The following is a 57,030-nucleotide window of genomic DNA, read 5'->3' on the forward strand; positions in this document are numbered from 1 at the left end:
GACAAGCCGAAGTGTGTCTAACGCGCGGCAAAAAAGCAGTTCAACAAAGTGCTGCGCGGAAGGTCCTTGACAGACCTAGGGAGAGATTGTGATGTCCGCTTCCAGCGATGTGGCGCTCAAACCGGTCGTGGTGCCGTTTTTGACGATTGGGGGCAAGCTGATCTGCAATGCGGTCGTACCCCTCTTGATGTTTGTGGCGTTTGGCGTGTGGCTGAACCTGCAACTCGGTAGCATTGAAAAAGCTGCGCATGATGCCAGGGCGGTGGATGCAGAGTTTGCGCTGTTGGCCAAAGACATGCAGCGGGACATCGTCCAGGTGCAGCAGTTCTTGTCGGATGTGTCGGCAACCCGCGGGCAGGATGGGCTGGATGACGGATTTAAGGAGGCCGAGGCACATCGCGCGGCCTTCCTGGCCGGATTGAACCACTTTGCGCAGTGGTATCAGTCACGTCAGCAAAGCGATGGCTTGAACGAACTGCGCGATTTGCGCACCCGGTTTGATGCCTACTACGATGCCGGGGTGACCATGGCCAGGCGATACGTGGCGGAAGGGCCGGCGGGTGGGAACCAGTCGATGCCCGCTTTTGACAAGGCCAGTGAGGCGCTGCAAGACAGTGTGGATCGATTTGTTCAGGGCGAAGTGTTCAACATGGATGCCACCTTGGATCAAGTGGACAGCCGAACGGCATTGCTCAGATGGATGGCGATTGGTTTTTGCGTGTTGCTGGGCCTGGCACTGGTGACCTTCAACTGGATCATTTATCGCAGCGTGCTGCGGCCCATCCAGGTGGCCTCGGTTGTGGCGCAACGGATTGCCAAGGGCGATTTGCGGCATCAGTTCTTGCCCAAGACGCAAGATGAAATCGGCATCATGCTGAACGCACTGGGCCAGATGCAGGACGAGTTGCGGGATCTGGTCATCAAGGTTCGACACGGTGTGGAAGAGGTGGATGCGACGTCAGCGGGCATCGTGACGGCCAATGAAGACCTCAGCTCACGGACCGAGCAGCAAGCTGCCGCTTTGGAGCAGACAGCAGCCTCGATGCAGCAGTTGGGCTGCACCGTCCGACAAAACGCGGACAACGCTCATGTCGCCAATGAACGCGCACGAGAAGCCGCACAGGTGGCGCTGGAAGGCGGGAAAGTCGTGGGGCAGGTGGTGAGCACCATGCACGGTATTCGTCAGTCGTCCGGCAAGGTGCGGGACATCATTGGTGTCATCGACGGGATTGCCTTTCAGACCAATTTGCTGGCCCTCAATGCCGCGGTGGAAGCGGCCCGCGCTGGTGAGAACGGGCGCGGCTTTGCTGTGGTGGCCAATGAAGTCCGACAACTGGCGGGGCGCTCATTGGCGGCCGCCGGTGAGATTCGCACGCTCATTGCCAGCAGTCTGGAACAAGTGGGGCATGGCGCCGAGCTGGTCGGGATCGCTGGCGACACCATGTCGAAAGTGGTGCAGGCGGTGGAGCAGGTCACCGCGCTGGTCGACGGGATCAGCACAGCCAGTCACGAGCAGACCGCGGGGCTGACCCAGGTGGTCGAGGCGGTAGCCCACATTGACGTCACCACGCAAAAGAATGCGGGATTGGTGCAAGAGAATGCGTCAACGGCAGCACGCCTGCGTGCGCAAGCCAGTGAGTTGGTGGCGGCCATCAGCGTCTTCGAGCTGGATGACACGCCGCAGCTGACTCACACCTCGTCCTGATTGGACTTTTTCTTGCGCAGTGCCTTCTTGCGCTGACGCTCGGCTTCGAGGGCTTCGCCTTCCGCCCACCAGACCTCGAATTCTTCCGGGGTCTCCAGCGTGATGCGGCCCAACACGGCGCTGCGATAGTCGTTGAGCACGATCTCGGCGGCCTTCGTCAGGTTGACGCGGCCCCCGCTCATCACCGCGCCGCGTTTGCGGGCGATCAGCTCCAGCAGTTCGTCGTCGTGCTGGGTCGGGATTGTCGCCACATCGTCCAATTTGTAGCGGGCGGCCAGCAGGCCGGGGTAGGGGCCTTTGAGGCTGCGCAGCAGTTCCAGCGCCACTTCTTCTTCGTCGTACGCGTTGCGGCCCACAGCGCCACTGGCCGCCAGGTGGTAGCCGCTGCGCTCGACCGAAATCTTGGGCCACAGCATGCCGGGGGTGTCGAACAGGTAGAAATCGCTGGCCAGGTTGATGCGTTGCTCAATGCGCGTGATGCCGGCTTCATCCCCGGTTTTGGCAGCTTTTTTGCCCACGAGGGTGTTCATCAAGGTGGACTTGCCCACGTTGGGTACGCCGCATATCAGCACGCGCACGGGCTTGTCCATGCCGCCACGGTTGGGAACCAAGTCCCGGCAAGCCTGAATGAGGCGCTGGGCCGGGGCTTTGTCGCTGGCGTCGAGGGCGATGGCGCGGGTGCCTTCCTGGGCGTTGTACCAGTTCAGCCAAGCTTCGGTGCGTACCGGGTCGGCCAGGTCCTGCTTGTTGAGGATCTTCAGTTTGCGACGGGTGCCAGTCAGTTGCGCCAGCATGGGATTGGCGCTGGAGCCGGGCAGACGGGCGTCGAGCAACTCGATCACCACGTCGATTTCCTTCATGCGGTCGCTGATGGCTTTTTTGGTCACATTCATGTGACCGGGGAACCATTGAATGGCCATCGGTGAGGGCTTTCTCTCTCTAAACAGAACAGTTCAAGCGGCCATCAAGGTGGCCGCCGGGTGGGCAGGGGGCGTGGCGAGGTGCTCGCGCATCCAGGCTTCCATCACTCGCGAGTCATTGATCGTGCGCAGGGCCAGATAGGCGTCTTCCGCCTGAGGATAACGCCGTCTCAGGTAATGCAACCATTGTTTCATGCGGCCATGCCGGGCGCGTGGTTCGATGCGGGTCAGGATCAGCGACCAGAAGTGCCACAGCAGGGGTTGCAGGTCGACCCACTCGGGGGCCTGCTGGGCGGGGGCATGACCCTGGTCGATCAGGATGGCGAGCGCCAGCCCCGGGTCGGACACGATGCCACGCCCGAGCATCAGGTCGGTGCAGCCGGATTCGGCCATGCAGCGGCGGGCGTCTTCGACAGACCAGACCTCGCCATTGGCCACCACGGGGATGCTCACCACCTCGCGGATGTCGGCAATGCGATCCCAATAGGCCGGTGGGCGATAGCCGTGGGCTTTGGTGCGGGCATGCACGACCAGTTCGCTGGCGCCACCGGATGCAATCGCGTGGGCACAGTCTTCGGCTTGGGCATCGTCGTCAAAGCCTAGGCGCATCTTGGCCGACACCGGGATGTGCGCCGGCACAGCCTGCCGCACGGCGTGCACGATGCGGTGGATCAGCTCGGGCTCTTGCAGCAGGGCGGCGCCCCCGCCGTGGCGGTTCACCACCTTGGCCGGGCAGCCGAAATTGAGGTCAATGCCCGCCGGGTCCAAGGTGGCCAGCTTGGCCGCGTTGTCGGCCAGACAGGCTGGGTCCGACCCCAACAGCTGTGACCGCACGGGCACCCCCGCCGGCGTGCGGCTGCCGTGGTGCAACTCGGGCACGATGCGTTTGAATGCCCGCTCCGGGAGCACGGTGTCGGTGATTCGGATGAACTCGGACACGCAGTGTGAGATGCCTCCCACGCGTGTCAATACATCTCGTAATGCAAAATCCAGCAGCCCTTCCATGGGGGCGAGCAAGATGGCCATGTCGGTTTTGAAAGTTGATCAAGAAGGTGTGCGGTCTGCCACAAGGCGGGTCTTTCACCCGTGATGATTGAGCGCGACAATCGATGCCAGACTGCTTCAGTTGTCCAGACAACTGCCGATAGAGTCCTGACAGTTCCCTCTCTTTTGAACCATGACGACCGCCATTGACACCACGTGCACGGACGCTATTCTGCTGGAACTGGACCGAGCACGTAAAAGTGGGCCCCTGTCCCACATCATCATCCCGCCTTGCCCGGAGTTGCTGACTCGCCTCCAGAAGGTGATGGCTGATCCTGAGCCCGATCTGAATGAGGTGGCGCGCATCGCTGCCAGCGATGTGGCCATGTCGGCCACCTTGCTGCGCAGTGCGAACAGTCCTTTGTACGCAGCCGGCCAGCCTGTGCAGACCATTGGGCAGGCCATGAATCGCCTCGGCCTGGAGCAAACGGCCGCCGTGCTGACCGGCTTCCTGGCCGAGCAAGCCATTCCTGTGAGCAGTCAATTGCTCAAGCGTTTCTGGGAGCGTGCTGCCAAGCGTGCGGCGAGCATGGCCTTCATGGCCCGCAAGTTGCCCGGCATTTCAACCGACGTGGCGCATACGTTCGGATTGTTTTGCCACGTGGGCTTGGCGGTGATGGTGCAAAGCATACGCGGCTACACCTCCACCATGGTGGAGGCGAATGCCCGCATTGATCGCTCTTATGTCGCCACCGAAAACGTCAACCACAAAACGGATCATGCCGTCGTGGGTGGCTTGGTGGCCCGTGTGTGGCGACTGTCGCCCACGGTGGTGGCTGCCATTCGCTTGCACCACGATCTGGATGCGCTGGGCGAGAGCAGAATTTCGTCCGATGCCCATAACCTCATTGCGATGGGCTTGCTGGCTGAATTCATCGTGCGTCGTCACGAAGGCGTGGATCAGGACGCTGACTGGGACAAATACGGCGAAGCCGCGATGAACTGGCTGGATACACCCATGTCTGAGTTGCTGACATGGGAAGACGAGTTGCGCGAGATTCTCGACAACGTTTGATGGCGCGTCGACCTTCATTAGGAAGGTCGCCCCCCTCCGGTAAGATGCCAACGCGGGCAGCCAAGCTGTCCGCGTTTTTCATTGTTCGATGGATACAGAGATTGATACACCATGGCCGGCTCCAGCCTGTTGATACTGCTTGATGACATCACCTTGATGCTCGATGACGTGGCGGCCATGTCCAAAATCGCCGCACGCAAGACCGCAGGGGTGTTGGGCGACGACTTGGCGCTGAACGCTCAGCAGGTGTGCGGCATTCGTGCCGAGCGGGAGTTGCCTGTGGTGTGGGCAGTGGCCAAAGGGTCGGTGCTGAACAAGGTCATCCTGGTGCCGGCGGCGTTGGCCATCAGCGCTTTGGCTCCGGTGGCCGTGACACCGTTGCTGATGTTGGGGGGCGCCTATCTGTGCTTTGAAGGGGTCGAGAAACTCGCGCATCCTTTGCTGCACAGCCATGAAGAAGACGAGGCCCACCACGCAGAACTGACCCAAGCCTTGACCGATGAAGCGGTCGATCTGGTGGCGTTTGAGCAAGACAAGATCAAGGGTGCTGTGCGCACTGACTTCATCCTGTCTGCTGAGATCGTGGCCATCAGCCTGGGGACTGTGGCCGATGCCCCGTTCAGCCAGCAATTGCTGGTGGTGGGGGGCGTGGCCTTGTTGGTCACAGCGGGGGTCTATGGGCTGGTGGCCGCCATTGTCAAGATGGACGATGTGGGACTGTACCTGCAGCAGCGCGGCGGGAAGGTGTCCCAAGCCATTGGCGGGCTGTTGCTGGCCGCTGCGCCCAAGCTGATGAAAGTGTTGTCGGTGGTCGGGACGGCCGCGATGTTCCTGGTCGGGGGCGGCATTGTGTTGCATGGCCTGCCCGGCGCACATGCGCTGATGCACGCGGTGGAGCATGGGCTGGCGAGTGTGCCGGTGCTGGGCCCGGTGCTGTCGTCGGTGGCACCGTTGTTGGCCGAAGGCCTCGGCGGCGTGGTGGTGGGTGCGGTGACGCTGGCGGTCGTGACCATCGCGCAGCGCATGTGGGGGCGCTTGCGCGGAGGGTGACTCAGGCCGCTTGCAATGCGTCGTGCAGGGCCACCAACTCTTGTGTGAGCTTGTGGCGTGCATCCAGGTGGATCATCGGACGCGACTGCTGGTGTGATTCTTTGATCTTCACCGAGGCGCTCAAATAAGGTTGCAGCACAGGCAGACCTTCATCAATGAGCTCCTGCACCAAACGCTGAGGCAGGCTTGCGCGTGGCTGAAACTGGTTGACGACGATGCCCGAGATGGCCAGTTCGTCATTGTGATCCGCCTGAATTTCCTGTACGTTTTCCATCAAGGCGTACAAAGCGCGCCGTGAAAAGTCGTCACAGTCAAACGGGATCAGGCACCCCTGCGCGGCGATCAGTGCCGAGCGCGTGTAGAAGTTCAGGGCTGGCGGCGTGTCGATGTAAATGCGGTCGTAGGTTTCGGCCAGATCGCTGAGGGCATCGCGCAGCTTGTAGATTTTGTAGCGCGACTCCAGCTTGCCGTGCAGCTCTTCCAGGCTGGGGTGCGAGGGCATCAGATCCAGACCCTCCCAGGGCGTCTGGATGACGTAGTCCTCCGGGCCCTTGGGGCGTGCGCTGAATTTCAGAGTTTGGTCGAAAAACTCGGCGGCACTGACATCCGCGTCTTCTTGTGGGCCACCCAGCAGATAGTGCGTCGAATTGCCTTGTGGATCCAGGTCCACCACCAGTGTCTTCAGGCCTTGCGCGGCACTGATGGCGGCCAGATTGCAGGTGATGGTCGACTTGCCCACGCCACCCTTCTGATTGAACACAACGTAACGCATGACCGGCTTCCTCACAACGGACTGATGGTGTGCATTGTGCACTGCAGCAAGGCTATTCTGCGTCACGGGCCCTTGATCAGGTGTCAGCGTTGGCCGCCGCAGGCGCTGATCTGCGACGCAGAAGGCGCTTGGTTACGCCTTCCAGATCGTCCAGCATGGTGTAGACAGCAGGGATGACCACCAGACTCAGGATCGTGGAGGTGATCAACCCCCCAATCACGGTCACTGCCATGGGGCTGCGGAAGGTGGGGTCCGCGTTGCCCCATCCCAGCGCAATCGGCAGCATGCCGGCACCCATGGCCAGAGTGGTCATCACCACGGGACGGGCTCGCTTGTGTCCTGCATCGATGAGTGCGTCAAAGCGATTCATGGGGGCTGTTGTGGGCAATCCATCGGGCCCAGGGTGTCCTCGCCGTGCCTCGATGGCGTACTCCACCAGCAGGATCGAATTTTTGGTGGCAATGCCCATCAGCATGATCAAGCCGATGAGCGACGACAGCGAGAAGCTCTTGCCTGCAATCAACAGCGCCACAAATGCACCACCCAGAGACAGTGGCAAGGCCGCCAGGATGGTGAACGGCTGAATGAAGTCCTTGAACAGCAAGACCAGCACCACATAGATGGCCAGAATGCCCGTGAGCATCGCCATGCCGAATCCCATGAACAACTCTTCCATCATCTCCTCGTCACCTTGCGTGATTTGACGGACGCCGGGAGGAAGGCTTTGGATGGAGGGCATTTTGGCGACCGCCTCGGTCAGTTCACCCAAAGGCGTCCCCGACAGTTCGACTTCGATGCTGACGCTGCGCGAGCGATTGAGTCGGTCCAGTCGAGCAGGCCCACCGCCTTGGTCCACCGAGACCACCTGACTGAGCATCACAGGGCCCTTGGTGCCAGGCACGGCCAACCGACCCAGCTGACCAAGGTCCTTGCGGATGTCATCCTTGAGCGTGACCACGATGGGAAGCTGACGCTGCTCCAGGTTCAGCTTGGAGACCAGTTGGTCGTAATCGCCCACGGTGGCCACGCGCAGCGTGTCAGCAATGGCTTTGCCGGTGACACCGAGGTCGGCGGCTTTGGCAAAGTCTGTGCGCAGCACGACTTCATTGCGGATCAGGCTCGCGGTGGACGCGATGTTGCCCAAGCCAGGAATCTTGCGCAGGTCTTTGAGGACCGCATCGGAGGATTCGATGAGAGCTTGCGGATCGTCACCAGTGAGGACCAGCTGGTACTTCTCCCCTGAGCCACCCAAGCCGACCTTGCTGCGAACCCCGACCAGATCGGCCATGGCCGTGCGGATGTCGGCTTCGACGATTTGCTTGGTAGGGCGCTCGGAGCGCGGATCCATCAGGATCGTCAGCGTGGCCATGCGGACGTCACTGCCTGTGCCGGCCACCATGGGGTCGCTGCCCGCGGCCCCTCCACCGATCGTCGTGTAGATGCTGCGAATGTGTGACACATGCTGCAGGCGTTGACGGGCCTCCTCAGCCGACTGGCGTGTGGCTTCAATGGTGGAGCCGGGAGGTAACTCGAGAAACACCTGCGTTTGGGAGTTGTCGTCCGGGGGGATGAAACCTTGCGGCAGCAAGGGAATCAGCATCAGTGAACCCACAAAAAACGCACCGGCCATGCCGAGTGTGAGCCATCGATGATGCAAGGCCCATCGGCTGACGCGCAAATAAGCGGGCATCCAGAATGGATCCCGATGCGGGTGTTTGTTGGGCTTCATGATGTACGCCGCCATCATGGGGGTCAACAGGCGAGCCACCATCAGGGAGGCAAACACCGACAGGGCAGCCGTCCATCCGAACTGTTTGAAGAACTTGCCGGCGATGCCATCCATGAAGGCCGTGGGCAGGAAGACGGCAATCAGTGTGAAGGTCGTGGCGATCACAGCCAGACCGATTTCCGATGCGGCCTCGATCGCGGCCTGCATGGGTGACTTGCCCATGTGCAGGTGACGCTCGATGTTTTCCACTTCCACAATGGCATCGTCCACCAGCACCCCGATCACCAGGGACAGGGCCAGCAAGGTGATCATGTTCAGAGAAAAGCCCATCAGGTTCATGCCCACGAATGCAGGCAGGATGGACAGAGGCAGGGCCACGGCAGAGACCAACGTGGCGCGGCCATTGCGCAAGAACATCCACACCACGATGACCGCGAGGATCGCGCCCTCGTAGAGCATGTGCATCGACGCTTCAAATTCTTCCTCCGCGGTCTGCACGAAGTTGAAAGCTTCCGTGATCTCCAGATCCGCTCGTTCGCTCTTGAGTTGATCCAAAGCGAGTTCAATGCCACGACCGACGTCCACTTCACCCGCGCCTTTGCTGCGCGCAATCTCGAAGCCCACGACGGGTTGGCCATTCAGCATGGCGAGCGAGGTGCGATCAGCAATCGTGTCTTGCAGGCTGGCGACATCGCGCAGCTTGAAGTGCTGGCCATTGGCCAAGGACAGATCAATGTCGGCCAGTTCCTCTACATTGCGAGCGCGGGCCATCAAGCGCACGGGCTGCTGCCCCTGACCCAGGTCTGCACGTCCCCCCGTGGCATCGGTCTGAATGTCACGAAGTTGGTTGGACACGTCGGCGGCTGTCGCGCCGATGGCCTCCAGCTTGACGGGGTCCAGTTGCACCTTGATCTGGCGCGTGACGCCACCCACGCGCGTCACCGAGCCCACACCTTTGACGCCCATCAGGCGGCGGGACAAGGTGTTGTCCACGTACCAGGACAGCTCTGCTTCATCCATCTTGGCCGATTGAATGGCGTAGGCCAGGATGGGGGTGCCGGTCACATTCAGCTTGCTGATGATGGGGTCACGCAGATCGCCTGGCAGGTCGGCACGCACGCCTTGTACGGCTGAGCGCACATCGTCCACGGCTTCTTGCACGGGCTTTTCCAGCCGGAATTCGGCTGTGATGTTGACCACGCCATCCTGCACGGTGGTGCGCATGGTCTTGAGACCTTGCACGGGGGCGATGGCGTTCTCCAGCTTGCGTGCGACCTCGGATTCCAGTTGCGGTGGGGCGGCGCCCGGCAACGCGGCCGAGACCGTCACGGTCGGGAAGTCCATGTCCGGCAGGTTTTGCACCTTCATGGCATGGAAGGCAGCCAGACCGGCCAGGCTCAACATGAGAAAGAGCATGACCGCCGGGATGGGGTTTTTGATCGACCAGGTCGAGAGGTTCATGGTGTGCGCCTTACTTGGTGGGGCGAGCTGGCGCCGATGAAGCCAATCGCACGGTGTCACCATCGCTCAGGAAGGCGCCACCACTGGCCACCAACTTGTCCTGTGCGGTGATCCCCGACAGGATTTCCTGGCGTGTGCCCACCAATCGACCGATGCGCACTTTCTTTTGTGTCACCTTCAGGCCATCTGACACCGCAAATACCAGATGGAAGCCATCGCGCGCCACCACGGCGCTTTGTGGCACGAACAAGCCCGCTTGTGAGCCGATCGTGAGATCGCCTCGCACGTAAGAGCCCGGCCGCAGGGGCGTTGCGCCTTTTTCCTCCGGGGACTGAATGTCCACATAGGCCAGCCCGCGGCGAGACACGGGGTCGACGGTTGGAGCCGTCATGCGCACACGTCCCAGCCAGGCGACGCCGGAGGGGGCCATGATGCGCACCGTCTGCCCCGCGTGGATGTCTTCCAGCTCTGCTGCGCTGAATTCGCCTCGCCATTCCAGGCGTCCTTGTCGAATCAGACGGAACATCTCGGTGCCAGGGTTCAGCACTGAGCCAATGGTGGCCTGACGGGCCGAGATGATGCCGTCATCGGGTGCCTTGACGGTGGTTTGACTCAAGCGAAGTTGCTGCATGGACAACTGCGCTTGTGTGGATGTCAGTTTGGCCAGAGCAGCCTGCTCGCGTGTCAACAGTTGTTGAATCTGCTGCTCGCTGAGCGATCCTGAACCCTGAAGGTTGCGAGCCCGAGTGGCGTCAGCCTTGGCTTCGTCGGCATTGGCGCGCGCTTCCAGCACGGCGGCTTCAGCCAAGCGCAGATCGCTCAGGACCGTGTCGCGGGCGAACGTGGCCAACACTTGGCCCTTGCGAACGCGATCGCCGACTTGTGCATGCAATTCGGCCACGCGCAGCCCGCTGACTTCCGCCCCAATGACGGCCTCTTGCCACGCCGCGATGGTGCCGTTGGCTTGCAAGGACCTGGGCTGGGCTTCCGTGCTGGGCGATACCAACGTGACCGTCAGAGCTGGCTTGGCCACGGCTTTGCTGGCCGCTTGGGCGGTCTGCGCACTGGAGGGTGTCACCAGTAGGCAGGACAAAGCGAGGGCGGCCCACTGAAAGGACGAACCGACAGGTTTGGTGAACAGAGAAGTCTGCATGGGGATGCTTTCGTTCATTCAGCGGGGCGATTGGCGGTGAAGCCACCACCAACCGCACGGTAGAGCGTGAGCCACGCACGGTGGCGTTCCAGATTGAGTGCCAGGGTGATGCGGTCGGCTGACCAGGTCTGGCGGCGGATGTCTTCGAAATCGATCTGGCTCAGCATGCCTTGCTCCAGCAGCCGTGCATTGGCATCCAGTTGCGTGTGAGCGCGTTGACTTCTGAGCTGACCTTCTTGCCATCTCTGCTCGGCACTGTGAAGTTGAAGCAGCGCCTCTTCCACTTCCCTGACTGCCTGCCTGACCTTGGACTGAAAACGTACCTGAGCGGCTTCCAGCTCTACGTCGGCTGTGTGCTGCTGAGCCGCTCGCAGACCGGCATCAAACAGGGGCAAGGTCAGCGCCATGGGACCAAACGTCCAAGACGGACCGGAGACATCTGTGCTGCCACTTTGAACTCGTGCGCGGCCGACAAAGCCATCCAGACTCAGCCTGGGCAGGCGGGCTGCCTGGGTTTGCAAGCGGTTGGCTTGGGCTTGCAGAACGTCGCGCTCGGCGACGTAGACGTCCGGTCGTTGCATCAAGGCTTGAGCTGGAATGGCCGTGATGGCGAAGGGCGTGGGCGAGGGCACCCTGCTCTGCGCAGAGTCGAGGCGTGTGCGCAGATCGGGCTCGGGCAATCCGGTCAAAGCAACCAGTGCTTTCACAGAGGCTTCGCAGGTGGCCTGTTGTTGCAGGACATTGGCGCGACTGTCTGATGCCAACGACTGTGCGGAGGCCAGATCGATTTGCGAGCGCATCCCAAAGCGGGTGGCTTGCTCGGTCATGACTCGGGATTGCTCTCGTGAGCTGGCATCGGCCTCAAACAGTCGCAACTGATGTCGGCAGGTGCGCACGCTGTGATACTGGTCGGCGACTTCGGCTGCCACCAGCGTGCGTGCGTCATGCCACAGGGCCTGAGCCGCTTCGAGTTGGGCTGCGGCACTCACATGGCCGGCTCCCTGGAAACTGGCGAGATCCACGGCCCAACTGATTTGCAAGCCGGCCTGACGTTGTGCCAAGGCAGGGGTTTGGGCTGGCGAATAAGTGCGGGTGGTCGAGGCTGTGGCGTTGATCTGCGGGAGGTCGGAGGCCCATGCTTGTGCTTGCTGTGCTTGTGCCTGAGCGATTCGCACTTGTGCGCTCGCGATGTCCGGGCTGACCTTTTGTGCTGCCGCGATCAGGTCCGTGAGTTCCGGCTCGTTCTGCGCTTGCCACCACGCTTGCAGTGCGGCGCCCCGTGTCTGATCCGGCAAGGGCGCTTGCCATGGCGCGGCAGGTTCAGTCGCGTCGTTGTGCAAAGCCTGGCTGGAGAGTGTGGCGCAGCCGCTGAGGCAGAGTGCCAAGGCGGCTGTGTAGGCAGATTTCGGGGTCATGAGCACTGCTCCTCAGGGCCGATGGCTCGCCACAGAAATTCAAATCCAGCCCCGCGGTAGGCCTCTGCGGCAGTGGGGTGGGAGGTCATGTAGCCGATGGTTGCGTTGGTGACGGCGGTCAGCAACGCGTCCGAGAATTCGGTCGATTGCTCCGTGTTCAATCCGGCAAAGTGAATGGGCTCTTGCTGATAACCGACATCGGCACAGAGCTTGTTGGCCGCATCCAGTTGTTCGGGCGTCAACTTGCCGGAGACCGACAACTGGTTCATCGCCGCATAGGCTGCGGGATGCTCAATACCCCAGTTGACGTAGTTGTCCCATAGCAGGCGAGTGCGCGCTTTCAAAGATGCGGTGGCGTCATAGCCCAGCGTCAGGCAGGTTGCCAACTCGGCCAGCACATGCTCGAACACCGCCCCGAACAAGGTATCCTTGTTCGGAAAATAGAGGAACAGCGTGCCTTCGGCCACGCCTGCCCGCCGAGCAATCAGCGATGTGGGGGCGCTCAACCCCTCGCTGGCAAATGTTTCGGTGGCGGCCTTCAGCAAGGCTTGCCGTTTGTCTTCACTGCGAGGTCTGGCCACGCGCGCTCCCATCAATAAATGAGTGTGTACTCAATCATAAATGTGGGCAACCAAACTTGGCAAGTGCCTGAATGGGGCGACCAATGACAAAGGGGAAGCGTGTTTCCACGCTTCCCCTTGTGCGAAGGATGCTCAGCCTGCGCTCAGCGCTTGGCTTCCGGCAGTTCGATCTTGACCTCCAGCACCTCCAGATCATCCTGACGCTCCAGGTTGACCTTGATGTCGTCGGGATTGATCGACACGTACTTGGAAATCACCGCCACCAGTTCCCGCTGAAGATCAGGCAGGTAGGTTGGACTGGACGAGCGGCCGTTGCGCTCGTGGGCGAGGATGAGTTGCAGGCGTTCCTTGGCCACCGAGGCCGTCTGCTTCTTCTCGCCGAGGAAAAAGTTGAGGAATCCCATGGTTTACTTGCCTCCGAACAGGCGCTTGAAGAAACCGGGCTTTTCAGCTTCCACGAAGCGCAGGGGCTTTTCCTGGCCCAGGAAGCGGTCGATCACGTCCTGGTAGGCCTCGGCCACGTCGGTCCCCTTCATGTGGATGGCGGGGACGCCCTGGTTGGACGCGTTGAGCACGGTCTCCGATTCGGGGATCACGCCGATCAGCTTGACCTTGAGGATGTCATAGACATCGTCGAGGGACAGCATCTGGCCGCCTTCCACGCGGTTGGGGTTGTAGCGGGTGATCAGCAGGTGCTCTTTGATGGGCTCGGCGCCATCTTGGGCACGCTTGGTTTTGCTGCTGAGCATGCCCAGGATGCGGTCGGAGTCACGCACCGACGACACTTCGGGGTTGGTCACTACGATGGCTTCGTCGGCAAAGTGCATGGCCATCAGGGCACCGGTTTCGATACCGGCGGGCGAGTCACACACGATGTACTCGAACCCCATCTCGCCGAGTTCCTTGAGGACGCGTTCCACGCCTTCTTGGGTCAGGGCTTCCTTGTCGCGCGTTTGCGAGGCGGCCAGGACAAACAGGTTTTCACATTGCTTGTCCTTGATGAGGGCCTGGTTCAGATTGGCTTCGCCGTGGATCACGTTGATCAGGTCGTAGACCACACGGCGTTCGCAACCCATGATCAGATCCAGATTGCGCAGACCGACGTCGAAGTCGATGACGGCAGTCTTGTGGCCACGCAAGGCGAGGCCGGAAGCGAAGCTGGCGCTGGTGGTCGTCTTGCCGACGCCGCCTTTGCCTGAGGTCACCACGATGATCTTGGCCATGTCTGGCGGTCCTTTCAGTTAATGCTGGATCAGAGTTCAATGGGGTCGAACACCAGGCGATCGCCATCCAGACGAATCTGGGCAGGCTTGCCCACCACATTGGTGGGCAGCGGCGTGTCGGTGGTGCGATAGGTGCCTGCGATGGAAACCAGTTCCGGCTCCATGCAGGTAGAGAAGATGCGGGCGTCGGTGTTGCCCTTGGCGCCGGCAATGGCCTTGCCGCGCAGCGGGGCGTAGACGTGGATCGAGCCGTCGGCAATGACTTCGGCGCCGTGGTTGACCACGGCCATGACGATCAGGTCGCCGCCTTTGGCGTAAATCTGCTGGCCGGAGCGCAGGGGCTTGTCGAGGATCATGGTGCTGGCCGCCATGGGCACATGCACGGGCACTTCAACGGGCACTTCGCGGATGACTTCGCGCACCACCTCTTGCACCACGGTTTCGACGCGGGCAGCTGGTGCGTGTCCGTCCGGGGCCTCGATCAAACCAGCCTGCTGGGCTGCGTAGGTTTGCGACACGGTGCCACCGCGCACGGCAATGGGCTTGATCTTGTAGCGGGCCAGCAGATCAATCAGGGCAGGGAAGTTCACCGCCACATCCAGACTGGCCAGGTGGGTCAGGTCAATCACCACTGGCTCACCGTTGAAGAGGTCGGGTGTGGCACCAAAACGCTCTTCGAGAGCCTGCGCGAGCGAGGTCAGGTTGCCTGTGCGCAGCAGAAAGGCTTCCAGCGGGAGCGTGGCGCTCTTGAAATCGAACAGGGCGGAGGCGTTTCCGTTGGTGGCGGCAGACATGGACAGCGGTCGCGGAGAAAGTCTCAAGTTTAAGGCAGCGCAGGGCATATTCCGCAGAGTGCAAGACTGGGGCAAGCCATACTTGAGGGGGAGGGTGAGGCTGAACGTGGACGTGAACGGATTTTTGTCAACAGATCAGGTGGGCTTGGCCGTGGCGGTGGGCTCGGGGTTGCTCATTGGCCTGGAGCGCGAGCGACGCAAAGGCGAGGGCGATGACCGCAGTGCGGCGGGCCTGCGCACCTTCACCGTGGCCGCCTTGCTGGGCGCCATGGCGCAACTGGTGTCGGACGTGCTGGCCAGCGTGGCCTTGGCAGGCGTTGCCATCCTTGCTGCGCTGGCTTACGCGCGCTCTCGATCCAAGGATCCGGGACTGACCACGGAGTTGTCCCTCATCGCGACGGCATTGATCGGGATGCTGGCCATTGCGCACCCTGCGCTGGCTGCGGGATGCGCAGCCATCGTAGCGGGGGTGTTGGCGGCCCGAGAACGCCTGCATCGCTTCGCAACCCATTGGTTGAGTGAGCAGGAGTTGCATGATGGGCTCTTGCTGGCCGCCCTGGCGTTGGTCTTGTTGCCGCTGTTGCCGAGTCAGCCCGTGAGTTGGCTGGGGCACATGTCGCTAAGGCGGGTGCTGATGCTGGTGATCCTGATTCTGGTCATGCAGGCGGCCAGTCACATTGCTAAACGCTTGCTCGGTGCACGGGCGGGGCTGGCCTTGTCCGGACTGCTAGGCGGTTTTGTGTCGAGCTCGGCGACGATTGCCTCGATGGCCGGGATGTACCACGCGGGGACGGTGCCCTTGCGGTTGGCCTTGTGTTCGGCCGTTTTGTCGATGGTGGCCACATGGGTGCAGATCCTGCTGATGGGCTCGGTGGTGGCCCCGGCAGCGGTTCAGGCTATTTGGCCCTTGTTGTTGCTGGGGGGCTCCGTGCCACTCATCTTGGGTGTGCTGCTATGGCGGCAAAACGGGCACGGGCAACAGCCTGCAGGTGCGTCTCATGCTGTGTTGCGTCTGCAAGAGGCGGTGATGGTGGCTGCGCTCTTGTTTGGCGGCTCGGTGCTGGTTTACTGGGCTCAGCAAGGCGGTGTGAGTGGCCTTTTGCTGGGCACAGGGGTTGCCGCGCTGGCAGATGCGCATGCGCCCATGGCGAGCCTGATGTCGCTGTACGCAGCAGGCAAATTGACGGCGCCCTTGCTCATGACAGGCATCATGGTGGCTTTGAGTGCCAATGGGGTCACCCGCGCTTCCATCGCATCTCTGTCTGGTGGATGGCGTTTTGGCGCGGGCGTGACGATGGTGCTGGTGCTGAACCTGATGGTGGGGTGGTCGGCCGTCTGGTGGCTGAACTGATCAACCTTGCAACTGGAAGACGGCCACCGCGTGCGACAGGTGTTCGGCCTGACGTCGCAGACTTTCGGCTGCTGCTGCGGTCTCTTCCACCATGGCCGCGTTGCTTTGCGTGCCTTGCTCCATCTGCGTGACGGCTTCGGTCACTTGGGTCAGGCCCAGCGTTTGCTCGCGGCTGGCGTGGCTGATCTCACCAATGATGTCGCTGACGCGTGTGATCGCATTGACGATTTCGGTCATGGTGCTGCCGGCCTGATTGGCTTGCTCCGCACCCGTGCCCACACGTTCCACGCTGGCCGTGATCAGTGACTTGATCTCACGTGCGGCTTCGGCACTGCGCTGTGCCAGCGAGCGCACTTCGCCTGCGACCACGGCGAAGCCTCGGCCCTGTTCACCTGCACGTGCGGCTTCCACGGCTGCGTTCAAGGCCAGGATGTTGGTCTGGAAGGCGATGCCGTCGATCACCCCGATGATGTCGGAAATCTTCTGCGACGAGTGGTTGATGTCTTGCATGGTCTGCACGAGGTGGGTCACCAACTGACCACCTTGCGTCGCCACATGGCTGGCGTTGTGCGCCAACTCACTGGCTTGCGACGCGCTTTCGGCGTTGTGGTTCACCGTGCTGGACAACTGCTCCAACGCCGATGCCGATCGCTCCAATGCAGCGGCTTGATCCTGCGTTCGGTTGGACAGGTCTGCGCTGCCCTCGGACACCTGCGTGGCCGCCGACGAGACGCTGTCGGCGTTCTGGCGCACGCGCATGACGGTGGCCCGCAACTGTTCGATCATTTCGGCCAGACCTGCGACCAGACTGTGCTCGTCGCCAGGTGCCACACGAACGTGGAAACCCAAATCGCCAGAAGCCACTTTGTGCAGCAGGCGGCGCACGGTGCCGGGCTCGCCACCGAGCGTGCGCATCAGGTAGCGCGTGATGGCCAGCGCGCCACCAAACAGGATGATTGCGCCTAGGACCGAGGTGATGATCATGGTCCAGTGGGCGCGACTGCGTGCGGCCGTGGCGGCTTCGTCTGTGGCCTTGGCATGCGCCTCAATGTCTTTGATGACTTTGATTTGCTTGCCTTCCAGTTCTTCAAACAGCCTGATGAACTCTGGCAGCTTGGCCGATGCCGCTTGCGGATCCCGAGCCGCGAGCTGACAGATTTCCTGCCCGACGGACGCGTACCGTTTGACGATTGGGAGCTCTTCTTCCACGTCACGCAGAATGGCTGGTTCCAGTTCCAGGCGCGACAAGGACTCTACGTAGTTGATGAAGTCCTTGCCATGCTCGTCCGCCTCTTTGATGGCGTCCTGGATGGGGGCAACCTGTCCCATCTGGGCGTACATCAGTGCCTGAAAGACATCGCCTCGCAAGCCTTCATGCATCATGTCGCCCAAGGTGGCGTACTGCGTGGCCTGAGTGGCCACGACCGTGTTGTCCATGCTCTGGCCCAGGCTCCGCAGGCTGATCCCGCCCACGGCACCCACGATGCCCGTAAAAACCGCTCCTGCCATCCCAAAACTCAGCAGGACGTGACGCATCTTCATTTACAGCTACTCCTGGATCCAGCAGACTGAGGGGTAATTCCCTCTTTCGTCCATGGTGTTATCGGTCATCTGAAGGGGGGCTTGAGGCATATGAAAAAAACATTGTTATTTGCAAACCCTTAATGGTCATTGGCATATCGGCAGGCGTCTGCGTTTGATGCATGTTGTTACACTCTGATCTGATTAGGGTATGTACTGAAACGATATTGATTAAATGAAGGGACGGGGAATGGACATGCGTTTGGACAAGGGCGGTGCTGGGACGAGTGATGGGTCGACACAGGTGCCCACTCAAATCCTGGATGACAAGCCCGACCAGCCGTCGCAGTCCCGAGAGTTGGGGAAGAAGGTGTCCGACAAGCTCAGAGAGATGTTTGTCGTCTGTGACCCTTCCGAGGCACTGCGTCAGCACTTCGAGTTGGCTGGCGCGCCTTATCTGTTGTTGCGCGACCTTGGGGGCGGTGCTGCCCGCACATTTTTGGAGGCCTTTGCGCGCACGACCAGTCTGCCCGTCGAAGAGTTGAGTGTGCGGCGCCAAGGCTTTGGGACCGTCCTGGCAACCCTGACCTACGTGGATTGCCCGGCACGCGGCGACAAGGTGCGCATCTATCTGGACGATGCACAGACCGAGTCCTCCGAGCAAATTGCCATCAGCCGTGTACTGACCGAGTGGGCAGGGCTGCACGTCTTGTTTGGCGAAAGCCTGGGGCCGCAAACACAACTGGCGCTGACCTGCCTGAAGGACGATTTGACACACGCACGGCGCTCTATTCTGGTGCCGATGCTGGTGCTGCCGCAAAAGCGCGAGGCGCAATTGACGCAGGCCATCGAAGAGTTTGGGCAGCAGACCCGGGTGAAGATGGACGTGGGGCCTGCCACCGCCGCCACCAGTGGCTTGTGGGCGTTGATGGTGGCCAGTTGGAACCGGCATGCACAGGCCAATGTGGGCAGTCGCATGCCCCTGCTGGATGCCAGTCGCCTCAAGGGCAAGAGCGATGTGACCTCAGCCGATGTGGTCACGGTGACCCGCCGCCCCAAATCACCGGAAGCCCAATTGGCTTCGCCCTTGTTGGTGGTGAACCAGACTGTGGCACCGGCCACGACCAAGCCGCAGGGGGCGTTCGACCTGTATCTGCAAGAGATCGTGGCGCGCACCGACAGCACGCATGGCTGTTTGTTCATGCTGGCTGATCGCAGCGTGGTGGCTTCGACCCCTCATGCTCCGGCGGCCGACATGGCGGCTCAAAGCCACCATCTTCTGGCGGCGGTCGGGCGCGTGGGTGTGGGGCTCGAAATGGGGCGCATGGTGCGCGAGACGCATGTCACCATGGGCGAGATGCAATTGGTCGTGCGCCCCGCGCGGGTCAAGGCTGGCAGTGTGCTGGTGTTGCTGCTGCCTCGCCAGAATGATCCCTCTGCCTGGCGTCTGGCGATTGATCGCTACGACGCGCAATGGCTGGCACAGCGCAAGGCGGCCGCCTCACGCTGAACGCATCGCAGGGCCGTCAACGGCCCTTCTTGACCGGGCGAGCAGACTTGCTGGCCGGGCGTGATGCCCCGCTGCCCGCACGTCCCGCGCCGGTTTGTCGAGGCGGCAAGCCGGTGTGCTGCGTGAGGATCTGGCCACGTCGGGGCTGCCCGCCAGACCCGCGAGGTAAATCGCGTGGGTCACGCTGGGTGTCCCCAATTTCGGCATGGCGTTGACCTGTCACACGTTGTCCGCTGGCGCGTCCCACCGTCACCACCGAGGTCTTGGTGCCGGCCTTGGTGGAGTTCTTGCGGCGCGCGCTGTCGTAGCCCCCGTCGGTGGCGGGCTGGTAGGTCGGAATCAGGTGGTGCTGTCCGTTTCCGATCAGATCGGCGCGACCCATGGCCTTGAGCGCATCGCGCAGCAAAGGCCAGTTGTTGGGGTCGTGGTAGCGCAGGAAGGCCTTGTGCAGGCGGCGACGCTTTTCGCCCTTTACGATGTCGACCGATTCCCCGCGCCCCGGCTGACGGCTGATGCCCTTGAGCGTGTTCAGCCCGGAGTGGTACATGGCCGTCGCCGTGGCCATGGGGCTGGGGTAGAACGTTTGCACCTGGTCGGCCTTGAAGCCATTGCGCTTGAGCCAGACGGCCAGGTTCATCATGTCCTCATCGGTGGTGCCGGGGTGGGCCGCGATGAAGTAAGGAATCAGGTACTGCTTCTTGCCGGCTTCTTCGCTGAATTGCTCGAACATCTGCTTGAAGCGGTCGTACGTGCCGATGCCTGGCTTCATCATCTTCGACAGCGGGCCTTGCTCGGTGTGCTCGGGCGCGATCTTGAGGTAGCCGCCCACGTGGTGGGTGACCAGTTCCTTGACGTACTCCGGCGCCCGCACAGCCAGGTCATACCGCAGACCTGACCCAATCAGGATCTTCTTGATGCCGGGCAGGGCGCGGGCGCGTCGGTACATGCGCACCAGCGGGCCGTGGTCGGTGTGCAGATTCGAGCAAATGGTCGGGTACACGCAAGACGGCTTGCGGCACGCGGCTTCAATGGCCTTGGAACTGCAACCCAGGCGGTACATGTTGGCCGTGGGGCCGCCCAGGTCGGAGATGACCCCGGTGAAGCCCTTGACCTTGTCTCGGATATCCTCGATTTCCTTGAGCACCGAGGCTTCCGAGCGGCTCTGGATGATGCGACCCTCATGCTCGGTGATGGAGCAGAAGGTGCAACCGCCAAAGCAGCCGCGCATGATGTTCACACTGAAGCGGATCATGTCCCACGCCGGAATCACCGCATCACCATACTTGGGGTGCGGCGCGCGGGCATAGGGCAGGTCAAACACCATGTCCATTTCGGACGTGGTCAGCGGGATGGGGGGCGGGTTGATCCACACATCTTGCGCCCCCGGGCCTTCGCCGTGGCGCTGCACCAATGCGCGGGCATTGCCGGGGTTGGTTTCGAGGTGCAGCACGCGGTTGGCGTGGGCATACAGCACCGGGTCGTCCTTCACCTGCTCGTAAGAGGGCAGGCGGATCACGGTGCGATCCCGCGGGGGCATGACGATCTTGCCGCTGCGCTCGGGCAGGGGCTTCGCCGGCGTTTTGGCCGCCAGCGCCGGGTTGGGCACGATGCGGATGGGCTTGCTGCCATCGGATGGGGTCGGGTTAAAGGCGCCGGCCTCTTCCATGGCGCAGGTGGCGCCGTTGTCGGCAGCCAGTTGGCCCGTGGTCAGGTAGGGGTTGATGTGCTGATCGATGCGGCCTGGCTGGTCGACTTCGGTCGAATCCAGCTCGAACCATCCTTGGGCCGTCGGGTCATGGCGTTTGCGCACAAAGGCCGTGCCACGGACATCGGTGATCGACGCAATGGGCTCGCGCGCGGCCAGGCGGTGTGCCACTTCCACGATGGCACGCTCGGCGTTGCCGTACACGAGCAGGTCAGCCTTCGCGTCCATCAGGATGGCGCGGCGCACCTTGTCCGACCAGTAGTCATAGTGTGCGATGCGACGCAAGGAGGCTTCGATGCCGCCCATGACGATGGGCACATCCTTGAACGCTTCCCGACAGCGCTGGGCATACACCGCCGAGCAGCGATCCGGGCGTGCGCCGCCTTGCCCTCCGGGCGTGTAGGCGTCGTCACTGCGGATCTTGCGGTCCGCCGTGTAGCGGTTGATCATGGAGTCCATGTTGCCCGCGGCCACGCCCCAGAACAGATTGGGCTTGCCCAGCGCCTTGAACGGCTCGGCACTGTGCCAGTCGGGTTGGGCGATGATGCCCACGCGGAAGCCTTGGTTCTCGAGCACGCGCCCGATCACGGCCATGCCGAAGCTGGGGTGATCGACGTAGGCGTCACCCGTCACAATTACGATGTCGCAACTGTCCCAGCCCAGTGCATCCATTTCGGCGCGGCTGGTGGGCAGGAATTTCGCCGTCCCGAAACGCTTGGCCCAGAACGGCTTGTAGCTGTCGAGGGGTTTGGCGCGGGGGATGGCGGCTTGGGCGGCGAACTCGGTCGTCAGATCGGACATGGGTGAAACAGGGGCGGGCAGGCCACTATTGTCGCCGTTCACGTCCGATCCGGGGCGATGTTTTGGCAAGGCCTTGCCCGGCCGCGGGGATCAGCGCTCGTCCTGACGCAGGTCCATCAGCAGGCGCGCCTTCACCTTCTTGCCCTTGAGGGGCAGGGTGTTGAGCTTGGCCACGGCCTGGCGGCCAATGTCACGGTCCACCGCCACGTAGGTGTGGAAGTCGGTGACGTTGATTTTGCCGATCTGCTTGCCTTCAAAACCGGCCGCACCGGTCAGGGCGCCGAGCACATCGCCAGGGCGGATTTTTTCCTTGCGGCCGCCCAGGATCTGGATGGTGACCATGGGGGCATGCAGCGGCTCGGTGCCCGAGGCGTGCAGGCTGTCCAGCGGGGTCCACTGGGATTCGCGACCTTGCAATTGCTCGATCTTGCCCACGCGGCCCATCTCGTCCATGCTGGCGAGGTTGAGCGCCAGGCCCTCGGCATCGCCTCGGCCGGTACGCCCAATGCGGTGGATGTGCACCTCGGCATCGGGCGTGACGTCCACGTTGATGACGGCTTCGAGTTGCGCGATGTCCAGGCCGCGTGCGGCCACGTCGGTGGCCACGAGCACGGTGGCGCTGCGGTTGGCGAATTGAATCAGCACCTGATCGCGGTCGCGCTGCTCCAGGTCGCCGTGCAGGGCCAGGGCTTCGATGCCGTGGGCGGTCAGCACATCCACCAAGTCACGACATTGCTGCTTGGTGTTGCAAAACGCGATGGCATTGGCCGGGCGGAAGTGCCACAGCAGTTGGGTCACGGCATCGAGTCGGGTGCTGTCATCCACCTGGAACCAGTGCTGGCGGATTTTGGCCGCATCGTGCGTTGATGCCACCTTCACTTCCTTGGGATTCCGCAGAAACTGCTTGCTCAACTGTGCAATGCCTTCCGGGTAGGTGGCCGAGAAAAGCAGCGTCTGTCGATCCTTCGGGCACTGCCGGGCCACCTTGACGATGTCGTCATGGAAGCCCATGTCCAGCATGCGGTCGGCCTCGTCCAGCACCAGGGTGCGCAGTTGCGACAGGTCGAGGTTGTCTCGCTCCAGATGATCCATGATGCGGCCAGGGGTGCCCACCACGATGTGGGCGCCAAAAGCCAGGCTCTCGGCCTGAGGGCGGATGGGGCTGCCACCACACAAAGTCAGTACCTTGATGTTGGCTTCCAAGCGGGCCAGGCGGCGAATTTCCTGGCACACCTGATCGGCCAGTTCGCGGGTGGGGCACAGCACCATGGCCTGCACGCTCAGCTCGCGGCTGTCCAGACGGTGGAGCAGCGGGAGCGCAAAGGCGGCCGTTTTGCCACTGCCGGTCTTGGCTTGCGCGATCAGATCCTGTCCGGCCAGGGTGAGCGGCAGACTGGCGGCCTGAATGGGCGTCATGGCCAGGTAGCCCAAGCTGCGCAGGGTTTCCTGCATGGCTGCGCTCAGTGGCAGGGAACTGAAATCGGCGGATGGGGTCGAAGAGGCGGTCATGGCCCGATTATCCGCAGCATCTGTGGGTTTATCTGGTGGCTGGCATTGGATATCGGGGCTTTTGGCCTCATATTCAAACTTGTTTTGGTTAACCGCCCGGAATGGGCAAGGACTGATCTCTTGAAGACGTTGAAGAAAAGCGTGATGACGCTGGTCGTGGCTTTGGCCGGTGTGGGCATGGTGACCACCTCCATGGACGTGGAAGCCAAGCGGATTGGTGGCGGTCGTCCGGCTGGCATGCAGCGCGCGGTGCCCAGCAAGCAACCCAACGCCACCCCTGACGCGGCCCCCAACCAATTCAACAAGTCTGCTCAGCCCAGCCAGCAGCAGGCTCCCACGCAGCCGGCTGGCATGCCTCAGCCTGCGCAGAAACGATCCTGGCTGGGTCCCATTGCCGGTTTGGCAGCAGGCTTGGGCATTGCCGCGTTGATGAGTCATTTCGGCCTGGGTGAAGCCTTCGGCAACTTCCTGATGATGGCCCTGCTGGGTGTAGCCGTGCTGTTCGTGGTGGGCTGGTTGATGCGCAAGTTCAAGGGACAGCCTCAGGCAACGGGGCCGCAGTTGGCCGGTGCCGGTGCACCGTACCCGTCTGCTTCTGCGCCGACTGACGTGCCGGCGATGGCGCGCACCATGGACCGTGATGCCGGGGGATCGGCGGATGCCGTGGGGGGTGGCAACCTGTCGCACGTGCCGGCGGGGTTTGACGCGGCTGGATTTCAGCGTGTGGCCAAGATGATCTTCATCCGCATGCAGGCCGCCAATGATGCTGGCAACATCGAGGACCTGCGCAAGTTCACCACCCCTGAGTTGTTTGCCTCTCTGCGCCTTGATCTGCAAGAGCGTGGCACTGCATCCAATCAGACCGACGTCATGCAACTGGACGCTGAACTGGTGGACACGGCCCAGGAAAACGGCCAGTGGGTGGCTTCCGTGCGCTTCCACGGCCTGATCCGTGAAGAGGTGAACGCTGGCGCGCAGCCGTTCAATGAACTGTGGCACCTGGTCAAGCCGGTGCAAGGCGACGCCGACTGGGCGATTGCGGGCATCACACCGTTGGATGCCTGACACTTTTGGTGTGCCGGGGTACTACGGACTGCAGTAAACGGGTTAAAGACTTATAACATTCGCAACGTGTCCAACCCTTGCGCCACAGACAGCCGGTCTGGCCGTGGCGCTCCTGCATGACGATCCCGGCCCCAGGTTCTTCTGACGCTGTCGCACCGGCTGCCTTTGCTGGGCACATGAGTCTGTTTCGGCGGCTGCCCAGTGTGCTGTTGCTCAGCATGCTGGCGCTGTTGGTGCTGGTATGGCGCTGGCCTGCAGAGTGGTCAGGCCTCGCACCACAGCACGTTTTTCCGGTGGCGTTACACACCTTCACCGAATTTGCGGCCATCGTGGCCGCCCTCTTGGTTTTCTTTGTCGCCTGGCACGCCAACAATGGCCTGTTGCCAGCCAACGTGGCCAAGCTTGCTTGTGGGTTTCTGGCGGTCGGCCTGATCGATGTGGGACACGTGCTGTCCTATAACGGCATGCCGGACTTCGTCACGCCTTCCGGCATCGAAAAGGCCATTCATTTCTGGCTGGTTGCGCGGTATGTGGGCGCTGCCACCTTGCTGTGTGTGGCATTGCAGCCTGATGCCGGGCCCATTTCTGACGCTCAGCGCAACGGGTTGCTGGCTGGCGCCTTGACGCTGACGATCGCCGTTTATGCGGTGAACCTGTTTGCGCCCGAGGTCTGGCCTTCAACTTTTGTGGCTGGGGTGGGGCTGACGCCTTTCAAGGTGGTCCTTGAATATGGCGTGGTCATGGTGACATTGGCGGCTGCGGTTCTGTTCTGTCGCAGTGAAGTGCGTCATCGGGCCTACAGCGTCACCGATTTGTGCGCGGCAGCACTGATCACCGTGTTGTCAGAGTTGTGCGTCACGCTGTACACGCACGTGGGTGACGTGTTCATGCTCATGGGGCATGTGTACAAGATCATTGCCTATTTCTTCATCTATCGGGCGGTCTTTGTCACTGCGGTGCGCGAGCCATACCGCCTGCTGCAGTTTGAAGTGCAGGAGCGCCGGGAGGCTGAAAAGCGGGCGTCGTTCCTGGCCTATCACGACGCCTTGACGCAGTTGCCGAATCGCGAGCTGGCGCGGGATCGTTTTCTCCAGGCTGCGGCCGACGCTCGCCGCCACGGAAACAGTGTGGCGCTGGTCTTTTTGGACCTGGATCACTTCAAGAACATCAATGATTCTTTGGGGCACGCTGCGGGCGATCAGTTGCTGTGCGAGGTGGCGCATCGCCTGGTTGCCAGTGTGCGTGGTGGGGATACGGTCAGTCGCCAAGGTGGCGATGAATTTTTGCTGATCCTCAAGGACGTTCAGCATGCGGATGAGGTGGGGGCCCTGGTTGGGAAATTGATCGAACGTGTGGGGCAGCCGATCATGCTGGAAGGGCAGGAGTTGACGACATCGGCGTCGGCCGGGATTGCGATTTACCCCGGTGACAGGGAAGAGTTTGACGCCCTGATGCAGCAGGCTGATACCGCCATGTACCGCGCCAAGGAAGAAGGACGCAACACTTGGCGTTTTTACGACGAGGCGATGAATGCGGCCTCACTGGAAAAGCTCGACATCCGCAATGGTTTGCGTCATGCCTTGCAGGCCCATCAGCTCCAGCTGGTGTACCAACCCCAGGTCAACTTGATCACGGGCAAATTGGTTGGGCTGGAAGCCTTGCTGCGCTGGAAGCACCCGGACAAGGGCTTCGTGTCGCCAGCCAAGTTCATCCCTGTGGCCGAAGACAGTGGCCTGATCGTGCCCATCGGTGAATGGGTGATGCGCGAGGCCTGTCGTCAGGCCGCCATCTGGTACCGATCCGGGCTGGATGACGTGGCCATGGCTGTGAATCTCTCGGCCGTGCAGTTCAAGCGAGGCGATGTCGAGCAGGTGGTGGCTTCGGCACTGGAGGCGTCCGGCTTGCCGCCCTCCTTGCTGGAGTTGGAACTGACGGAGTCGGTGCTGATCAGTGATCCGGAAAACGTGCAGTCACGGCTGATGCAGCTGAAGGGTTTGGGGGTACGACTGGCGATCGACGATTTCGGGACGGGCTACTCCAGCTTGTCCTACCTGAAGCGGTTTTCGGTGGACAAGCTCAAGATTGACCAGAGTTTTGTGCACGACCTGGAGTTACACCCCGACGAGGTCGCCATTGTGCGCGCCATCATCCAGATGGCCGCGGGCTTGGGCTTGTCCACCATCGCCGAGGGCGTTGAAACCGAGGGCATGATGAAACAGCTTCAGGCGCTTGGGTGTGACGAGGCCCAAGGCTATTGGGTGGCTCGTCCCATGTCCGCCGAGGCCTTCGAGCAATGGTGGGATCAGCACAACCGTCAGTCGGTGTGATCGTCGGCGGCCAGGAAGCCGCCGCTTTGATGGGCCCAGAGTCGGGCATACAACCCACCGCGCGCCAGCAATTCGTGGTGTGAGCCTTCTTCTGCGATGCGCCCCTGATCCAGCACGATCAGGCGGTCCATGGCGGCAATGGTGGACAAGCGGTGCGCAATGGCCACCACGGTCTTGCCTTCCATCAGCGAGTACAGACTGGCCTGAATGGCGGCTTCGACCTCCGAATCCAGCGCGCTGGTGGCTTCGTCCAGCAACAAGATCGGCGCGTCTTTCAGCATGACGCGCGCAATCGCTATGCGCTGGCGCTGACCGCCAGACAACTTGACGCCGCGTTCGCCCACGTGCGCGTCGTAGGCCGTGCGGCCCTTCGGGTCACTGAGCGACTGAATGAACTCATGGGCCTCGGCGCGGATGGCGGCTTGCACCATGGCCTCATCCGATGCGTCGGGTCGACCGTACAGGATGTTGTCTCGCACCGAGCGGTGCAACAGGGATGTGTCCTGCGTGACCATGCCGATTTGTGCACGCAAGCTGTCTTGCGTGACCTGGGCGATGTCCTGCCCATCGATCAGGATGCGACCCTGTGGCACATCGTAGAAACGCAGCAGCAGGTTCACGATGGTGGACTTGCCCGCACCCGAGCGGCCTACTACGCCAATTTTTTCTCCGGGGCGAATGTGCAGGTTCAGGTGATCGATGACGGTGCGATCACCGCCGTATCCGAAGCTCACGTCCTCGAAACGGATTTCGCCGTGGGGCACGTGTAGTGGGGTGGCGTTGGGAACATCGACCACGGTGTGGGGGCGCGACAGGGTGTTGATGCCATCCTGCACGGTGCCCACATGCTCGAACAGCATGGCCACTTCCCACATCATCCAGTGCGAGATGCCGTTGAGGCGCAGGGCCATGGCGGTGGCCGCGGCGACTGCGCCAATGCCCACCTGACCTTGCGTCCACAACCACAGGGTCATGCCGGCGGTCGAGAGAATCAGCAGCATGCTCAGGGTGTGGTTGACCACCTCGAAGCCACTGACCAGACGCATCTGGCCGTGCACGGTGGCCATGAAGTCCTGCATGGCCGATCGGGCGTAGCCGGCCTCACGGTTGGCATGTGAAAACAGCTTGACCGTGGCGATGTTGGTGTACGCATCGGTGATGCGGCCGGTCATCAGCGAACGGGCATCTGACTGTGCCCGAGCCATGCGGCTGAGTCGCGGCACAAAGTAGCTCACCGACAGCACATACAGGGCCAGCCAGCCCAGGAAGGGCAGGACGAGGGTCAGATCGAAACTGCCGACCACCGCAGTCATGGTCAGGAAGTAGATGCCCACAAAAATCAGGATGTCGCCCACGATGAAGCAGGTGTCGCGCACAGCCAGGGCGGTCTGCATCACCTTGGTGGCGACCCGCCCTGCGAACTCGTCCTGGTAAAAGCTCATGCTTTGACCCAGCATGAGGCGATGGAAGTTCCAGCGCAACTTCATCGGGAAGTTACCCGCCAGGGTTTGATGTTTGAGCGTGGTTTGGAGCCACACCGCCAGCGGACTGGCCAGCAGGATGCCGGCGAGCATCAGCAACTTGTCGCTGGCTTGTGTCCACAGTTGCTGCGGTGGCACGGCGCTGAGCCAGTTCACGATGCTGCCCAGCATGTTGAACAGCAAGGCCTCGAAGGCACCGATCAGGGCCGTCAGCAGCGTCATCCCGAGCAGAAAGGGGCGCATGCCCTGCGTACCCGCCCAGATGAAGGCGGAGAAGCCCTTAGGTGGCGTGGCAGGTGGGGTGTCGGGATAGGGGTGAACGAGGTTCTCGAACCAACTCAGCACAAACAGGGCTCCGCAGCAGCGTCTGAAACGGTCAAGCGTACCGCTTTTGAACGGTGCTGTGGCGTCAAGGGGCTTGAATCGAGCGCGGTTGCTTGTGGTTGGATGCCGCCAGGTAACTCAGCAGTTGGCGTGCTTGCTCGTTGCCGATGGTGGCTTCGGCCAACAGGAACCCACCAATTTCGCCAATGCCGATCACGAGGTTGGCGCCGGCCGCTTCCAGGTAAGGGCGCTGCGCTGGATCGAGCAGTTCGGCGATGATCCGGGCGCTGGGCGCATGTTGTCGCGCCACCAGGCAGTTCACCGCCGTCAGGGCATCGGCATTTTGCTTCTCACCGTAATTCGCCAGCACCACCACCGTGTCGGCTTGCGGCAGGCTGGCGCGTTCAATGGCCTCGCCTCGGATGGGGTATGGCGAGCGCGTGAAGGTCAGCAAGGGGTCGTCGATCGGTTTGTGCTCCAGGTCTGCCATGACCAGCACAGGTGCATGGGCGTACTGGGCATCGGCTCGCAGCGTCTGAACGATGTGCGGTCCCTTGAGATTCCAGCCGATGATCACGATGTGGTGGTGCAGGCGGTGCATAGTCAACCCCATGTCTTCTCGGACTTTGCGCTCGATGAGGACGGCCGCGGCCAGCGCACACAGCAACGCGGTCAGCAATTTGGACACGATGACGGCCAGGCCCATGACCATGCGCCCGGCGTCGGTTTGCGGTGCGACGGCGGAATCGCCCGAGGTGGTCATCGTGACCAGCAGGCCGTAGGTGGCGTCAGAAAACGTGTGGATGCGAGGGCTGTGGCTGACCTCGAAGACGTAGATCAGCCCGGCGCACGCCAGCCAGACCACGACAAACACGCCCGTCAACTCGACGATGAAGCGGTAGCGTGCCACCGCCATCAAGCGGATGAACCTTTGCACCCAAGTTGAGCGGCTTGCCTGCACGGGGAACCTCCCACGCAACACCGAGACGAGCCCAGTCTATGCCTTGACTCGGGCTTTCGGACAAGGGGCAGACCCGCATGGGGCGGGCATTTTTTCGCGAACTCAGTAAATCTGAGGCACGATCAGCTCGTCTGGCACCGGGTGGCGGATGTAGTCCTCGCGCCGTTCGCGCTCGGGCAGGATTACGGGCTCATGGTCGACTTCGTGGTAATCGAACTGCGACAGCAGGTGGCTGATGCAGTTGAGCCGGGCACGTTTCTTGTCAACGGCCTGCACCACCCACCAGGGTGCTTCGGGGATGTGGGTGCGCTCCAGCATCACTTCCTTGGCGCGGGTGTAGTCTTCCCAGCGCCGACGGCTTTCCAGGTCCATCGGGCTGAGCTTCCATTGCTTGAGCGGGTCGTGGATGCGACCCAGGAAGCGGATGTTCTGCTCTTCGTCGGTGATCGAGAACCAGTACTTGATGACGCGGATGCCGCTGCGCACCAGCATCTTTTCAAACTCGGGCACCGAGCGGAAAAACTCTTCCAGTTCGTCGTCGGAGCAAAAGCCCATCACGGTTTCCACGCCAGCGCGGTTGTACCAGCTGCGGTCAAACAGCACGATTTCACCGGCAGCGGGAAGGTGCGCCACATAGCGCTGGAAGTACCACTGGGTCTTTTCACGGTCGTTGGGGGCGGGCAGGGCTGCCACGCGGCACACGCGGGGGTTCAGGCGCTGGGTGATGCGCTTGATGGCGCCGCCCTTGCCTGCAGCATCGCGCCCCTCAAAAATCACCACGACACGTTGGCCGCTGTGTACCACCCAATCCTGCAACTTGACCAGCTCGCCTTGCAGGCGAAACAGCTCTCGGAAGTACACCTGCCGCATGCGACGGTCTTCCTCGCTCTGAGGTTGAGCGATACCATCTTGCAGCCGGTCATCAATCTCCATCTCCAGCTCTTCGTCGTAGCTGTCGATCACGTCCTCTTGCAGGCGGCGGATCAGGTCGGCGTCGATGTTCTGCTGTTTGGGATTCGGGCTCATGCGGGACTCGGTACAGGTTGAACGGTTAATTTTTCACATTGCCATAAAGATATGTCCTCAGCATGAACACGTGAGCAGATCGCTCGGAAACGCGTGGTCAGGCGGTGACACTCCATTAATGCACATCTGTGCACATAATCTCGTCCTCATGCATCCAACCGGGAGCGTCTGTCGCTCCGTTTACTCATGATTCAAAGCATTACCCGTTTCTGCAAGGCGACGTTCGCCTCTGTGGTGCTGGCGGTCAACACTGTGGTGGGCTTCACATTGATGATCCCCTTTGTGATTGCCAAGCTCTTGTTGCCCTTTACCTTTGTTCGCAAGATTTGCGACACGGGCCTGCGGACCATCGCCGAAACCTGGATTGGTGTGAACTGTTTCTGGATGAACACCGTGGGGCGCACGCGCTGGCATGTATCCGGACATGACCAGTTCCCCTATCAAGGTTGGTATCTGGTCAGTTCCAACCACCAAAGCTGGGTCGACATCCTGGTGCTGCAATGGGTGTTCAACCGCCGCATTCCCCTGCTGAAGTTTTTCATCAAGCACGAGTTGATCTATGTGCCCATCATCGGCCTGTGCTGGTGGGCCCTGGATTTTCCGTTCATGAAGCGTCGTGGCGGTGCCAGCGCGCAGAAAGATCTGGAGACCGCTCGCAAGGCCTGTGAGAAGTTCCGTGTCATCCCTACCTCGGTGATCAGCTTCATGGAAGGTACCCGCTTCACCAAGGGCAAGCACGCCCAGCAGAAGTCGCCGTACCAAAACCTGCTCAAGGCCAAAACCGGTGGCGTGTGCATGGCGCTGGAAACCATGGGTGACATGTTCAACTGTCTGGTGGACGTGACCATCGTGTACCCACATGGCATCCCCACCTTCACCGATTTGCTGACTGGCAACCTGGAAGAGGTGGTGGTCAAGGTGCGTGAAGTGCCCATCCCCAAGAGCGTGCTGCTCAACGAGAAGGGTGAACCTGCTTCGCGTCAGGTGGTGCAAGCCTGGGTGGATGAAATGTGGACTGCCAAGGATCGCGAGATCACGGAGATCAAGGCAAGTTTCTCCCGCCAGTGATCGCTGGCACGAGACCATGAAAAAGGCCGGGTCGCTGTCCAGCACCCGGCCTTTTTGTTGATGGGGGTGTCAGTGGCTTCAGGTTCCCGCTGATGCCGCAGAGGCGGCGGGTGCAGCCTTCAGGGGCTTGACCAGGCGATCAAACTGAGCCGGGGCCACGTATTGCAGCAATTCCTTGCCTTCGGTGTCCAGAGACAGGTCCAGGCCGTGCGCGGGGTAGAGAAAGTGCTCCAGGTGCCCGTTGCTGCGCACGCGCTCAGCCGGTTGCCCGAAACGTGCCAGGACGGTGGCTTCATCCAGATTGGCCTGCGGAATGAAGCTCATGGCAATCAACGGTGCCTTCATGGCATCAGCCAGATCTTCGGGCGTGAGTTTGTACTTGCGGGTGGTGCTTTCCATGAACTCGGCCTTCAGGGCGCGGTCACGCATGCCTTTGATGACATCGGCCGGCAGGTCGGCAGTCAACACCACTTTGCCAGTGATGAAACCGGCTGAGGCGGGGTCGACAAAGGCCTCCAGCATGCCGGCTTCACCAGGGGCCGCGATGATGGCCACTTCCATGTCCTGACCCCAGCGCTGTCGGGCGTCGGCCAGCGTGCTGGCTTGTCCTGCGGGGCCCAATGTGAGTCCCATCACGCGGCTGGCGCCATTGGGCAGCACCTCAATTTGCCAGGGCAGCACACTGGCCACTTGTTGCGCGGCCGGGTCAGGCTTTTGAAACAGCTGCCCCCCTGCCACGATCAGGGCGCTCACGCCCAAGGCTGCAGCCACCAGGCCGCTCACAATCCAGACTTGCTTCATTGCGTTGTGTGTTCAGGTGATTTGAAGGTGTGCTGCCACGCTTGGCGAAGCAAGGTTTTCTGGACCTTGCCCATGGCGTTGCGAGGCAATTCAGCTTGGACAAAGACGCGCTTGGGAACCTTGAAGTTGGCCATCGTGTCTTTGAGATGCCGAATGATCGCAGCTTCCTCCAGTGTCTGACCTGATTCAGGGACAACAATCGCAATCACGCCTTCTCCGAAGTCCGGATGCGGCACGCCCACCACAGCCGATTCGGCAACCCCGGGGAGCTTGTCGATGGCACTTTCGATTTCTGCCGGGTAGACATTGAAGCCGCCGCTGATGATCAGATCTTTGGCTCGGCCTGAGAGGTGGACGTAACCGAGGGCGTCCACATGTCCGACATCGCCGGTTTTGAACCAGCCATCCGCGGTGAAGGACTCGGCGGTCTTGTCCGGCATGCCCAGGTAGCCTGAGAAGACGTTGGGGCCGCGAACCTCCACTTCGCCAATGGCATCGGTGGTGCGCACCGCTCCCGCACCATCCACGATTCGCACCTGCACGCTTGGCAGGGGGCGTCCCACGCTGCCGGTCACGCGCAGGCCATCTGCGGGGCGGCAGGGGTTGGAGCACAACATGCCGGTTTCGCTCATGCCGTAGCGTTCTAGGATGGTGTGGCCCGTTCGCTGGGCAAAGGCTTCGTGGGTGGCCGCCAGCAGCGGTGCTGAACCGCTGATGAACAAACGCATGTGCCGTGTGGTCTCGGCGGTGAGTTCGGGGGCTTGCAGCAGGCGCACGTACATCGTGGGCACGCCCATGAACAGCGTGGCTTGCGGTGGGCGCGAGTCGGCGATGGTGCTCAGCACCGAGGCCGGTTCAAACTTGTTGAGCCAGCGCATGGGGGTGCCCGCCAGCAGCGCGCAGTGGCACGCCACAAACAAGCCATGAATGTGAAAGATGGGTAGCGCGTGAACCAGGCAGTCGTCATAGCGCCAGTCCCAGTAGCGCAGCAGCGTGCGAGCATTGCTCAAGAGGTTGCCGTGCGAGAGCATGGCCCCCTTGCTGCGGCCAGTGGTGCCCGAGGTGTACAGAATCGCCGCGAGGTCGCCGGGCTGGCGGTCTGCCACGGCGTGGCGATCGCTGTGCAGGCTGGCGTGTGTCAGCAGGCTGCCGGTGCGGTCAGTGCCTAGGGTGAACAGGTGGTCCACGCCACCGTGTGCGGCAATCGGAATGACCCATTCCTGGTCCTCGGGACGGCAGACCAGAACGGCCGGTTGGGCATCGCCCACAAAGTATTCCAGCTCGGCGGCGCGGTAGGCCGGGTTCAGGGGCAGGTAGGTGCAACCAGCGCGCAAGGTGGCGAGGTACAGCAAGAGCGACTCGACCGACTTGTCGACATGCGCCGCCACCACCGGGGGTCGATCGTCCACGCCTTGCAGGTGCAGGCTGTCGAGCAGGTTGGCCAGCATGGCCGTGGCGCGTTCCAGATCGCGCCAAGTGTAGGCCCGCCCATCCTCACAGAAGATGGCAGGGTCTTGATCGGTGGCGGGCCAAGCCGCACGCAGGGCGTGAAACAGATTCATGAGCAGCGTTCCTTTGGGCCCTGTGTGCGGCGGGCCTGGCGGTCAGACGTCGATGGCTTGTGCTGAGCCTGCCACTTTGCGCAATTCGTACTTCTGAATCTTGCCGGTCGAGGTCTTGGGCAGTTCGCCAAACACGATGGCCTTGGGCACCTTGAAGCCGGCCAGATGCGCTTTGCAGTGGGCGATGATGTCGTCCACGGTGACATCGGCGCCGGCTTTCAGTTCGATGAAGGCGCAGGGCGTTTCACCCCATTTCGGGTCGGGCTTGGCCACGACTGCCGCGGCCATCACGGCCGGGTGCCGGTACAGCACATCTTCCACCTCAATGGACGAGATGTTCTCGCCGCCCGAGATGATGATGTCCTTGCTGCGGTCCTTGATCTTCACGTAGCCATCGGGGTAGATGACGGCCAGATCGCCCGTGTGGAACCAGCCGCCGGCAAACGCGTCTTCGGTGGCTTTCGGGTTCTTCAGGTAGCCCTTCATGGTGATGTTGCCGCGGAACATGATTTCACCCATGGTCTCGCCATCAGCCGGCACGGGCTGCATGGTCAACGGGTCCAGCACGGACACGCTGCGTTGCAGGTGGTAATTGACGCCCTGGCGTGCATTCAGTCGGGCGCGTTCACCCACGTCCAGGTCGGACCAGGCATCGTGCTTGACGCAGACCGAGGCCGGACCATAGATCTCGGTGAGGCCGTACACGTGGGTCAGGTCAAAGCCCATTTGTTCCATGCCTTCGATCATGGCGGCAGGCGGGGCGGCACCCGCCACCATGGCCTTGACCTGATGGGGCACGCCTTGGCGAATGTCGGCGGGGGCAGCCAGCATGGCCGAGTGCACGATGGGCGCCGCACAGTAGTGCGTGACCTTGTGGGTTCGGATGGCGTCGAATATGGACTTGGGGTCCACGCGGCGCAAGCAGACGTTGACGCCGGCACGCGCAGCCACCGTCCAGGGGAAGCACCAGCCGTTGCAGTGGAACATGGGCAGGGTCCACAGGTAGACCGCGTGCTTGGGCATGTCCCATTCCAGAATGTTGGACACAGCGTTGAGCGCCGCACCCCGATGGTGATAGACCACGCCCTTGGGGTTGCCGGTGGTGCCCGAGGTGTAGTTCAGCGCGATGGCATCCCACTCGTCGGTCGGGAACTGCCAGGCAAAGTCGGGGTAGCCGCTGGCCAGCAGATCGTCATACGTGACACTTCCGATGTGCTTGACGGTGCCGCCATACAGGGCGTCTTCCGTGTCGATGATCAGCACCGGGTGCTTGCTTTGGCGCATGCCCAGCGCTCGGCTCATCACGGCGGAGAACTCGGGGTCCACGATGATGGCTTTGGCTTCGCCATGGTCCAGCATGAAGGCCAGTGCTTCGGCGTCCAGGCGGGTGTTGAGCGTGTTGAGCACCGCGCCCGACATCGGCACGCCAAAGTGGGCTTCCACCATGGGGGGCGTGTTGGGCAGCATGACCGCCACGGTGTCACCTTTGCCGATGCCGCGTTGCTGCAGCGCGCTGGCGAGTCGGCGGCAGCGGGTGTAGGTTTCAGACCAGGTTTGCGTCAGCGCGCCGTGAATGATGGCCACGCGGTCGGGGTAGACCAGCGCCGAGCGCTCGATGTAGGACAGCGGGGTCAGTGCAGCGAAGTTCGCGTCGTTTTTCGGCAGGTCTTGCGAAAAGATGTCGGACATGAAAGGGCTCCTTTTGGGAAGCCAAGATCGTGCCCCGATTTACCCGCATGAGGTATCGGTCAATCCCCTCATTCTGACGAGGCTTGATCGGAGTCAATTTCTGCGGTGACGCGAATGCGTGCGCCATGAACGCTGACGACCTGACCTGGGCGGATCTTGGCGGTTTTGCGCAACTCGTCCTGCCCATCTACTTGAACGCGGCCTTCTGCCACCATGACCTTGGCACGTCCCCCGCTGTCAGCCAGACCGCAGGCCTTGAGCAAGCGGTCCAAGGTGATGAATTCACCACGAACGGGGAAGGTGATTTGCTGGATGGGGGGCATGAAATGTAGAGGTTCGGTTGTCAGTTGCCAGTTTAGCGGTATGCCATTTGGCCTGCGAGGTCAATTTGGTTGTCCGGTTTGGTTAATGTTCGTCGAACGTGGTTCGTTATCTTTGCGCATCCATCACGGCCGATGAATTGAGGGCAACTCAGGGTTGTTGCGGAAGCCTTCGGGCTGCACGATGCCTCGGAAGCATGCACAATCGCGAAATTGTGGGTCGCGTTGTATTCAGATTTGGGCGGCCCGTTGATTCAATCCGTATTTTTGTCCCGTGTGGACCGTTCTGCCATGAGCATGAAGAAGACCGATCTCGAGAAAAACAAAGCATTCAAGCTCCGTGATGGCGTGCGCTATGCCGGGACGCCTGATCGCTTTGCCGCAGGCTCCGCGCCTGCATTGTCCCGTCGCGAGCAGCGCAAGCTGGATCACGCAGCTGGCTTGGTGCCGTTTGCCTGCAAGCTCCACAGTGATTTGGTGGACCAGCTTAACGGTCTGGCCCAAGGGCAAGCCTTGTCAGTCCATGAGTTGGTGGAGCGTCTGATCAAGGCGGGGCTGGCTTCTGAGGGCGTGGCACTGGTTTCTTCCAAGCCTGCGCCTGCCAAGGCAGACGCCAAGAAGCCCGCCATCAAGTTGCCGGTGGTGAAGGCGCCAGCCAAGGCCGAGAAAAAGGCTGAAGTGAAGGCTGAGAAAAAGATCGATAAGAAGACCGAAAAGAAGGCCGAAAAGAAGGCCGCGCCAAAAAGCGCCGCGCCCGTGAAGGCTGACAAAGCGGTCAAGGCTGATCAAAAGCCTGCGGCCAAAAAGGCAGTGGCCAAGAAAGCGGTCGCAGCCACGAAGCCCGCCACCAAGAAAGCCGCTTCCAAGGCAGCCTCCAAGCCTGCCGTGAAAACCGTGGCGACCAAAACCCCGGCTGCTCGCAAAGCCGCCCGAAGCAAAACCTGAGGATCACTGATCCCGACCGATGGAGACCAGCATGAACCGTCCAATGATGCATGTCGTTGATCCGCAGACCGGCGAGTCCAAGCCTGAGGACATCCGACGTGTGTTCGAGTCACAGGGTCCTACGGCCTTGGCTTGGCGCACGTCGACCCTTGCCGAGCGGATTGACCGTCTCAAGCGTTTGCGTGATGGCATGCTGGCTCGCCAGCAAGACTTCTACGCGGCCTTCGAGAAGGACTATCGCAAGCCCGCGATCGAAGTCAACGGCACGGAATTCATGCCGGTGCTCGAAGAGATCCGTCACACCATCTCGAGCCTGAAGAAGTGGGCCCAGCCCAAGCGCGTGCGCCCCACCATCGGCACGCTGTTCACGTCCAGCTGGATCGAGTACCAGCCGCGTGGTCGTTGCCTGATCATCGCGCCGTGGAACTTCCCGCTCAATCTGTGCTTCGGCCCGCTGGTGTCGGCCCTGGCAGCCGGGAACACGGCCATCCTCAAACCCTCTGAAATGACGCCTGCGGTGAGTGCGGTCATGGCCGAGGTGATCGCGACGGTGTTCCAGCCGCACGAAGTGGCCTTGTTCGAGGGCAGTCTGCCCACGTCGCAGGCCTTGCTGGAGTTGCCTTTCGATCACATCTTCTTCACCGGCTCGCCTGCTGTGGGCAAGGTGGTCATGGCCGCCGCAGCCAAGCACCTGACCAGCGTGACGCTGGAGTTGGGGGGCAAGTCGCCTGTCATCGTCGACGAAACCGCCAACCTGCGCCAGGCGGCCGAGGTGATGCTGTGGGGCAAGCTGACCAACTGTGGTCAGATTTGCGTGGCGCCGGACCACGTTTATGTGCATGAGTCGGTGAAAGACCGCTTTGTGGACGAGTGCCGCAAGGTCCTGGCCGAGCGCTATGGCGCGACGCCCGAAGCGCAACGCGCCAGCCCTGATCTGACGCGCGTCATCAACCAGCGTCACACCCAGCGGATTGGTGGGCTGCTGCAAGATGCGCTGTCCAAGGGGGCCAAGGCACTGACCGGTGGTGAAGTGGATGTGGCCTCTTGCTACATCGCCCCCACGCTGCTGGATCAGGTGCCGCGCGACGCCGCCATCATGTCGGAAGAAATTTTCGGCCCCGTGCTGCCGGTCCTGACTTTCCGTCAGGTGGACGAGGTTGTGCATGCCATCAACGCCATGCCCAAGCCGCTGGCCCTGTATGTGTTCAGCCAGGACATGAAGCGCACACGCAGCATCCTGGCGCGCACCAGTTCGGGCGGTGTGGCCATCAACCAGGTGGTCTTGCACTACGCGCAGGGCAATCTGCCCTTTGGTGGCGTGAACAACTCCGGAATCGGCAATGCCCACGGTGAGTTCGGCTTCAAGACCTTCTCGCACGAACGTGGCGTGCTCAAGGGTGGCATGATCAACGCTGCCAAGATGCTGTTTTATCCGCCATACACCCCGGCCAAAAAACAGATGGTCACGCAGTTCCTCAAGATGCTGAAGCTGCCGTTGCCTTTCTGAGTTGGGGCTTTCGAGTCCTGACGTCGCTGTCCGGATGCCCGATAATCCCGCCGTCTGTTTTCATAACAGCCCGCCTGTTGGCTCTGCGCCGGCCTGGCGGGCTTTTTGCATGCCCCGACGATCGTGGACATCTTCATTCAACAACTGATCAACGGCCTGGTGCTGGGCAGCATGTATGCCCTGGTGGCACTGGGCTACACCATGGTCTATGGCATCGTGAACCTCATCAACTTCGCACACGGTGAAGTGTTGATGATCGGTGCCCTGGTGAGCTGGACGGTCGTCACCGCCCTGGGGGAGTCGGGGTTGCCAGGCTGGCTGCTGCTGGCCATCTCGCTGGTGGTGGCCATGGTGGCTTGCATGGCCCTGAACTATGTGATCGAAAAATTGGCGTATCGGCCTTTGCGCAATGCCCCTCGGCTGGCGCCCCTGATCACGGCCATGGGCATGTCGCTGCTGCTGCAGACCCTGGCCATGATCATCTGGAAGCCCGATTACAAGCCGTACCCCATTCTGCTCAACGACGAGCCCTATGAGTTCATGGGGGCCACCATCAACCTGGTTCAGATTCTGATCCTGGCTGTGACCGCCATGACACTGGCGGGCCTGATGGCCTTGATTCACGGCACCAAGCTGGGCCGCGCGATGCGGGCCACGGCTGAGAACCCCAAAGTGGCCCAGTTGATGGGCGTGCAGCCTGACAAGATCATCTCTGCTACCTTCATCATCGGTGCGGCCTTGGCTGCACTGGCGGGTGTCATGTGGGCGGCCAACTACGGCTCGGTGCAGCACACCATGGGCTTTTTGCCTGGCTTGAAAGCCTTCACGGCCGCGGTGTTCGGCGGCATCGGGAATCTGGCTGGGGCCATGGTGGGCGGCTTGTTGCTGGGCGTCATCGAAGCCATGGGGGCGGGCTACATCGGCGAGCTGACCGGCGATGTGCTGGGCAGCAACTACCAGGACATCTTTGCCTTCGCGGTCCTGATCCTGGTCTTGACCTTGCGGCCCCAAGGCTTGCTCGGTGAGCGCGTGGCCGATCGCGCCTGAGGAGTCAGACCATGTTGATGAACAAACGTCTGCCGGTGTTCCTGGTGTGCGCGATGGCCTTGTGTGTCCTGCCGATTGCCTTGCAGGGCGTGGGGGAGGCCTGGGTCCGCATTCTCGACACGGCTTTGCTCTACATCTTGCTGGCGCTTGGCCTGAACATCGTTGTGGGGTTTGCGGGCCTGCTCGACCTGGGCTACATCGCGTTCTACGCTGTGGGTGCTTACCTGTTTGCGCTGCTGGCTTCGCCGCATCTCGTGGACAACCTGCCAGCGGTCGCGGCCTTGTTCCCGCAAGGCTTGCATTTGCCTTTCTGGCAAGCGTTGCCATTGGCTGCGGGGGTGGCGGCGCTGGCCGGTGTGTTGCTGGGTGCGCCCACCTTGCAGTTGCGAGGCGATTACCTGGCCATCGTGACGCTGGGTTTTGGCGAAATCATCCGCGTGTTCATGAACAACCTGGATGCGCCGATCAACATCACCAACGGCCCCAAGGGCCTCAGTAGCATCGAGCCGATCCACATCGCCGGCGTGAACCTGGGCGAGCCTTTGCAGGTGGCGGGCTTCACTTTGTATTCCGTGACGCTGTACTACTACTTGTTCCTGGCCATCGTGGTCGGGGCGGTCGTGATCTGTGGGCGGCTGCATGACTCTCGTCTGGGGCGTGCCTGGGTGGCCATCCGGGAGGACGAGATTGCTGCCAAGGCGATGGGGCTGAACACCCGCAACCTGAAGCTGTTGGCGTTTGGTCTGGGGGCCTCGTTCGGAGGCGTGGCGGGGGTGCTGTTTGCCAGTTTCCAAGGCTTCGTGTCCCCCGAGTCCTTTAGCCTGCAAGAGTCGGTCATGGTGGTGGCCATGGTGGTGCTGGGCGGGTTGGGGCACATTCCCGGGGTCATCCTGGGAGCCTTCTTGCTCGCAGCCTTGCCCGAGGTGCTGCGCCATGTGGCCGGGCCTTTGCAAGCCATGACCGATGGTCGACTGGACGCTGCCATCCTGCGCCAGCTGCTGATTGCGCTGGCGATGATCAGCATCATGTTGTTGCGTCCTCGCGGCTTGTGGCCGTCTCCTCGGCATGAGGATCAGTTGATGCCCTCTGAGATGGAGGGGAAAGCATGAGTCAGGCTTTGTTGAAAGTGGAGGGCGTCTCCAAGCGTTTTGGTGGTTTGCAAGCCCTCAGCGACGTGGCCTTGGCCATCGAGCCCGGTGAAGTGCATGGCCTCATCGGCCCCAATGGCGCGGGCAAAACGACGTTTTTCAATGTCATCACGGGCCTGGTGCCGTCGGACCAGGGCCGGTTTGAGCTGGCCGGGCGCACGTACACGCCCACTGCTGTTCACAAAGTGGCACAGGCAGGCATTGCGCGGACCTTCCAGAACATTCGGCTGTTTGCCGACATGTCCGTGCTGGACAACGTCCGCGTCGGGCGCCATGTGCGCACGCGGGTGGGTTGGTGGCAAGCCATCTTGCGCACCCAGGCTTTTCGGTCGGAAGAGCATCAGATCACCCGGGATGCTCGAGCCTTGCTCGACTTCGTGGGGCTGGCTGGCAAGGCGCAACAAACCGCGCGCACCCTGAGCTACGGGGATCAGCGACGTCTGGAAATTGCACGCGCCTTGGCCACCGAACCCAAGCTGCTGGCGCTGGACGAACCTGCGGCCGGCATGAACGCCACCGAAAAGCTTCAACTGCGTGAGCTGATCGAGCGCATCCGTGCGCAAGGCCGCGCGGTGTTGCTCATCGAGCATGACGTGAAGCTGGTCATGGGCCTGTGTGACCGAGTGACCGTGCTGGATCAGGGCAAGCGCATTGCGCATGGCCTGCCGGCCGATGTTCAGCGCGATCCGGCCGTGATCGCTGCGTATCTGGGCCAGGCCCATCAGCCCACGTGAGGGCGCACATGAGTGTTGCAGTGATGTCTGATTCTCAAGCGGGCGCAGGGTCTGCGCTGTTGTCGGTGCGCGGCCTCCATGTGGCCTATGGCGGCATTCAGGCCGTCAAACGCCTGGATCTGGATCTGTACCAGGGCGAGCTCGTCAGTCTGATCGGTGCCAACGGTGCTGGCAAAACCACCACGCTCAAGGCGATCTGCGGCTTGTTGCAGCCGCAGTCGGGTTCGGTGCACTATCAGGGACGGAGCCTCCAGGGGCAGGGCCCCTGGGAGCTGGTGGCGCAAGGACTGGTCATGGTGCCTGAGGGGCGTGGCATTTTCACCCGCATGACGATTGACGAGAACCTGCGCATGGGCGCCTATTTGCGGCGTGATGCCGAGGTGTCGACCGACATGGAAGCGGTTTATGCCAGGTTCCCTCGCTTGAAAGAGCGGATGGGGCAGCTGGCGGGGACCTTGTCGGGGGGCGAGCAACAAATGCTGGCGATGGGCCGCGCACTCTTGTCACGTCCCAAGCTGTTGCTGTTGGATGAACCTTCCATGGGCCTGTCACCGATCATGGTCGACAAGATCTTTGAGGTGGTGCAGGACGTATCCAAGCAAGGGGTCACGGTGCTGCTGGTGGAGCAAAACGCACACCGTGCCCTGGAACTGGCTGATCGTGCCTATGTGCTCGACTCTGGCGAATGCGTGCTCAACGGCCCGGCCAAAGAGTTGTTGGGCAATGCGCAAGTGCAGGCAGCCTATCTGGGCGCTTGATCCCAAAAGGCCCGCTGATGCGGGCCTTTGACTTGGAGCGTGGGTGAGGGGGCTTACAGCGCGGCGATGATCTTGTCCGCCAGCGCCTTCAAGTGCCCTTGATCCGCCATCACGGTGGCGTGTGGTCTGCGCAGGTCGGCGATCGAGCCAGGGATCACATGGATATGGAAGTGCGGCACGGTCTGGCCGGCTGCCGGGCCGTTGAGCTGCATCAGCACCACGCCTTCCGCGCCCAAACCCTTCTTTTGCGCGTTGCCAATCTTGCGCACTGTGGCCATGCAGGCTTGCGCCGCCGCATCCGACAACTCGAAGATCGTGGTGGCGGGCTCTTTGGGGATGACCAAAGCGTGGCCATCCGTCTGGGGCATGATGTCCATGAAGGCCAGCGTGTGCTCGTCTTCAAACAGCTTGATGCAGGGGATCTCGCCACGCAGGATCTTGGCAAAGATGTTGTTCGAATCGTAAGACATGGAGGCTCCTTGGCTTCAGTGTGAATGTACGCGCGGCAATCTCAGGCGCTCTGTTTGTCGGCTTCGCTGGTGAAGGCGTCCGCGTAGAAATGCTCGTCCGGCAAACCGGCTTGGGCGATGAAGTCACGGCGTGCCGATGACACCATGATGGGGGCACCGCAGGCGTAGACCTCATGGCCCGACAGGTTGGGCAGGTCCGCCAGCACGGCTTGGTGGACCAGACCGGTGCGACCCGTCCAGGCATCGTCGGCCTTGGCTTCAGACAGCACGGGCACATAGGTCAGCCAAGGCAGTTCCGCAGCCTGTTGCTGTGCCCAGTCGTGCAGGTACAGATCAGTCTTGCTGCGGCAGCCCCAATACAGCGTGGTGGGGCGGCTGATGTTGGCATGGCGCATGTGCTCGATGATGGCCTTCAGCGGCGCAAAACCGGTGCCCGAGCCCAGCAGCACGATGGGACGCGCAGAGTCTTCGCGCAGGAAGAACGTGCCGTAAGGTCCTTCGACACGGAGGATTTCCTTTTCCTTCAGCGCACCAAACACATGGTCGGTGAACAGGCCGCCCGGCATGTGGCGGATGTGCAGCTCCACGCCTTCGGGGCCCGCTTCCTTGACCGCGTGCGGGGCATTGGCCATCGAGTAACTGCGGCGTTGGCCGTCCTTCAGGATGAACTCGATGTATTGGCCTGCGCGGAAGTCGAAGGTGTTGTTGGTGGGCAGTTGCAGGCGAACGAGCATCACATCGGGTGCCACCTGGGTCAGCTTGGTCACCCGGGTCGGCATTTTCACCACCGGGAAGTCACCAACGGCCACCACTTGGCGCGACTCAATCACCAGATCGGTTTCTGGCTTGGCGCAGCAGGTCAGGATGAAACCACTTTCTGCTTCGGCGGCGCTCAGTGCCTTCTCCTGATGCGGTCCGTGTTGCACACGGCCTTCGACGAGCTTGCACTTGCACGAGCCACAGGCGCCATCCTTACAACCATAGGGCAGGCCGATGCCCGCATTGATGGCACCGGTGAGCACGGTTTCCTCACCTTGCATGGTGAACTGACGGCCGCTGGGCTGGATGGAGACAGAAAAACTCATGATGAACACACACTCCGGACGACGAAACGTTGCGCAAGGCCAGGGCGATGCCATTCGGCCTCAGAATCGCAGGCAGGATTTTCGCTCAGACCAGCCATGTTCAACCCGCAACCTGCACGGCATACCCGTTTTCGTCAAACTCGCGTCCTCATTGTCGGGTGCGGCGATGTCGGCACACGGGCAGCTCGCCTGCTGCATCCGCACTGTCGGGTGCTGGCCTTGACCTCACAACCTGAGCGGGCCGCTGAACTGCGATCCCAGGGCATCTTGCCCCTCATCGGCAACCTGGATGGTCCCGCCACCTTGGCCCGACTGGCCGGCCTGGCGCCACGCATCCTGCACTTGGCGCCGCCGCCTGCTCAGGGCGAGCACGACACGCGAACTGCCCATCTGCTGCAGGCCCTGGCACGCCGGGGGCGCGTGCGCAGCCTGGTGTATGGCAGCACCACGGGTGTCTACGGCGATGCGGACGGCGCGCAATTTGACGAAACGCGCCCTGTGAAACCCGCCACGGCGCGTGCACATCGGCGGGTGGATGCTGAGACCTGTGTGCGAGCCTGGGGGCAGCGGCGCGACGGTGTGCGAGCCAGCATCCTGCGCATCCCCGGCATCTACGCCTTGGACCGCGAAGGGGGCGACCCACGTGAGCGCGTGCGGCGCGGCAGCCCATTGTTGACACCCGCCGATGACGTGTTCACCAATCACATCCATGCCGATGATCTGGCTCGCGCCTGTGTGCTGGCCCTGTGGCGGGGCCGGCCTGGACGTGTGGTGCATGCCTGCGATGACACCGACCTGCGCATGGGCGACTATTTCGACTGGGTGGCCGATCACTTCGGTTTACCCCGGGCACCACGCCTGACCCGGGAGGAGGCGGTTCAGGTGATGAGCCCGATGCAGTGGTCGTTCATGAGCGAGTCGCGCCGTCTGCTCAACCACCGCCTGAAGCGAGAGCTTCGGCTGTGTCTGACCTTCCCCACCATTGAGCAGGGTTTGAGCGCTCAAGAGGGGTGAGGGCCCGCTTGGAGCGCCGGCAGCCTCAGGTTTTGGGTGCCGGGGTTTTGGGTTTGTATTTGCACCAAGTGCTCACGCTGCACTCCCAACAACGGGGTTTGCGGGCCTGACACACATAGCGTCCGTGCAGGATCAGCCAGTGGTGGGCATGCTGAAGGTAGTCGGCTGGGATGCGCTTGAGCAGCTTCTGTTCGACTTCCAACGGCGTTTTGCCTGGGGCCAGCCCCGTGCGGTTGCCCATGCGGAAGATGTGGGTGTCCACGGCCATCGTGGGCTCGCCAAAGGCTACGTTGAGCACCACATTGGCTGTCTTGCGACCGACTCCGGGCAATTCTTCCAAGGCTTCGCGCGTGCGGGGGACTTCGCCGCCATGCTTGTCGAGCAGGATGCGGCAGGTCTCCAGCAGATGTCGGGCCTTGCTCTTGTACAGGCCAATCGTCTTGATGTACTCGCACAGTCCCTCTTCGCCCAAATCAAGCATCTGTTGCGGGGTATTGGCGACCGGAAAGAGCTTGCGTGTTGCTTTATTGACCCCCACGTCGGTGGCTTGCGCCGAGAGCAGGACGGCCGTGAGCAACTCAAAAGCCGAGCTGTATTCCAGTTCGGTCTCCGGGTTGGGGTTTGCAGCCTGAAGGGTGCTGAAAAACGCGCCGATCTCGGCTGCTTTCATCAAAGTGCTCATGCGGTGATGCGGAGGGTCCAACAAGGTCGGCCAGGGGCCGGGCCGCCGATCATGTCATAACTCCGTGCGTTACAGCAGCACGACCGCGTTGGGCAACTCGTTGGCGTTGGGCTGTTGGCCGCAAGGGTAGTGGGCCTTCAGCAAAGCACCGACGGAAAGCAGGGCTTCCATCAGACCTTGTTCGAAATGTCCTTGACGCAGATGCGCGGACAACTGTTGGCTTAACTTGTTCCAGTATTCGGTGCTGACATGGGCGTGCAAGCCCCGATCGGCCAAGATTTCAATTCGGCGCTCAGCCAGCAGCAGGTAGATCAGCACGCCATTGTTGTGTTCGGTGTCCCATACACGCAGATGGCTGAACAGGTCCAAAGCCCGCGCGCGCGGCGAGACTCGTCGCAGCAGCAAGGGCAAGGGTAGCCCCCCTTCGACACACAGACGCAATTCACCAAGGTGGCGTGCCTCGCTGTCGGCCACCGCTTGTTCCAGTCGCTTCAAACCGGGCTTGGTGATGGCGCGTTCGGCCGCTTTGGCATCCAGCCAGAGGTGGCGCAACCAGCGCGTCAAAGAGTTCATGGTGTTGTCCTTGTTACCAACTGCCGGATGAGCCGCCGCCGCCAAAGCTGCCACCTCCGCCGGAGGAAAAGCCGCCGCCAGATGACGACGAGCCGCCACCTCCCACGAAGCTGCCGCCAAAAATCCCCCATAGGAACAAGGCTGCCACGACGACCACGGCAATCACCCCGGCCACCCAGTTGCCGGTCAATGCCCACGCCAGACCGCCAAATAGCAAATGGGTGCCGATGATGCCCCACGTATCGCCCAGCAGTTTGGAGAGCAGGGATGCCGCGGCGGTGACAATCAAAAAGCCGATGGTGGCAGCGGCTGCCAGGAAGCCCAGGATGGTGTCCAGCGACATGTCCGACCCGTTGGATGAGGCGGGTTTGGGCTGCGCTGAGGGAGCCGGCACCGGAAGGGCTTCGCCCGCAATCAGTTTGTCGATCTGGCTGATGCCTTGTGTCAGCCCGCCCGCGAAGTCACCCTGTTTGAAGGCCGGGGTCATGACGTCATCGATGATGCGGTGTGCGGTCAGGTCCGGGATGGCCCCTTCCAGTGCACGCGCGACCTCAATGCGCACGCGGCGATCGTTCTTGGCCACGACGATCAGCAGGCCGTCGCCGATGTCCTTGCGGCCAATTTTCCAGGCGTCTGCCACACGGTTGGCAAAGGCAGCAATGTCTTCGGGTTGCGTGGTGGGTACCAACAGCACCACAACCTGGCTGCCTCGTGCCTGCTCCAACGCAGTCAACTGGTTTTCCAGTGCCTGGCGTTGCGCGGTGCTGAGCATGGCCGACTGGTCCATGACACGTGCTGTGAGCGCGGGCACAGGAACCGGAACACCTGTGTCGGCATGCGCCAAACCGAGGCAAAGTGTGAACAGCGCCCAGGCGACCAGGCACCAGCGACTCCAGCGAGTGGGGTGGTCAGTCAGGGATGGCAAAAAGGGCACGGTTGCACACTCACGTTCTTACCAACTGTCGGAGGCGCCGCCGCCACCGAAGTCACCGCCCCCGCCAGATGAAAAGCTGAAGCCGCTGTCATGGCTGCTGTGATCGCTGGTCCAGGTAGCAACGGCCGGACTGCTGCTGGCGTGCGTGCCGGAACGGGCCGATGACTGCGGCAGGTGGTTCACAAAAAAGCGAGAGAGCCACCATCCCAGCACGAACAGCGCAGCGCTCCCCATGATGCTGGTGGTGAACAACCAGCCCAATCCACTCATCACACCCCCAGACAGCAGCGACGTTGGCTGGGGGCCCAAGAGCTTGGCGAACAGCAGGCTCATCACGGAGCAGATGACCGTGCCAAAGAGTGCCAGCACGATCAGCAGCACGATCAAATCCCAGCCCGAGACTGTCTGGGCGCTGAGTGAAGTCGTGTCGGGGGGCGGAAGGTGCTCGCCTTGAATCAAAGCGTCCAGCTGCGAGATGGCCTGGCGCAGGCCGCCTGCATAGTCGCCAGCCCTGAACGCGGGCTTCAAGGATCGTTCGATGACTTGCTTGGCGGCCAGGTCCGGGATGGCCCCTTCCAGGGCTTTGGCTACCTCGATGCGCATGCGCCGATCTTCTTTGGCAACGACGATCAGCAGGCCGTCCCCCACATCTTTGCGACCGATCTTCCAGCTGTCACCAACCCGCTGCGCAAAGGCGGCGATGTCTTCGGGCTGTGTGGTGCTGACCATCAGCACCACAATCTGGCTACCCCGGGTGGTTTCCAGCTCAGCCAACTGGCTTTCCAGTTGGTGAAGGTCCGCAGCAGACAGCGTGCCGGTCTCATCCATGACACGGGCAGTCAGCGCTGGAACTGGGTGCAACCCGGCGTCAGATGCCCAAGCGGGCGCAAACGACAAGGCACACCACAGGCCGATCCAGATCGGCAGCCAGCGCATCCAGCGAGTCATGTCACTTCTTGCTGAAGTCGATCACCGGTGGTGTCGAAATTTGAGCTTCGTTCTGGGCGGCAAAGTTTGGCTTCACCTGGTAGCTGAACATCTTGGCCGTCAGGTTGGTGGGGAAGCTGCGCGCCAGCACGTTGTATTCCTGAACCGACTTGATGTAGCGGTTGCGCGCCACGGTGATGCGGTTTTCGGTGCCTTCCAGTTGGACGCGTAGGTCCTGGAACGCCTGGTTGGCCTTCAGCGACGGGTAGTTCTCGGTCACCATCAGCAGGCGAGACAGCGCACCGCTGAGTTCGCCCTGTGCCTCCTGGTACTTCTTGAAGGCTTCAGGGTTGTTGACCAACTCGGGGGTGACCTGAACGCTCGTGGCCTTGGCGCGAGCCTCGACCACTTTGGTCAGAGTGTCCTGCTCGAAATTGGCTTCGCCCTTGACGGTCGCTACGATTTGGGGGATCAGATCGGCCCGACGCTGGTACTGGTTCTGTACCTCGGAGAGGTTGGCCTTGGTTTCTTCATCCAGACGCTGGAAGTCGTTGTAACCGCAACCGGTCAACGAGAGGGCCATGGCCGCAGCCAAAGTCAAGGCAGCGAAGCGGGGAGCAGTCATCGGGATCCTTTCCGAGTCAACGCAAGACACACGGCTGCACGTTAACGCGGCTGCCGTTTGAGAAAGGATAAATGGAGTTGGTCACCCGGTTTTCAAGCGGAGCCGATACCGGATGTGATTTTGATCAAGACACCCAAAGAAAAGGCTTAACCCATCGCCGGCATGGCCAGCTTGTGACAAGACAGTACTTCGTGCTGGCGCGATTTGGGATAGCGGTCACGTACGATCTGGATGGCGCCCATCGGGGTGTCGGCCATCACCTTCAGCACGCGTTTGATCGCCTGTTGAGAGGGTGAAATGACCACCAGGGTCGAGACTTCGAACAACTTCAGGGCCGGTTCGATGGCCAAATTCATCAATGCGCGCATGGCAGCTCCCGTGCTGGACAGCGGCGCTTTGCCGTCCACCTTTTTAGGATGCATTGTCTGTGCCAGAGATGACAGAGGGATGACCCGAAATGGTGCGCGTTCAGGGAGCGTGCAGACGACTCGACTTGATGTGCGTCAGGTATTTTGGCGGCGAGCACGTGCGCGGGCCAGCGCCGCCTCGATCATGGCTCGCTTGTGATCCAGCACGACCGGGTCGGTCAACTTGGATGCAGCAGCCAGATCCGCCGCTTTGTGCTCGCCTTTGGCCAGCAGGCGCTCGGCGTGTTCGGCCTTGGCGCGAACCAGGCGTTGCGCGCGGAAGGCGTGGCGCTCTCGGGCTTGATCGGCCAGTGGTTGAGACCAGGCCGTCCAGCCAGTTGGTGCGGGCTCTGCGTGAGCCGGGACCAAGCTGATGCAGTCCACGGGGCAGGCGGGAATGCAGAGTTCGCAGCCGGTGCATTGCGATTCAATCACCGTGTGCAGGTATTTGTTGGTACCGATGATGCAATCCACCGGGCAAGCTTTGATGCACAAGGTGCAGCCGATGCACCAACTCTCGTCGATGACGGCGAGGGTGCGGGGGCCTTCCAGGCCAAAGTCCTCGCTCAAGGGGGTTTCGGGCTGCCCCGTCAAGGCGGCCAGACGTCGCACGCCTTCTGCTCCGCCTGGGGGGCATTGGTTGATCCCGGCCTCTCCCTTGGCAATCGCCTGGGCATAACTGGCGCAGTCAGGGTAGCCGCAGCGCGTGCATTGCGTTTGCGGCAGAAGGGCGTTGATCTTGTCGGCATCCAGCATGATGGCGCCGGAGTTTACAAGGTCGAAGGGCTCGCTGCCTTGTGCCAAGACAGCGAGCCCTTGTTTCACGCAACGCAATGCGTTTGACTTACGCGGCTTTCTTGACCTTGTTGTGCGACAAGATGAAGTCCCGGATCACGGGATACGCCTGTTCGCGCCAGCGGCGACCCGAGAAAATGCCGTAGTGACCGGCGCCGATCACGTCGTAGTGCTTTTGGCGAGTCTTGGGGATGCCGGTGCACAACTCGTGCGCGGCTTTGGTTTGCCCTGAGCCAGAGATGTCGTCCAGCTCGCCCTCCACCGTCAGCAGGGCCGTGGTCTTGATGTCTTGAGGACAGACCAGTTCCTTTTTGCCCTGTGGGTTGCGAACCTCCCACGTGCCATTCACCAGCGAAAACTCCTGGAACACGGTACGGATGGTGTCCAGATAGTATTCAGCAGGCATGTCCAGCACCGCGTTGTACTCGTCGTAGAACTGGCGGTGGGCTTCGGCGCTGTCGTCGTCCCCACGAATCAGGTCCAGGAAGTAGTCGTAGTGCGATGTGGCGTGGCGATCGGGGTTCATGGCCACGAAGCCCGTGTGCTGCAGGAAGCCGGGGTACACCGCACGGCCAGCGCCCGGGTAGTTCTGCGGCACCTTGTAGATCACATTGCTCTCGAACCACTCGAACGACTTGTTCATGGCCAGGTTGTTCACCGAGGTGGGCGATTTGCGCGCATCGATCGGGCCACCCATCATGGTCATGGTCAATGGGGTTGTTTCGCCGCGGCTGGCCATCAAGGAAATGGCAGCCAGCACCGGGACAGTCGGTTGGCACACCGAGATGACATGTACTTCGGGGCCCACCTTGCGGATAAATTCCTGAACGTAGTTGATGTAGTCGTCCAGGTGGAAGGCGCCTTCGTCCAGAGACACCATGCGCGCGTCAATCCAGTCGGTGATGTACACCTTGTGGTCTTGCAGCAGGGTGCGGACGGTGTCACGCAGCAGGGTCGAGTGGTGCCCGGACAGCGGGGCAACCACCAACACCGAAGGCTGCTCACGCATTCTGGCCAGCATGGCCGCGTCATCCGTGAAACGCTTGAAGCGCAGCAGGCGACAGAAAGGCTTGGCCTCGACCACCTGCTCCTGAATGACCACATCCACGCCGTGAACATTCACTTTGTTGATGTCGAACTCAGGTTTCTCGTATTCCTTGGTCAGGCGGTGGGCCAGATCAAAGCCAGCGGATACGCGCTGAGAAGCCGGAATGTGCGCGAAGGGGGAGAGGGGGTTGCTGTACAGCTTGGACGCGGCGCTTGCGAACTCGGAGAAGGGGCTGAGCCAGGCGCGGTTGGTTTCGTAGATCTGATAAAGCATGACAGAACCTCAATCGTCATTAGCCATTTGGACGCCTCTGTGCCGACAAGGCTGCAGAGATGTTGCATTGCAGCATAGAGGAGTTTTCTGATCTTTGCACCGTTCCGGTGTCTGTTAGTCGGATAACAGGTACAGGAAAGTCACGTTTTTTCCACGCCGTGACACAAACATGAAAAAAGGCCCCTATAGAGGAGCCTTTCTTGCAGCGGAAACGCCCCGGAGTGGGGCGTGGGCCAATGCTTACATCACGGCCTTGATGGCAGCTGCCACAGCCTTGATGTTCTTGGTGTTCAGTGCAGCCACGCAGATGCGGCCAGAGTCCACACCGTAGATGCCGAACTCGCCACGCAGGCGTTGCATCTGGGCGGCGTTCAGACCGGAGTAGCTGAACATGCCCTTTTGACGGGTGATGTAGCCCAGGTCGCCTTGCACGCCAGCGTCGGTCAACTCCTTGACCAGGGCGGCGCGCATGTCCTTGATGCGTACGCGCATTTCGGTCAGCTCGTCTTCCCATTGCTTGCGCAACTCAGGCGAGTTCAGCACGGTAGCGACCACGGTGGCGCCATGGGTGGGCGGGTTGGAGTAGTTGGTGCGGATCACGCGCTTGAGTTGGCTCAGCACGCGGCCGGCTTCTTCCTTCGAGGTGCTGACGATGCTCAGGGCACCGACGCGCTCGCCGTACAGCGAGAAGCTCTTGGAGAAGCTGGTGGACACGAAGAAGTTCAGGCCGGCGTCCAGGAACTTGCCGATCACCTTGCCGTCTTCGGCGATGCCTTCGCCAAAGCCTTGGTAAGCCATGTCCAGGAAGGCGACCAGATTGCGTGCCTTCACGGCGGCAATGATCTGATCCCATTCGGCATCGGTCAGGTCGTAGCCGGTGGGGTTGTGGCAGCAGGCGTGCAGCACGATGACGGTGCCTTCTTCGGCTGCATTCAGGGCAGCCAGCATGCCTTCGAAGTTGATGCCACGCTTGGCTTCGTCGTAGTAGGGGTAGGTGCCCACGGTGAAACCGGCGGTTTCAAAGATGGCGCGGTGGTTTTCCCAGCTGGGGTTCGAGATCAGGGCTTGCTTCTTGCCGCTGACGTTGTGCAGGAAGTCTGCGCCCAGCTTCAGGCCGCCGGTGCCGCCGATGGCTTGGGCGGTGACGATGCGACCTTCGGTCACAGCAGCGTGTTCGGCGCCGAACACCAGACCTTGCACAGCCTTGTTGTAAGCGGCAATGCCTTCAATCGGCTGGTAGCCGCGTGGCTTGGGGGCAGCGGCGATTTGCTGCTCGGCAGCGGCCACGCACTTCAGCAGGGGCAGCTTGCCATTGTCGTCGGTGTACACGCCCACACCCAGGTTCACCTTGTTGGGGTTGGTGTCGGCATTGAATTGTTCGTTGAGGCCCAGGATGGGATCACGGGGGGCCATTTCAACGGAAGCGAACAGCGAGGCCATGCAAGCAGTCTCCGGCAGGTTGGGGTAATTGATCGATGTCGGGGCAATCGCCCGAAGATGGTTTCGGCGCTTGTGACGACGAAATTGCAAAATCGGGCAAACCCTTTATTTTATCGACCGAAGTGCCGTACGTGCGAGCGCATCTGCGTAGTCCTGCCGAAAAAGGACAAACACCCGCCGGGTGGCGGGTGTTTGCAAGGGGGCTGGCGCTGTTTAGGCGCGGAGCTTGATGCTGGTGGATGTGGCTGTCAGGTAGCCGACCGCAGCGCTGAACTTGTTGTTGTAGTTCGTGTTGATGGCGGTGTTGAGTGCCGCATTGTTCTTCACGTAGCTGCTGTCACCCGCATGCTGGAAGTTGCTCATGATGTAAGTCCAGCCATTGATTTCATCGACGGCGTGCAGGCCCGTCGATTCGCCGCCAGCCGGAACGGACAGGATGCGCGACAGTTGCTTGGTGTCGACGTTGTAGGCCCACAGGAAGTTGTTGGTGTGTTGGCCGCTGTCTTCACCGATGAACAGAGTACGCAGCTTCTCAGAGAACTTGAGGTTGTCTGGGTTGCCGATCTTGTTGGGGTTGGCGGTGTTGCCCAGGCTGTCGGCAGAGATGTCTTCGCCGGTCAGCAGCACCTTGGTGCTCACTGGAACCCATTCGCTGTTGATCGTGTTGCCGTCGGTGTCCACTTGGCTGCCAGCCAGGGTGTGGGCCATGATGCCACCAGCCTTGAGTGCAGCGTCCAGACCAATGCGGCTGGCGCTGTTCCAACCCTTGGCGGTATTGTTTGTCACCATCGAGTCCTGCATGTTTTGCAGAGCCGAGTAGGCAATCTTGTCCTTGATGTTGACGGTGGTGCCTTCCATCTTCGTGAAGCCCATGCTGCCGCCCTTCAGGTAAGCGTAGCGGTGCGTTTCCAGGAATGCGGCAGCCTTCTCCATGCCGGACACCAACTTCACCCAGTTGGCCTTGCCGCTGACGTAGATCTTGGCGTAGCCGGTTGCGGTCGGGTCTGCGATGGTGGGGTCCACGAACTTGACATCCATGATGTCTTCCTTGGACAGGGTGTCTGCCAGGGCTTCGACGTAGTCGCTGGTGGCGTGACCCAGCTTGATCCACTTCCAGCCCACGCTGGACGTGCCCGCCAGCAAGGCGGTGTTGAAGTCGCCCTGCAGTTGGCCCACGTACAGCGTACCGGCAGACAGATCCTTCTCGGTGTCTGCCACAAACATGAACAAGGCGGAGTTGGTGGCATCGTCACCCATCAGCACGGTGCGGTTGTCGGGCATGACTTGCACCAGCTCATGCGAGATGCGGCCCATGCAGTAGTGCTTGGCGATCGATGCGGTGCCGTCGGCCTTGACGGTGACTTCAGGCAGATGGCCGTAGTGGTAAGGCTTGACGGTGCTGTCACCCAGGTTGGTCTGGAAAGCGCTCCAGTAACTGGGCAGAGACCAAGCGTCAGGCTCGTACTCTTCGCTGGACAGGTGAGTGCCCCAAGGCGACAGGCTGGCACCGCATGTGATCCACAGGCCGTGCACGCCTGACGTGTCGACGTTGTGATACTTCACGAGTGACAGTTTGCCGGTCGATGGGTTCTGATCCAGTGTCAGCACGGCGATGGGGGAGGGCAGCTTGCCGTACATGTCCGTGGTGCCGTCCTGGGCCCAAGTGGTGTACTCGAACTGCACCACGGCAAACACCGTGTTGCCGGACACGCCGGTGACCTTTGCGTTGGGAACGGTCAGCAGCGACGTGCCATCAGGGCTGTCGCTGAAGAACTGGCGAGCAGTTGTGCCAGTGGTGTCCTGGATGGGCTGATTCAGGATGTTGTAGTAGCCGCCGGCCAAGATTTGGCCACCCTTGCCGTCAGACACTTGTGTGCCCGTCAGGAAGAAGGGTTCATAAGCCAGGTTGCTCGTGTGGGTGCTGCCGTCGCTCAGTGTCACGGTCAGCGTCGAGGCCACGTAGGCGGTCGCCATGTTGGCGGTCGTGGTGGGGGCGGCCATGCTGCCGAATGCGGCAGACACATAAGTGGGGGTGGGCTTGCTGTCGTCACCACCACCGCCGCAACCGGTGAGCATGGACGATGCGGCGAGGCCTGACAGCGGCAGCATGGGCATGCCTGCAAACAGCTTCAGGGCTTGACGACGGGAGTTCGAATGTTGAGACATGGTGTTGCTGCAAGTAAAAGTACAGATCGCCAGCAACGATAGGAAGGCTGGATGACAAACTCGTGAAGTTGTTTCTGATCGTCACGAGTGGATGCATCGCCGGGGTTCGTCATGATCTTGTCAATTACTTCTGTATTGGCGGCGTGCTTTGAAAAGCGAGGCAGATCGGCTTAAAGTGGCAGGTTTCTTGCCTGATTGCCGCCCCATGTCCGACTCGAACGCGCCATCTGTCAAAAGCCAGTCTGCCAAATCGGATGAGGCGCCTGCTGGGCAGTTCGTTCAGTTTCCTGATTCGCCGTTTGAACTCTTTCAACCGTATCCCCCGGCCGGGGATCAGCCCACGGCCATTGCGCAGTTGTGCGAAGGGGTGGAGGATGGTCTCAGCTACCAGACCTTGCTGGGCGTGACCGGGTCGGGCAAGACCTTCACCATGGCCAACGTGATCGCCCGCATGGGGCGTCCCGCCATCGTGTTTGCGCCCAACAAGACCCTGGCGGCACAGTTGTACGCCGAGTTCCGCGAGTTCTTCCCCAAGAACGCGGTCGAGTACTTTGTCAGCTACTACGACTATTACCAGCCCGAAGCTTATGTGCCCCAGCGCGACCTGTTCATTGAAAAGGACAGTGCCATCAACGAGGCCATTGAGCAGATGCGGCTGAGTGCGACCAAGAGCATTCTGGAGCGCCGGGACGTGGTGGTCGTGGCCACCGTGTCGGCCATCTACGGCATCGGCAAGCCCGAGGACTACACGCAGATGCGCTTCATCGTTCGCACGGGCGACAAGGTGGGTCAGCGCGACGTGATTGCCCAGCTGATCCGCATGCAGTACAAGCGCAACGACATGGACTTCGGGCGCGGCACCTTCCGGGTGCGGGGCGACACCATCGACATCTTCCCGGCTGAACACTCCGAGTTGGCGCTGCGGGTGGAGTTGTTCGATGACGAGGTCGATACCTTGTCCCTGTTCGACCCACTCACGGGGCGCATCCAGCAGAAGATTCCGCGTTTTGTGGTCTACCCGTCCAGCCACTATGTGACGCCGCGTGAGCAGGTGCTCAAGGCCATCGAAGGCATCAAGCAGGAACTCAACGACCGCGTGAAGCAACTGGTTGGCGACGGCAAGCTGGTCGAGGCACAACGGCTGGAGCAGCGCACGCGCTTTGACCTGGAGATGCTGCAGGAGGTGGGGCACTGCAAGGGCATTGAGAACTACACCCGTCATCTGTCGGGCGCCAACCCCGGCGATCCGCCGCCCACGCTGGTGGACTACATGCCCTCGGACTCGCTCATGTTCCTCGATGAGAGCCACGTCATGATCGGTCAACTGGGCGGCATGTACAACGGGGACCGCTCACGCAAAACGACGCTGGTGGAATATGGTTTCCGGCTGCCCTCGGCGCTCGACAACCGTCCGCTCAAATTTGAAGAGTTCGAGCGCAAGATGCGTCAGGTGGTGTTCGTGACCGCGACACCGGCCGACTACGAAAAGCAGCACAGCGGACAGGTGGTCGAGCAGGTGGTGCGTCCGACGGGTCTGTTGGATCCGGTGGTCGAGGTGCGGCCCGCGACGCATCAGGTCGACGATGTGCTGCAGGAAATCCGCATCCGCGTCGAGAAAGACGAGCGTGTGCTGATCACCACCTTGACCAAGCGGATGTCCGAGCAGCTCACCGACTACCTGACCGACAACGGCGTGAAGGTGCGCTATCTGCACTCCGACATCGACACGGTCGAGCGTGTCGAAATCCTGCGCGACCTGCGCTTGGGGACGTTTGATGTGCTGGTGGGCATCAACTTGCTGCGAGAAGGTCTGGACATTCCCGAGGTGTCGCTGGTGGCGATTCTGGATGCCGACAAGGAAGGCTTCTTGCGAGCCGAGCGCAGCCTGATTCAGACCATTGGTCGCGCGGCGCGAAACCAGAATGGGCATGCCATTCTTTACGCCGACAGGATCACCGAGTCCATGCGCAAAGCCATGGGGGAGACCGAGCGTCGTCGTGCCAAGCAAATGGCGCACAACGAAGCGCACGGCATCACGCCGCGTACCGTCAACAAGAAGGTCAAGGAGTTGATCGACGGTGTGATGTCCAATGCCGCCAAGGACGATCTGCGTGCCGCAGAGGCCTTGGCCAAGTCCATGGAGGGCGCCGAAGCGTTGTCCGAGAAAGACTTGAGCAAGCGCATGAAGCAGCTCGAAAAGGACATGCTGGAGGCCGCCCGCAACCTCGAATTCGAAAAGGCTGCGCGCTTGCGCGACCAACTCGCTCTGCTCAAAGAGCAAGCCTTTGGCGCGGTGGTGCATGACCATGTGGCCGCCCCGGGCAAGCCTGCGGCCAAGTGAAGTGCTGCGGCATGACAGTGGGTCGGGCGTGAGTCTGGGACAATCTCGCCTTTGAATGTGTTGACGAGTTCATGGTTGAAGCAGTGGTGACCGAGCCCCGTATCCGAGTCCTCATGGTGTGCATGGGGAACATTTGTCGAAGCCCCACGGCCGAGGCCGTGCTCCGTAGCAAGCTTCAACAGGCCGGTTTGGCCGATGCCGTACAGGTCGATTCGGCTGGCACGCATG

49 protein-coding genes (1 of these 49 running past the window's edge) are annotated in these 57,030 nt (G+C 61.5%); 17 read left to right on the forward strand and 32 right to left on the reverse strand.

The window, feature by feature from the left end:
- Positions 1 to 91: 91 nt before the first annotated feature.
- Positions 92 to 1,705: a methyl-accepting chemotaxis protein gene (locus ACOYNB_RS04635; protein WP_422837957.1), complete on the forward strand. Its 1,614-nt coding sequence runs from the start codon at positions 92 to 94 to the stop codon at positions 1,703 to 1,705.
- Here ACOYNB_RS04635 and ylqF read toward each other — a convergent pair.
- A complete protein-coding gene (gene ylqF / locus ACOYNB_RS04640) occupies positions 1,690 to 2,625 on the reverse strand; it encodes a ribosome biogenesis GTPase YlqF (protein WP_422837958.1) in 936 nt (311 codons plus the stop codon). The two genes, ACOYNB_RS04635 and ylqF, sit on opposite strands and share 16 nt — an antisense overlap.
- A gap of 33 nt (positions 2,626 to 2,658) precedes the next feature.
- Positions 2,659 to 3,651 (reverse strand): tRNA-dihydrouridine synthase, encoded by a 993-nt coding sequence (locus ACOYNB_RS04645; protein WP_422837959.1) that lies wholly within the window; start codon positions 3,649 to 3,651, stop codon positions 2,659 to 2,661.
- A gap of 151 nt (positions 3,652 to 3,802) precedes the next feature.
- Here ACOYNB_RS04645 and ACOYNB_RS04650 point away from each other — a divergent pair, with 151 nt between their 5' ends.
- Both ACOYNB_RS04650 and ACOYNB_RS04655 read left to right on the forward strand, forming a co-directional pair.
- Positions 3,803 to 4,684: an HDOD domain-containing protein gene (locus tag ACOYNB_RS04650; protein ID WP_422837960.1), complete on the forward strand. Its 882-nt coding sequence runs from the start codon at positions 3,803 to 3,805 to the stop codon at positions 4,682 to 4,684.
- 111 nt (positions 4,685 to 4,795) lie between these two features.
- Positions 4,796 to 5,734, forward strand: coding sequence for a DUF808 domain-containing protein (locus tag ACOYNB_RS04655; RefSeq protein ID WP_422837962.1), 939 nt, complete (start codon positions 4,796 to 4,798; stop codon positions 5,732 to 5,734).
- A gap of 1 nt (position 5,735) precedes the next feature.
- Here the strand turns inward: ACOYNB_RS04655 and ACOYNB_RS04660 are convergent, their stop codons facing one another.
- The 8 genes from ACOYNB_RS04660 to minC all read right to left on the reverse strand — a co-directional run bounded on the left by ACOYNB_RS04660 (position 5,736) and on the right by minC (position 14,862).
- Positions 5,736 to 6,506, reverse strand: a complete 771-nt coding sequence (locus tag ACOYNB_RS04660) for a ParA family protein (protein ID WP_422837963.1) — start codon at positions 6,504 to 6,506, stop codon at positions 5,736 to 5,738.
- Positions 6,507 to 6,582: 76 nt separating this feature from the next.
- Positions 6,583 to 9,696: an efflux RND transporter permease subunit gene (locus ACOYNB_RS04665; RefSeq protein ID WP_422837964.1), complete on the reverse strand. Its 3,114-nt coding sequence runs from the start codon at positions 9,694 to 9,696 to the stop codon at positions 6,583 to 6,585.
- Between the two features lie 10 nt (positions 9,697 to 9,706).
- The gene (locus ACOYNB_RS04670) at positions 9,707 to 10,849 is read right to left on the reverse strand and encodes an efflux RND transporter periplasmic adaptor subunit (RefSeq protein ID WP_422837965.1); all 1,143 of its coding nucleotides are present in this window, start codon (positions 10,847 to 10,849) and stop codon (positions 9,707 to 9,709) included.
- Between the two features lie 14 nt (positions 10,850 to 10,863).
- Positions 10,864 to 12,264, reverse strand: a complete 1,401-nt coding sequence (locus tag ACOYNB_RS04675) for an efflux transporter outer membrane subunit (protein ID WP_422837966.1) — start codon at positions 12,262 to 12,264, stop codon at positions 10,864 to 10,866.
- Positions 12,261 to 12,845: a TetR/AcrR family transcriptional regulator gene (locus tag ACOYNB_RS04680; protein WP_422837967.1), complete on the reverse strand. Its 585-nt coding sequence runs from the start codon at positions 12,843 to 12,845 to the stop codon at positions 12,261 to 12,263. The genes ACOYNB_RS04675 and ACOYNB_RS04680 overlap by 4 nt, the downstream gene beginning before the upstream one ends.
- A gap of 143 nt (positions 12,846 to 12,988) precedes the next feature.
- Positions 12,989 to 13,249: a cell division topological specificity factor MinE gene (gene minE, locus ACOYNB_RS04685; protein WP_374255398.1), complete on the reverse strand. Its 261-nt coding sequence runs from the start codon at positions 13,247 to 13,249 to the stop codon at positions 12,989 to 12,991.
- A gap of 3 nt (positions 13,250 to 13,252) precedes the next feature.
- The gene (gene minD / locus ACOYNB_RS04690) at positions 13,253 to 14,068 is read right to left on the reverse strand and encodes a septum site-determining protein MinD (protein ID WP_422837968.1); all 816 of its coding nucleotides are present in this window, start codon (positions 14,066 to 14,068) and stop codon (positions 13,253 to 13,255) included.
- Between the two features lie 29 nt (positions 14,069 to 14,097).
- Positions 14,098 to 14,862 carry a septum site-determining protein MinC gene (gene minC, locus ACOYNB_RS04695; protein ID WP_422837970.1) on the reverse strand — a complete coding sequence of 255 codons (765 nt, stop codon included), beginning with the start codon at positions 14,860 to 14,862 and terminating at the stop codon, positions 14,098 to 14,100.
- A 106-nt stretch (positions 14,863 to 14,968) separates the two neighbouring features.
- Here minC and ACOYNB_RS04700 point away from each other — a divergent pair, with 106 nt between their 5' ends.
- Positions 14,969 to 16,213: an MgtC/SapB family protein gene (locus tag ACOYNB_RS04700; RefSeq protein WP_422837971.1), complete on the forward strand. Its 1,245-nt coding sequence runs from the start codon at positions 14,969 to 14,971 to the stop codon at positions 16,211 to 16,213.
- On the opposite strand, the gene ACOYNB_RS04705 is transcribed toward ACOYNB_RS04700, so the two are convergent.
- Positions 16,214 to 17,755 carry a methyl-accepting chemotaxis protein gene (locus ACOYNB_RS04705; RefSeq protein ID WP_422837972.1) on the reverse strand — a complete coding sequence of 514 codons (1,542 nt, stop codon included), beginning with the start codon at positions 17,753 to 17,755 and terminating at the stop codon, positions 16,214 to 16,216.
- Between the two features lie 229 nt (positions 17,756 to 17,984).
- Here ACOYNB_RS04705 and ACOYNB_RS04710 point away from each other — a divergent pair, with 229 nt between their 5' ends.
- A complete protein-coding gene (locus ACOYNB_RS04710) occupies positions 17,985 to 19,244 on the forward strand; it encodes a hypothetical protein (RefSeq protein ID WP_422837973.1) in 1,260 nt (419 codons plus the stop codon).
- A gap of 16 nt (positions 19,245 to 19,260) precedes the next feature.
- On the opposite strand, the gene ACOYNB_RS04715 is transcribed toward ACOYNB_RS04710, so the two are convergent.
- Together ACOYNB_RS04715 and dbpA are read right to left on the reverse strand one after the other, a co-directional pair.
- Positions 19,261 to 21,750: a YgiQ family radical SAM protein gene (locus ACOYNB_RS04715; protein ID WP_422837974.1), complete on the reverse strand. Its 2,490-nt coding sequence runs from the start codon at positions 21,748 to 21,750 to the stop codon at positions 19,261 to 19,263.
- Between the two features lie 90 nt (positions 21,751 to 21,840).
- Entirely contained in the window at positions 21,841 to 23,259 is a 1,419-nt protein-coding gene (dbpA, locus tag ACOYNB_RS04720; protein WP_422837975.1) for an ATP-dependent RNA helicase DbpA, read from the reverse strand.
- A 120-nt stretch (positions 23,260 to 23,379) separates the two neighbouring features.
- Between dbpA and ACOYNB_RS04725 the strand changes: the two genes are divergently transcribed.
- Positions 23,380 to 24,324 (forward strand): Tim44 domain-containing protein, encoded by a 945-nt coding sequence (locus tag ACOYNB_RS04725; protein WP_422837976.1) that lies wholly within the window; start codon positions 23,380 to 23,382, stop codon positions 24,322 to 24,324.
- 176 nt (positions 24,325 to 24,500) lie between these two features.
- Positions 24,501 to 26,651, forward strand: a complete 2,151-nt coding sequence (locus ACOYNB_RS04730) for a putative bifunctional diguanylate cyclase/phosphodiesterase (RefSeq protein ID WP_422837978.1) — start codon at positions 24,501 to 24,503, stop codon at positions 26,649 to 26,651.
- Here ACOYNB_RS04730 and ACOYNB_RS04735 read toward each other — a convergent pair.
- From ACOYNB_RS04735 to ppk2, 3 genes are all read right to left on the reverse strand, one after another.
- Complete coding sequence (locus ACOYNB_RS04735) at positions 26,639 to 28,477, reverse strand: ABC transporter ATP-binding protein (protein WP_422837979.1); 1,839 nt, start codon at positions 28,475 to 28,477, stop codon at positions 26,639 to 26,641. The genes ACOYNB_RS04730 and ACOYNB_RS04735 overlap by 13 nt on opposite strands.
- Before the next feature lie 64 nt (positions 28,478 to 28,541).
- Positions 28,542 to 29,393 (reverse strand): NAD-binding protein, encoded by an 852-nt coding sequence (locus ACOYNB_RS04740; RefSeq protein ID WP_422837980.1) that lies wholly within the window; start codon positions 29,391 to 29,393, stop codon positions 28,542 to 28,544.
- Positions 29,394 to 29,519: 126 nt separating this feature from the next.
- On the reverse strand, positions 29,520 to 30,443 hold the full coding sequence (ppk2, locus tag ACOYNB_RS04745; protein ID WP_422837981.1) for a polyphosphate kinase 2: 924 nt from the start codon (positions 30,441 to 30,443) through the stop codon (positions 29,520 to 29,522).
- A 186-nt stretch (positions 30,444 to 30,629) separates the two neighbouring features.
- Here ppk2 and ACOYNB_RS04750 point away from each other — a divergent pair, with 186 nt between their 5' ends.
- Positions 30,630 to 31,511: an acyltransferase gene (locus ACOYNB_RS04750; protein WP_422837982.1), complete on the forward strand. Its 882-nt coding sequence runs from the start codon at positions 30,630 to 30,632 to the stop codon at positions 31,509 to 31,511.
- Between the two features lie 78 nt (positions 31,512 to 31,589).
- Here the strand turns inward: ACOYNB_RS04750 and ACOYNB_RS04755 are convergent, their stop codons facing one another.
- The 4 genes from ACOYNB_RS04755 to ACOYNB_RS04770 form a co-directional block, all read right to left on the reverse strand.
- Complete coding sequence (locus ACOYNB_RS04755) at positions 31,590 to 32,312, reverse strand: hypothetical protein (protein WP_422837983.1); 723 nt, start codon at positions 32,310 to 32,312, stop codon at positions 31,590 to 31,592.
- On the reverse strand, positions 32,309 to 33,874 hold the full coding sequence (locus ACOYNB_RS04760; protein ID WP_422837984.1) for a malonate--CoA ligase: 1,566 nt from the start codon (positions 33,872 to 33,874) through the stop codon (positions 32,309 to 32,311). The genes ACOYNB_RS04755 and ACOYNB_RS04760 overlap by 4 nt, the downstream gene beginning before the upstream one ends.
- A gap of 42 nt (positions 33,875 to 33,916) precedes the next feature.
- Positions 33,917 to 35,563, reverse strand: a complete 1,647-nt coding sequence (locus ACOYNB_RS04765; protein ID WP_422837985.1) for an acyl-CoA synthetase — start codon at positions 35,561 to 35,563, stop codon at positions 33,917 to 33,919.
- Between the two features lie 68 nt (positions 35,564 to 35,631).
- Positions 35,632 to 35,886, reverse strand: coding sequence for an RNA-binding S4 domain-containing protein (locus ACOYNB_RS04770; RefSeq protein ID WP_374255368.1), 255 nt, complete (start codon positions 35,884 to 35,886; stop codon positions 35,632 to 35,634).
- 288 nt (positions 35,887 to 36,174) lie between these two features.
- Between ACOYNB_RS04770 and ACOYNB_RS04775 the strand changes: the two genes are divergently transcribed.
- From ACOYNB_RS04775 to ACOYNB_RS04800, 6 genes are all read left to right on the forward strand, one after another.
- Positions 36,175 to 36,828, forward strand: a complete 654-nt coding sequence (locus ACOYNB_RS04775; RefSeq protein WP_422837987.1) for a hypothetical protein — start codon at positions 36,175 to 36,177, stop codon at positions 36,826 to 36,828.
- Positions 36,829 to 36,859: 31 nt separating this feature from the next.
- Positions 36,860 to 38,335, forward strand: coding sequence for an aldehyde dehydrogenase family protein (locus ACOYNB_RS04780; protein WP_422837988.1), 1,476 nt, complete (start codon positions 36,860 to 36,862; stop codon positions 38,333 to 38,335).
- A 123-nt stretch (positions 38,336 to 38,458) separates the two neighbouring features.
- On the forward strand, positions 38,459 to 39,382 hold the full coding sequence (locus ACOYNB_RS04785) for a branched-chain amino acid ABC transporter permease (RefSeq protein WP_422837989.1): 924 nt from the start codon (positions 38,459 to 38,461) through the stop codon (positions 39,380 to 39,382).
- 17 nt (positions 39,383 to 39,399) lie between these two features.
- The gene (locus ACOYNB_RS04790; protein ID WP_422838088.1) at positions 39,400 to 40,491 is read left to right on the forward strand and encodes a branched-chain amino acid ABC transporter permease; all 1,092 of its coding nucleotides are present in this window, start codon (positions 39,400 to 39,402) and stop codon (positions 40,489 to 40,491) included.
- Positions 40,488 to 41,264 carry an ABC transporter ATP-binding protein gene (locus ACOYNB_RS04795; protein ID WP_422837990.1) on the forward strand — a complete coding sequence of 259 codons (777 nt, stop codon included), beginning with the start codon at positions 40,488 to 40,490 and terminating at the stop codon, positions 41,262 to 41,264. Before ACOYNB_RS04790 ends, ACOYNB_RS04795 begins: the two co-directional genes overlap by 4 nt.
- A gap of 23 nt (positions 41,265 to 41,287) precedes the next feature.
- Positions 41,288 to 42,022 (forward strand): ABC transporter ATP-binding protein, encoded by a 735-nt coding sequence (locus tag ACOYNB_RS04800; protein WP_422837991.1) that lies wholly within the window; start codon positions 41,288 to 41,290, stop codon positions 42,020 to 42,022.
- A 53-nt stretch (positions 42,023 to 42,075) separates the two neighbouring features.
- Here the strand turns inward: ACOYNB_RS04800 and ACOYNB_RS04805 are convergent, their stop codons facing one another.
- Positions 42,076 to 42,492 (reverse strand): HIT family protein, encoded by a 417-nt coding sequence (locus ACOYNB_RS04805; protein WP_422837992.1) that lies wholly within the window; start codon positions 42,490 to 42,492, stop codon positions 42,076 to 42,078.
- A 41-nt stretch (positions 42,493 to 42,533) separates the two neighbouring features.
- A complete protein-coding gene (locus tag ACOYNB_RS04810) occupies positions 42,534 to 43,577 on the reverse strand; it encodes a CDP-6-deoxy-delta-3,4-glucoseen reductase (RefSeq protein ID WP_422837993.1) in 1,044 nt (347 codons plus the stop codon).
- Between the two features lie 96 nt (positions 43,578 to 43,673).
- On the opposite strand from ACOYNB_RS04810, the gene ACOYNB_RS04815 reads away from it, so the two are divergent.
- Complete coding sequence (locus ACOYNB_RS04815; protein ID WP_422837994.1) at positions 43,674 to 44,591, forward strand: SDR family oxidoreductase; 918 nt, start codon at positions 43,674 to 43,676, stop codon at positions 44,589 to 44,591.
- A gap of 25 nt (positions 44,592 to 44,616) precedes the next feature.
- On the opposite strand, the gene nth is transcribed toward ACOYNB_RS04815, so the two are convergent.
- The 10 genes from nth to ACOYNB_RS04865 all read right to left on the reverse strand — a co-directional run bounded on the left by nth (position 44,617) and on the right by ACOYNB_RS04865 (position 54,461).
- A complete protein-coding gene (gene nth / locus ACOYNB_RS04820) occupies positions 44,617 to 45,273 on the reverse strand; it encodes an endonuclease III (RefSeq protein ID WP_422837995.1) in 657 nt (218 codons plus the stop codon).
- 69 nt (positions 45,274 to 45,342) lie between these two features.
- Positions 45,343 to 45,846 (reverse strand): TPM domain-containing protein, encoded by a 504-nt coding sequence (locus ACOYNB_RS04825; protein WP_422837996.1) that lies wholly within the window; start codon positions 45,844 to 45,846, stop codon positions 45,343 to 45,345.
- 13 nt (positions 45,847 to 45,859) lie between these two features.
- Positions 45,860 to 46,633, reverse strand: a complete 774-nt coding sequence (locus tag ACOYNB_RS04830) for a TPM domain-containing protein (RefSeq protein WP_422837997.1) — start codon at positions 46,631 to 46,633, stop codon at positions 45,860 to 45,862.
- 165 nt (positions 46,634 to 46,798) lie between these two features.
- Complete coding sequence (locus ACOYNB_RS04835) at positions 46,799 to 47,728, reverse strand: TPM domain-containing protein (protein ID WP_422837998.1); 930 nt, start codon at positions 47,726 to 47,728, stop codon at positions 46,799 to 46,801.
- A 1-nt stretch (position 47,729) separates the two neighbouring features.
- Positions 47,730 to 48,332, reverse strand: a complete 603-nt coding sequence (locus ACOYNB_RS04840) for a LemA family protein (protein WP_422837999.1) — start codon at positions 48,330 to 48,332, stop codon at positions 47,730 to 47,732.
- 146 nt (positions 48,333 to 48,478) lie between these two features.
- Positions 48,479 to 48,754, reverse strand: coding sequence for a hypothetical protein (locus tag ACOYNB_RS04845; protein WP_374259306.1), 276 nt, complete (start codon positions 48,752 to 48,754; stop codon positions 48,479 to 48,481).
- Positions 48,755 to 48,835: 81 nt separating this feature from the next.
- Positions 48,836 to 49,495: an electron transport complex subunit RsxB gene (gene rsxB, locus ACOYNB_RS04850; RefSeq protein WP_422838089.1), complete on the reverse strand. Its 660-nt coding sequence runs from the start codon at positions 49,493 to 49,495 to the stop codon at positions 48,836 to 48,838.
- 88 nt (positions 49,496 to 49,583) lie between these two features.
- Positions 49,584 to 50,855, reverse strand: a complete 1,272-nt coding sequence (locus ACOYNB_RS04855) for a polyhydroxyalkanoate depolymerase (RefSeq protein WP_422838000.1) — start codon at positions 50,853 to 50,855, stop codon at positions 49,584 to 49,586.
- 240 nt (positions 50,856 to 51,095) lie between these two features.
- A complete protein-coding gene (locus tag ACOYNB_RS04860; RefSeq protein WP_422838001.1) occupies positions 51,096 to 52,295 on the reverse strand; it encodes an amino acid aminotransferase in 1,200 nt (399 codons plus the stop codon).
- Positions 52,296 to 52,508: 213 nt separating this feature from the next.
- Positions 52,509 to 54,461, reverse strand: coding sequence for a PhoX family protein (locus ACOYNB_RS04865; protein WP_422838002.1), 1,953 nt, complete (start codon positions 54,459 to 54,461; stop codon positions 52,509 to 52,511).
- Between the two features lie 205 nt (positions 54,462 to 54,666).
- On the opposite strand from ACOYNB_RS04865, the gene uvrB reads away from it, so the two are divergent.
- Entirely contained in the window at positions 54,667 to 56,802 is a 2,136-nt protein-coding gene (gene uvrB / locus ACOYNB_RS04870; protein ID WP_422838003.1) for an excinuclease ABC subunit UvrB, read from the forward strand.
- Positions 56,803 to 56,873: 71 nt separating this feature from the next.
- Positions 56,874 to 57,030, forward strand: partial view of a low molecular weight protein-tyrosine-phosphatase gene (locus ACOYNB_RS04875; RefSeq protein WP_422838004.1) — the 5' end (the start) only. 368 nt of this gene lie beyond the right edge of the window; only the first 157 of its 525 coding nucleotides appear in the window; it begins with the start codon at positions 56,874 to 56,876; its stop codon lies beyond the right edge, outside the window.

It is taken from the genome of Aquabacterium sp. (assembly GCF_049317225.1).
Taxonomy (GTDB): Bacteria; Pseudomonadota; Gammaproteobacteria; order Burkholderiales; family Burkholderiaceae_C; genus Aquabacterium.

What these genes read in the sequence shown, in the direction of transcription:
- ACOYNB_RS04635 (WP_422837957.1), top strand. Translation starts at nt 92, where the DNA reads ATGTCCGCTTCCAGCGATGTGGCGCTCAAACCGGTCGTGGTGCCGTTT.
- ylqF (WP_422837958.1), bottom strand. Translation starts at nt 2,625, where the DNA reads ATGGCCATTCAATGGTTCCCCGGTCACATGAATGTGACCAAAAAAGCC.
- ACOYNB_RS04645 (WP_422837959.1), bottom strand. Translation starts at nt 3,651, where the DNA reads ATGGCCATCTTGCTCGCCCCCATGGAAGGGCTGCTGGATTTTGCATTA.
- ACOYNB_RS04650 (WP_422837960.1), top strand. Translation starts at nt 3,803, where the DNA reads ATGACGACCGCCATTGACACCACGTGCACGGACGCTATTCTGCTGGAA.
- ACOYNB_RS04655 (WP_422837962.1), top strand. Translation starts at nt 4,796, where the DNA reads ATGGCCGGCTCCAGCCTGTTGATACTGCTTGATGACATCACCTTGATG.
- ACOYNB_RS04660 (WP_422837963.1), bottom strand. Translation starts at nt 6,506, where the DNA reads ATGCGTTACGTTGTGTTCAATCAGAAGGGTGGCGTGGGCAAGTCGACC.
- ACOYNB_RS04665 (WP_422837964.1), bottom strand. Translation starts at nt 9,696, where the DNA reads ATGAACCTCTCGACCTGGTCGATCAAAAACCCCATCCCGGCGGTCATG.
- ACOYNB_RS04670 (WP_422837965.1), bottom strand. Translation starts at nt 10,849, where the DNA reads ATGCAGACTTCTCTGTTCACCAAACCTGTCGGTTCGTCCTTTCAGTGG.
- ACOYNB_RS04675 (WP_422837966.1), bottom strand. Translation starts at nt 12,264, where the DNA reads ATGACCCCGAAATCTGCCTACACAGCCGCCTTGGCACTCTGCCTCAGC.
- minE (WP_374255398.1), bottom strand. Translation starts at nt 13,249, where the DNA reads ATGGGATTCCTCAACTTTTTCCTCGGCGAGAAGAAGCAGACGGCCTCG.
- minD (WP_422837968.1), bottom strand. Translation starts at nt 14,068, where the DNA reads ATGGCCAAGATCATCGTGGTGACCTCAGGCAAAGGCGGCGTCGGCAAG.
- minC (WP_422837970.1), bottom strand. Translation starts at nt 14,862, where the DNA reads ATGTCTGCCGCCACCAACGGAAACGCCTCCGCCCTGTTCGATTTCAAG.
- ACOYNB_RS04705 (WP_422837972.1), bottom strand. Translation starts at nt 17,755, where the DNA reads ATGAAGATGCGTCACGTCCTGCTGAGTTTTGGGATGGCAGGAGCGGTT.
- ACOYNB_RS04710 (WP_422837973.1), top strand. Translation starts at nt 17,985, where the DNA reads ATGGACATGCGTTTGGACAAGGGCGGTGCTGGGACGAGTGATGGGTCG.
- ACOYNB_RS04715 (WP_422837974.1), bottom strand. Translation starts at nt 21,750, where the DNA reads ATGTCCGATCTGACGACCGAGTTCGCCGCCCAAGCCGCCATCCCCCGC.
- dbpA (WP_422837975.1), bottom strand. Translation starts at nt 23,259, where the DNA reads ATGACCGCCTCTTCGACCCCATCCGCCGATTTCAGTTCCCTGCCACTG.
- ACOYNB_RS04730 (WP_422837978.1), top strand. Translation starts at nt 24,501, where the DNA reads ATGAGTCTGTTTCGGCGGCTGCCCAGTGTGCTGTTGCTCAGCATGCTG.
- ppk2 (WP_422837981.1), bottom strand. Translation starts at nt 30,443, where the DNA reads ATGAGCCCGAATCCCAAACAGCAGAACATCGACGCCGACCTGATCCGC.
- ACOYNB_RS04750 (WP_422837982.1), top strand. Translation starts at nt 30,630, where the DNA reads ATGATTCAAAGCATTACCCGTTTCTGCAAGGCGACGTTCGCCTCTGTG.
- ACOYNB_RS04755 (WP_422837983.1), bottom strand. Translation starts at nt 32,312, where the DNA reads ATGAAGCAAGTCTGGATTGTGAGCGGCCTGGTGGCTGCAGCCTTGGGC.
- ACOYNB_RS04760 (WP_422837984.1), bottom strand. Translation starts at nt 33,874, where the DNA reads ATGAATCTGTTTCACGCCCTGCGTGCGGCTTGGCCCGCCACCGATCAA.
- ACOYNB_RS04765 (WP_422837985.1), bottom strand. Translation starts at nt 35,563, where the DNA reads ATGTCCGACATCTTTTCGCAAGACCTGCCGAAAAACGACGCGAACTTC.
- ACOYNB_RS04770 (WP_374255368.1), bottom strand. Translation starts at nt 35,886, where the DNA reads ATGCCCCCCATCCAGCAAATCACCTTCCCCGTTCGTGGTGAATTCATC.
- ACOYNB_RS04775 (WP_422837987.1), top strand. Translation starts at nt 36,175, where the DNA reads ATGAGCATGAAGAAGACCGATCTCGAGAAAAACAAAGCATTCAAGCTC.
- ACOYNB_RS04780 (WP_422837988.1), top strand. Translation starts at nt 36,860, where the DNA reads ATGAACCGTCCAATGATGCATGTCGTTGATCCGCAGACCGGCGAGTCC.
- ACOYNB_RS04790 (WP_422838088.1), top strand. Translation starts at nt 39,400, where the DNA reads ATGAACAAACGTCTGCCGGTGTTCCTGGTGTGCGCGATGGCCTTGTGT.
- ACOYNB_RS04795 (WP_422837990.1), top strand. Translation starts at nt 40,488, where the DNA reads ATGAGTCAGGCTTTGTTGAAAGTGGAGGGCGTCTCCAAGCGTTTTGGT.
- ACOYNB_RS04800 (WP_422837991.1), top strand. Translation starts at nt 41,288, where the DNA reads ATGTCTGATTCTCAAGCGGGCGCAGGGTCTGCGCTGTTGTCGGTGCGC.
- ACOYNB_RS04805 (WP_422837992.1), bottom strand. Translation starts at nt 42,492, where the DNA reads ATGTCTTACGATTCGAACAACATCTTTGCCAAGATCCTGCGTGGCGAG.
- ACOYNB_RS04810 (WP_422837993.1), bottom strand. Translation starts at nt 43,577, where the DNA reads ATGAGTTTTTCTGTCTCCATCCAGCCCAGCGGCCGTCAGTTCACCATG.
- ACOYNB_RS04815 (WP_422837994.1), top strand. Translation starts at nt 43,674, where the DNA reads ATGTTCAACCCGCAACCTGCACGGCATACCCGTTTTCGTCAAACTCGC.
- nth (WP_422837995.1), bottom strand. Translation starts at nt 45,273, where the DNA reads ATGAGCACTTTGATGAAAGCAGCCGAGATCGGCGCGTTTTTCAGCACC.
- ACOYNB_RS04825 (WP_422837996.1), bottom strand. Translation starts at nt 45,846, where the DNA reads ATGAACTCTTTGACGCGCTGGTTGCGCCACCTCTGGCTGGATGCCAAA.
- ACOYNB_RS04830 (WP_422837997.1), bottom strand. Translation starts at nt 46,633, where the DNA reads ATGGACCAGTCGGCCATGCTCAGCACCGCGCAACGCCAGGCACTGGAA.
- ACOYNB_RS04835 (WP_422837998.1), bottom strand. Translation starts at nt 47,728, where the DNA reads ATGACTCGCTGGATGCGCTGGCTGCCGATCTGGATCGGCCTGTGGTGT.
- ACOYNB_RS04840 (WP_422837999.1), bottom strand. Translation starts at nt 48,332, where the DNA reads ATGACTGCTCCCCGCTTCGCTGCCTTGACTTTGGCTGCGGCCATGGCC.
- ACOYNB_RS04845 (WP_374259306.1), bottom strand. Translation starts at nt 48,754, where the DNA reads ATGCATCCTAAAAAGGTGGACGGCAAAGCGCCGCTGTCCAGCACGGGA.
- rsxB (WP_422838089.1), bottom strand. Translation starts at nt 49,495, where the DNA reads ATGCTGGATGCCGACAAGATCAACGCCCTTCTGCCGCAAACGCAATGC.
- ACOYNB_RS04855 (WP_422838000.1), bottom strand. Translation starts at nt 50,855, where the DNA reads ATGCTTTATCAGATCTACGAAACCAACCGCGCCTGGCTCAGCCCCTTC.
- ACOYNB_RS04860 (WP_422838001.1), bottom strand. Translation starts at nt 52,295, where the DNA reads ATGGCCTCGCTGTTCGCTTCCGTTGAAATGGCCCCCCGTGATCCCATC.
- ACOYNB_RS04865 (WP_422838002.1), bottom strand. Translation starts at nt 54,461, where the DNA reads ATGTCTCAACATTCGAACTCCCGTCGTCAAGCCCTGAAGCTGTTTGCA.
- uvrB (WP_422838003.1), top strand. Translation starts at nt 54,667, where the DNA reads ATGTCCGACTCGAACGCGCCATCTGTCAAAAGCCAGTCTGCCAAATCG.